Consider the following 57,671-nt stretch of genomic DNA (forward strand, 5'->3'; position numbering starts at 1 on the left):
CTCGACTTGCATGTATTAGGCACGCCGCCAGCGTTCGTCCTGAGCCAGGATCAAACTCTCCATAAAAGAAATTTGATTAGCTCAAATTGTTTTGCTGGCATCATGTTTGATGTCCAAAATTTTGTTTTGTTCACTAACTCAAGGTTAGTTACTAAAAACTTTATTGATTACGTTTTGCTTGTTCAGTTTTCAAGGTTCATTTTGTTGTTGTTTTGTTTCAACAACTTTTATAGTATAACATTTTTTGTTTTTCGTTGTCAACTCTTTTTTAGAAGTTTTTTACTTCGTTTCAAAAGCAACAACTCTTATATAATACTATTCTTAGTTTTCGATGTCAACATCTTTTTTTGATGTTTTTTTCGAACTCACTTTATTTCTTGCGTCACCTTAACGACAAGTAATAATTTATCATGATTCTACTACAACCGCAAGTGTTTTTTTACTATAAAATACTCTTTTTTTATAAATAGCGAATTAGTGAGTTATTTTGCGTTTTTTCGAGAACTAAATAACTCTTATAACCTTCTATCTATCACTTTATTTGTTTTACTATACATCTCTTTCTTAAAAATCTCAACAAACCAAATAAGAAGAGTCTTACTTCTATCAAAGAATAACCATTTGAAAAGGATACTTTCTCAAGCTTTTCTTAAAAAATCATCTAAGATCTACACAATAAAATGCGTCATCGCCTCTCTTACACATTACTCTAACAAATAAGCAATAGAAAAAAGGAGTCAAAGTGTTCTCCTACACTCCGACTCCTACTTATTCATATTTATTACTTTTTAACTTTATTGTTCCGCACATAATAACAAAAAAGAAAGAAGAATATATTATGTTCGCTTTTCAAATGCGGAATTCAAAATTGAAAGTGTGTTTTTAAAACTAAAATATAAAGAATCTACTAATTCAAATTAGTTATTTTGTTTCTCAACTACATCTAGGCACCAAGAGAAATTATCCCACGCCGAATACCAGCCACTGAAAACTTCAGAGGAATCATCCCAACGGACATCGAACTTCTTCTGACCGTTTATATCCACTAAATATAAAGCTAGAGTCGGTTCCAACTTAGAAACCGCTAATTTCATGCCATTTTCAAGCTCTTCCTCAGTAAACAGAACATCTGAAACTGAGCGTACTTGCGCCTGTTCAAATACTAGTTTGTTAAAAATTTTATAATTCATTATAAGCCTCCAATAATACTTCTATAATGTCTATTTCTATTTTATCTGCAAATTACAGAACTCTAAAAGTATACCTTATATTCATTCATCATTTAAATACTCTACTTAATTCTTTTTATCAATTATGTCTCGGCATAATTGCGTCTTGAGGCTATAGGCCAACAGATGTATTTTGCACGAAAGCGTAATGCTAACGTAGCGGCAGCAACGTGTTTTATATGTGCCGACAGCAACAGCACCGATGTTGTTCACTCAGTCGTTGCCACAGGACGTGGCGCCCTTAGACTGAGTTCCTCCATTTCAGCGGATGTTTGCACACCCTCTGCATTCATCTCAACACCTATAGAGGTGGGAGACTTCCGCTAAAAAAAGTTAAACTTTTCAAACATTAACTAAGTCGATTTCATCACAGAAAACACAAAACAGGAGTCTTAGTGCTTCTCCTACACCTCGACTCCTGCTTTTTTCACGATTACCTCATAACAAAGCTGTTCTTTTCTAGTTCGATTACCGCTTTTTTATGCTGAGTAGTAGTCGTGCTATATCCTCTATCAATTAAGTTAAAACAACTATTTAGTAGTATGACGCATTGTAGGGAATAATAATACGTCACGAATTGATGGTGAATTTGTAAGAAGCATGATTAAACGGTCGATACCAATGCCCAATCCACCTGTTGGAGGCATACCGTATTCTAATGCTTCAATGAAATCATTGTCCATTTCATGCGCTTCATCATTACCGGCTGCTTTTTCAACTAATTGAGCTTCAAAGCGCTCACGTTGGTCAATAGGGTCATTTAGTTCTGTAAAGGCATTTGCATGCTCACGACGAACGATGAATAGTTCGAAACGGTCTGTAAAACGCTCGTCCTCTGGATTTTTCTTAGCTAGAGGTGAGATTTCTACTGGATGACCATAAACAAATGTAGGTTGAACTAGAGTTTCCTCAATCTTTTGTTCGAAGAACTCGTTAATAATATGCCCTACCTCATGTGTTTCTTTAACTTCTACTCCATGTTCTTTAGCAAGTGCTTGAGCTTGTTCCTTAGTCATAGGCTGCCAGAAGTCTACACCTGTAGCTTCTTTTACTGCATCTACCATATGAACTCGTTTCCAACCTACAGCTAGATTAATTCCATCTTCACCGTATTGAACTGTAGTTGTCCCAAGAACTTCTTGCGCTACATGAGCAATAAGGTTTTCTGTTAGAGACATAATATCTTTGTAGTCCGCATAAGCTTCATACAGCTCTATCATTGTAAATTCAGGGTTGTGGCGTGTTGAGATTCCTTCATTTCGGAAAACACGACCAATTTCATACACTTTTTCTAGTCCACCAACAATTAGGCGTTTCAAATGCAGTTCGATTGCAATACGCATATATAATTCCATATCAAGTGCATTGTGGTGTGTAATAAATGGACGAGCTGCTGCACCACCAGCAATTGTATGAAGCATTGGTGTTTCTACTTCTAAATATCCTGCATTATCTAAATAATTGCGAATAGCACGGATAATTTTAGAACGCGTAATAAATGTTGTTTTACTTTCCTCATTCGTCATTAAATCTAAATAACGTTGACGGTAACGTTGTTCAACATCTTGTAAACCGTGGAATTTTTCCGGCATAGGGCGTAGTGCTTTTGATAAGAATGTAAACTCTTCAGCCTTTACAGAAAGCTCTCCCACTTGTGTTCGGAATACATTACCACGAATACCTACGATATCACCTAGGTCAGCTTGTTTAAATAATTCATATGCTTCTTCGCCAACATGATCTTGGCGAACGTAAATTTGAATTTGGCCACCTAAATCTTGAATATGTGCAAAGCCAGCTTTTCCTTTACCGCGTTTCGTCATAATACGACCCGCAATAATTACCTCTTGTAGGTTTTCCTCTAGCTGCTCTTTTGTTTGATCTGCAAATTGTTCATGTACTTCTGGTGATAAATGCGTACGTTCAAAACGACTACCAAATGGATCTTGACCATTTTCTCGAATAGCCGTCATTTTTTGGCGTCTCACCAAAAGCTGATCATTTAATTCTTCTATGTTTGACACTTGATTCACTCCTTATTAAATTGTCCGCGTTGCGTTTATATCCATAATATTTCTATTGTACACAATTTTATTGCTGTAATCATCTGTTTCGCTTTAATTTCCATAAGAGAAAAAATGATTAATAATTCTAAAAATTGATATTGGCAGAAAAACAGACGTCTCAAAAACAATGAGACGCCTTTTTAATGAAATCAATTATGCCTCAGCATAATTGCCCGCTTCGCTTTCGCTGAGTTCCTCTATTTCATCCAGGTGTTTGGACACCCGCTGAAAGAAGTTATAGAATTAATTCTTTTGCTTCTGGAACTATTAATGTAGATTCAAGCTCTTCATAGTCTTGTACAAGTCCATTTAATAATGCACGAAGCTCTACCGCAGTTTCTGTTTGGTTAATCGCTTTACGAGCTATACCATTACCGCGAATACCTTTTAAATACCATGAAGCATGTTTACGCATCTCACGTACTGCCACACTTTCTCCTTTTAATTGCATAAGGCGTTCAAAGTGTAGCAAACACACATCAATTTTTTCACGTACACTTGGCTCTTCCTTTAGCTCACCAGTTTCAAGGTATTGAACTGTACGATAAATCATCCACGGATTACCTAAAGCAGCGCGTCCAATCATTACTGCATCTACCCCAGTAGTGTCAAGCATACGTTTTGCATCTTGAGGAGTTTCTACATCACCATTACCAAGCACAGGAACTTTAACATTTTCCTTCACTTGTCGAATGATATCCCAGTTTGCTTTTCCTTCGTACATTTGTACACGTGTACGTCCGTGAACAGCTATTGCTGAAGCACCAGCACGTTCAGCAGCTTGTGCGTTCTCAACAGCAAAAATATGCTCGTCATCCCAACCAATACGCATTTTTACACTGACAGGTTTTTTTACTGCATCGACAACAGCCGCTACCATTTCATATAATTTATTCGGATCTAAAAGTAAACGAGCGCCCGCTTCACATTTAATAATTTTATTAACCGGGCAGCCCATATTAATATCGATAATATCGGCAGTTGTGTTTTCATCTACATACTTAGCTGCTTCCACTAGTGTTGCTTTATCACCACCGAAAATTTGCAATGAAAGTGGATTTTCACGCTCATCGATATAAAGCATGCCAAGTGTTTTTTCGTTCTTCTGGACAATCCCTTTATCACTAATCATTTCTGCATATACTAGCCCTGCCCCGAACTCCTTAACAGTTAAACGGAAAGCAGAGTTACAAATTCCAGCCATTGGTGCTAATACGACACGGTTGTCCATGACAATATTTCCAATTTGAAACGGCTTCTCAGTTGTCTGACTCAATGTTGTTTTCCCCCTTCTATAGGTTTTCACCTATTTCTATATAAAAGCAACCGCAGGAGGCTTTAATTTAAAGATTAGAAACCTAATTAACGGACTGCATCATTTTTAATTTCGCTGATGCTTGCCATAAAGTTACGCCTTCCTCTTCACTATCCATCTGTTGCATTATATCGTGTGCCCTTCTCAGCTGTTCTCCAACTGGCGCAGGTGTAATTTCTATGAGTGGTACTAGTACGAAAGCTCGCTCATACATTCTTGGATGTGGCACAATTAAGCTTTCAGTTTCAATATTTTCGTGATTGTAGAGCAAAATGTCAAGGTCAATGATTCGTGGGCCCCATCGAAATTCACGAACCCGCCCTAGTTCACCTTCAACCCATTGGCAAATTTTCAGCATTTCGGAAGATGAATGACTCGTTTTAATATGAACAGCAATATTTAAAAAGTCTGCTTGGTCAGTGTAGCCTACCGCTGCTGTTTCATAAACTGAAGAAGTTTGTACAACTTCAATTTCATCTTTACCCTCTAAAAGTTTAACAGCGTGTTGCAGGTTTTCATATCGCTCGCCCATATTTGTACCGATCGATAAATACACATCATTCATTAGTAATCACCTCTCGTTACCTCTACTGACACCTCTTTATAATAACCATGTATCGGTGGGTCCGGTTTAATAAGCTCCACGCGTACACCCTTAACCTTTTCTGAGTAAGTCTCTAAAATACTGTTTGCTATTTTTGAAACAAGTGCTTCAATAAGCTTGAAAGGCTCTCCTTCTACGATATCACGGCATAATGCATAAACCTCTGCATAGTTTACCGTATAGTCCAAGTCATCAGTCTCTCCAGCCTTTGTCATATCTACAGCAAGTGAAACATTGGCACGGAAGCGCTGGCCGAGTGTTGTTTCCGCCGCTAAAACACCGTGATAACCGTAAAACTGCATATCCTTTAAATGAATATAGTCCATTACGCTTCCTCCTTGTAGATACGCTTACCTACTAAAATATCAGCCATATGTGTCGCTCGTGCCATTTCCTTTACATCATGCACACGAATCATATGACAGCCCTTTTCAATCCCGTAAACAACCGTTGCACCTGTACCTTCTATACGCTCCTCAACAGGCAGCTTTAAGACATTACCAATCATTGATTTACGTGAAGTCGCTAGCAAAACAGGATAACCCATTGCTACCAATTCATCTAAATGCTGCATCATTTCAATATTCTGAGCAGTAGTTTTCGCAAAACCTATGCCTGGATCTAAAATAATATGATTATCTGGTACACCAGCATTTCGGGCAATAGCAATACTCTTTTCTAAGTCGCTCTTAGCCGTCATCCAGAAATCAGTACCGTAATCAGTATTTTCTCGATTATGCATTAAAATAATTGGTACATTTAAATCTGCAGCCACTTGAGCGATCTCAGGTTCAGCTTTCGCTCCCCAAATATCGTTAATAATATGCGCACCAGCTTCAATAGCTGCTCGAGCTACGTTCGCTTTATACGTATCCACCGAGATAATCGCCGGCACCTCAGCTACTAACGCTTGAATAACTGGCACAATGCGTGCAATTTCATCTTCATCGGAGATACGTTCATAACCTGGTCGTGTTGATTCTCCGCCAACATCAATAATTTTAGCACCATCAGCTACCATTTTTTTTGCTTGTCCAACAGCTGCTTCAACATTATTAAACTTTCCTCCATCTGAAAATGAATCCGGTGTGACATTTAAAATACCCATCACAAAAGTTTCTGCTGTATAGTCTAACGTGATACCGTTAATAGTTAATGTTGTTGTATAGTTTTCTAGCATGTAAACTCTCCTTCTATTCTTGTTCCACTTCATTGGCAAATGCTTCATGTAAACGCGAATAAACAGGCCCTTTATTGCCTAATAATAGCTTGCTCTCTAATTTAAGAATTGGAACAAGTTCTTGTATAGAGTTAGTAATAAAGCACTCCGAGCTTTTCTCTACATCCTCACTAGTAAAGAAACCTTCTTCCACCTTAATGCCCAAAGATTGTGCTCGCTCAATTACCCACGCTCGGATAATTCCAGGTAAAATACCAGTCTCTAAGGAAGGCGTATATAGTATATCATCTTTCACCCAAAAAATATTTGATGTTACACCTTCAGCAACAAAGCCTTCTTCCGTTAAAAAGAAGCCCTCTTGTTGCGCTAGAGATGGCATCTCAAAACGCCCAAGAACGTTATTACCATAATGGTGCGACTTCACTCGAAGCCCTTTTTCAGGAGTGTTACGAGGTGTTACAAGCCATTGTGCGTTTTTTTCCATGCCTCGAGGTGTAGCATGTAATTCTTTGCGAAAAACAATGACATTCGGTTGTCTATATTCAGTAGGCTGTAAACCGATACTATGCTCTCCAGCTGAGACGTTTATTCGGAAATAACCATCCTGTCCTTTGGCCTGCTCATTTAATTGCTGAACAACCTTAAGTAAATCCGCTTCTGTATAGGACATATGAATACGATATTGAGAAAGCGCCGTTTGCAACCTTTCCATATGTGCTTCCCAGCAAAACACCTTTCCTTTATACGTTCGAAACGTTTCAAAAAAGCCTAACCCGTATAAGAATCCATGATCAAATGGTGAAATGCGCAAATCCTGCGCCTCTACGTAGTCTCCATTCATCCAGCACAGCATTTACTTCGCTCCCTCAACATATAAATCTATAAACTGGCGTAGAAGCTTTTTACCTTGTTCTGTCATAATCGATTCAGGATGGTATTGCACTCCCTCAATTGGATAATCCTTATGACGAATGCCCATAATTTCGCCTTCTTCTGTCCATGCCGTTACTTCAAAACATTCAGGTAATGTTTCCTTCTCTACAATTAAAGAATGGTAACGAGTAGCTTCAAATGGATTTGGCATCCCCTTGTGCAAACCTATTTCAGCATGGTGCACAGGTGATGTTTTACCATGCATCAAACGCTCAGCCCGTATAACATTTCCTCCAAACACTTGAGCAATGGCTTGATGGCCAAGACAAACGCCTAAAAGGGGAATATTTCCCGCGAAATACTTAATAATGTTCAGGCTTTCACCCGCTTCATTCGGACTGCATGGCCCAGGAGAAATGACAATCATATCTGGCGCAAGCTGCTCAATATCTTTCACCGTCAATACATCGTTTCTTTTTACTACTAGTTCATGACCAAACTCCCCAAAATACTGTACAAGGTTATACGTAAAAGAATCGTAGTTATCAATCATTAAAATCATTTTGCTCGCTCCTCTGCCATTGCCTTAGCCTGCCACATCGCCTTCGCTTTATTTAAAGATTCTTGGTATTCTCTTTCCGGAACAGAATCAATAACAATGCCCGCCCCCGCTTGAATATGTGCTACCCCATCTTTAACAAACGCTGTACGAATGACAATATTAAATTCCATATCACCTGTGTAGCCTAACCAGCCAATCGAACCCGTGTATAATCCTCTTCTTACAGGTTCTAATTCCTCAATAATCTCCATCGTACGAATTTTCGGTGCGCCTGTTATCGTTCCTCCTGGGAACATGGCACGGATAACGTCTGCATTGGTTTTCCCTTCAGCTATTTCTCCTCGTACATTAGAAACAATGTGCATCACGTGTGAATAGCGTTCAATCACCATGAACTCATCCACTTCAACCGTCCCATACGTAGATACTCTTCCTAAATCATTGCGCTCTAAATCAACAAGCATTACATGTTCAGCACGTTCTTTGTCGTTATCAATTAATTCCTGCGCTAATGCTAAATCCTCCGCCTCGGATTTCCCTCTTGGTCGTGTACCAGCAATCGGTCGAGTAGACAATTCGTTACCGTGACGCTTCACCAAAAGCTCAGGTGAACCAGAAACGACAGCAAAATCCGGTGCTTCTATATACGCCATGTACGGCGAAGGATTAAATGCACGTAACGCTTCATATACATCCATTGCAGTTGCGTTTAACTTTTTAGATTGACGTACTGATAAATTCACTTGAAATACATCACCTTGCGCTATGTATGTTTGGATCTTACGCACCGCTTCCTCAAAATCCGTTCCAGCAAATGATACTAACAGTTCACTTTCATCATTTACGATTTCTACAGCACTTACTTTTTCAAATTTACGAGTAAGCAATCCTTCTTGCGCTGCCCCTTGCCACGCATTAGCCCATTCCTCCAAATTTACATTACAGTCTGCTAGCTTCATAAGCGTTACTTTATTTGTCTTCACATCGTGTACCGCCCAGCAATCAAACATATAAAAATAGATATCTGGTACATGTAAATCATCTATAGCAGTATTAGGCAACACTTCAATTTTACGAGCGTAATCGTATGCTACAAACCCAATAGCCCCACCTTGAAAAACAGGAAGCTCAGCATTATAAGAAACGTGATATTTCTCCACTAATTTCTCTAATAAATCAAGAGGCTCACCGTTTAAATTTTCCGTCTCACCATTTCTCCACTTTATGAGTAAACCATTCTCAACCGATTGTGCTGTAGCTAACGGATTCCAAGCAGCTATCGTAAAATTTCCTCCGCGTCCACTTTCTAAAAAAATATGTGCTTGTTGTGCTTCTGTTTGCTTCTTATAACTATAAAAAAACGAGTCTGCATCCATCGATATTGTTTTCGTAGGTATTGTCTTCAAGTTGCTATTCCCCTTTAAGTCATATGATGTGATTCCATCTTAACTTGAATATTGCTTTGAAGCGAATATTTTTCAAGTGTCACGTAAAAATTACCTTCTTTCACATGTCTTCTTGTAGCGAAAGCAACAATTGGCTTTTGAATATATATTTCTACTTTATAATTTGGTTAAACGAAGAGCATTTGCTACACTAATAGCAAACAGAAAATTTTACAAATTGTGTATATTTATCTTATAAAAAGGAGCTGTTTTATCATGAAAAAGATATTTTCAGGGGTTTTCCTCGCGATGATACTCATGCTGATTTCTCTACCTGCATATGCAGCACATAGTATTATTAAGATTGATGGTGTTGTCGTTACTACAGATGCGGCACCAGAGACTAAGAATAATCGAACAATGGTACCTTTGCGTGTTATCAGCGAAAATTTGGGAGCAACAGTAAATTGGAAAGACTCAAAAGTAACACTAACGAATAACAAAATGCAGATAACGTTACAGCCGAATAGCAATACTGTTATAAAAAACGGTAAAACAGAGTTACTTGATGTCAAACCATATTTAAAGAACAATAGACTATTTGTTCCTATTCGATTTATTGCAGAGACCTTTGGTTGCCAAGTCAATTATCAAAATTCCACAGTAACAGTGAATACCGAGCCATTGGTTATAAACAATGTAAAAGTAAAAGCTACTCAATATGAATACCATATGACAATGGGTGGGATCGTACAGCAGATCCAAGGGAACACCTATAATAAAGCCTTATATAAAGTTTTCAATGAAAATAAAGGAAAAGTTGTCGATGCCCCTGCTGACTATTCATGGCAAATTAATCTAGACGTTCCAGGTTCCTATTATAAGGATGGACAATATAATTTTATGAGTCATGAAAATAAAAGTGTTCAACAGTTTGACCTTTATTCTTTAAATGGACCCTTCCCGGAAGAAGAATTGAAAGGATACCCTAAAGTATTAATTCATGATGTCACTGCGGATAAATGGTATTTATTCACTGATAAAGCACGTGAATCTATTGATCAATTAATAAATACGGCCACTAACAATGGCTTCGTAAAAATCTTAAGTAATACAGTTGTTTAGTGAAGTCTATTCTAATCATATTTTTTGAACTGCTCCATAGATGTTAGTTATACTTCTAACATTTACGGGCAGTTTTTTTATTATCAATTACGCCGAGGCATTATTGATAATAAAAAAAGGCTCCTCGTTAAAGGAGCCCTTACGTACAAATTATTGGATTAGTCTTCAAATTGATATAAAGGTGTTGATAAATAACGTTCCCCATTTGAAGGTACGATCGCAAGAACATTTGAACCCTTACCTAAACGTTTCGCTGCTTCAATCGCAACATGAATAGCTGCTCCTGATGAAATACCACATAAAATGCCTTCTTCACGCGCTACTTTACGGGCTACATCAAAAGCAATCTCATTTTCAACTGGGAATACAGTAGAGTATACATCTGTATCTAATACTTCAGGTACGAAACCAGCTCCGATACCTTGAATTTTATGAGGCCCCGGTTGACCGCCAGAAAGTACCGGTGAATCTTTTGGTTCAACAGCAATAATTTCAATATTTGGGTATTTCTCTTTTAGCACAGCACCAGCACCAGTAATTGTACCTCCTGTACCAACACCAGCAACAAATGCATCTAATGTTAAACCTTCAAACGCTTCTACAATTTCTGGACCTGTTGTTAAACGGTGAACAACAGCATTAGCTGGATTCGTGAATTGTTGTGGTAAGAAGTAGCCATGCTCAGCAGACAACTCCTCTGCCTTAGAAATTGCACCTTTCATACCTGCTGGTCCAGGTGTTAATACTAGTTCTGCACCATAAGCACGCAATAAGTTACGACGCTCTAAGCTCATTGTTTCTGGCATTACTAAAATCGCTTTATAGCCTTTAGCTGCAGCAATCATTGCAAGACCAATACCTGTATTTCCAGAAGTAGGCTCAATAATTGTACCACCTGGCTTTAATGTACCATCTTTCTCAGCCGCCTCAATCATCGCTAAAGCTAAACGGTCTTTTACTGAGCTGCCCGGGTTAAAGTATTCTAATTTTACATAAACAGTACCTTCATTTTCACCTGTTGCATGATTTAATTTAACAATTGGCGTTTTACCAACTAATTCAGCTACCGAATTTGCTAATCTACTCATTTATCAATCCACTCCTAATCCCTACTAATTTTATAGGTTTTACTTATTTTTGATTTTATCAATTTTTCCATTCGATTGTCAATAAATATAACTTATATTTTCAGAATATTTATTACATCCGATCCAACCGACATTTGCGAATAAAGAGAAATAAAAATCTGCTCAATATCCTCGGGTGGCGTTACTCTGTGACGCTAAACGTCTGCAGGGGTCTCCCTGGCTCACTTTTCCCGCAGATATCTCGCAGATTCTTTAACTTCTTTCAGCAGATGTTTTTTGTACTGAAAGCGTAGCGTCAGGTACAGATGTTTTTTGTACTGAAAGCGTAGCGTCAGGTACAGATATTTTTGTACCGAAAGCGAGGTGACAGATACAGAAGTCTCCCACCTCTTTAGATGGTGAGCCGAAATAGAGGAACTCAGCCTAAGAACGCCACGTCCTGTGGCAACGACCGAGTGACCAACATCGGTACTGTTGTTGTTGCTGTCGCTTCGCTTTCGCACAGTTAAAACCTTGTTGCTGTCGCTTCGCTTTCGCACAGTTAAAACCTTGTTGCTGTCGCTTTCGCGCAAAAAGCATCTGCCTAAAGCCACCGACGTATGTCATGGAATTATGCCAAGAAATAATCACTACTCATTTTCAGAGCAATCTGTTATTTACCTTTTTTCGCTTCACCGTAATACCAAGTTGCATTAAATTCAGACCAAAATGCTTCTGGTGTAACAGATTGTGACAACTGTTCTAAGGCAAGCTCACGTTCTATATGTTCTTTCACATCATCATATGTAAAGGATTGACCTTCTAATATCTCTTGTACTCGTACAATTCCATAATGACCATTAGCAAGCTTAAACGCTTTACTAATCTCACCTGCTTTTAAAGCTTCCACTGCCTTTAAAATAGCCGGATCGATATTTTCTTGGTTTTCTGTAAGGAAACCGACATCTCCACCTAAGCTAGCCGATGCACTGTCTAGGGATATTTCACGTGCCAGTACCGAAAAATCAGAGGCATTTTTTATTTCACTTAATGCTTCCTCAGCCGCTTTTTTTGAATCCACCTCTATAAAATTCGTACGATAGTTTGTTTTTGTATTATATAGCGCCTGATTTTCCTCGTAATATTTCTCAATACTACCTTTTTTTATAACCACATCTTTCGTCAACACTTTATCCAAAATAAGCTGTGAACGAATTTTTTGTCGTAGTTGCTCTGATGAAAGGTTTTGCATGGCAGTGTCAAATTTATCTTGAGCAGATCGCATTAAAGCTAACTCTAAATCAATCTCCTTATCAGTCACTTGAATTTTAAATTTTTTAGCTGCCTTTTCCATCACAGATTCGTTTACTAAATTTTGGAGCGTCTCTTTACCATAGCGTTCTTCCATGGCAATCATCCACTCTTGACGTGTAATAACTTCCCCGTCAACGGCAGCGACTTGCTCGTCGCTACCAATTTCCTGGTCTTTATTAGGGATTAACCAAGTAATAAACCATATAATATTTCCTAATAGCAAGATTGAAATAACTGTTAAAGCCGGTTTTGTCTTAAGGCGGCGTTGCAGTAAGGGCGTTTGGTTAGGTGTTCCAGCGGATAAAGGTCTTCGATTACGCGTTGAGCTCATCAATAAATCCTTCTAACTCTTCTTTTGAGAAACGGTATGTTTCTAAACAGAAGTGACATTGTGCTTCAGCTGCGCCATCCTCTTCAATCATTTCTCGAATTTCCTGTGTCCCTAACCCTAAAATCGCTGCACCAAATCGCTCTTTTGAACATTGACATTTAAATTCTACAGGCATGGAGTCTAAAATTTGTAGATGGCCTTCTCCTAATACAGCCTCTAAAATTTGCTCAGGTGTAAAACCTTTTTCAATCATTTTTGAAACCGGCTCTATAGTAGCTAGATGCTGCTCAATTTCATTGATTGTCTCTTCTTCACAGCCCGGCATTAATTGAAGGATAAAACCACCAGCTGCAAGAATTGTGTTATCAGGATTTACTAAAACCCCTAAACCAACTGATGAAGGCACCTGCTCTGATGTAGCAAAATAATAAGTAAAGTCCTCAGCAATTTCACCTGATACAATTGGCGTTTGTCCAGAGAACATATCTCTCAAGCCCAGATCTTTTACGACCGTTAATGCACCCTCTGTTCCTACACCTGCTCGAACATCAAGCTTACCGTGCTCATTTAAATCAAAATGAACATGAGGATTTGTCACAAAGCCGCGTACTTCACCGTGCGCGTTACTGTCAATTACCATTGGACCGATTGGACCGTTCCCCTCAATTTTAACAGTGATTTTTTCCTCGCCTTTTAACATGGCACCCATCATCACCGCAGCAGTCATAGAACGACCAAGGGCTGCTGAAACAATAGGCCATGTATTATGACGTCGTTGCGCTTCTCCTACTGTTGCTGTTGTACAAGCCGCAAAAACACGAACCTGCCCGTTGAATCCTAAACCGCGTACTAAATAGTCTTTCATAAATGAAATGTCCCTCATTTCTTATTGATTGCGTTTATATAGCTTATATAAGCCTTTTAATGTTAAAAACGGGTCGACTACATCAATAGCTTGCGTCTCCCCAGCAATTAAATTTGCTAATCCTCCAGTAGCAATTACTAAAGGTTCTTCCTTACTTTGTGCTTTCATGCGATTAACAATTCCCTCAACTTGCCCAACAAAGCCGTAAAAAATTCCAGCCTGCATAGCAGATACAGTTGTCTTTCCAACAATATGTGCAGAGCGCAATATTTCAATACGTGGCAATCTAGCTGCCTGTGTATAAAGCGCCTCCGTTGAAATCGAAATACCTGGAGCGATAGCACCGCCCATATAATCGCCCTTTTCGTTTAAGTAACAATACGTCGTGGCAGTACCAAAATCAACAATAATCAATGGTGCTTTATAATCATCAAGAGCCGCAATAGCGTTCACTATACGGTCCGAGCCAACTTCACGAGGGTTTTCATATTTAATATTCAATCCTGTTTTCACACCTGGTCCTACGACGAGCGGTTTTTTTCGAAAATACTTTTGACACATCGCTTCTAACGAAAACATGATTGGTGGTACAACAGAGGATATAATAATGCCTTTAACTTGTTCAAATGAAATGCCTGCATGATTAAAGAAAGATAATACTTGCATTGCGTATTCATCTTCTGTTTTATGTAGGTCTGTCACCATACGCCAATGGAAGGCCAATTGATCGTTGTCACCATAGACACCTAATACGATATTCGAATTTCCTGCATCTAAAACTAAAATCATCGTTGATGCCTCCTATTTATTGCCCCTCATCGTAATTGTACCTGTCACTATGCAATTGATACAACTAAAACAATGCATATTCATGCACAAAAAAATCAAAATCAGTTATGCCTCGGTATAATTCCGTCCGGAATCGGAAAGAAGTTAAAACACTTTAGAAAATGATACCACACTTTTATTCCTACGAAATAGCATTCATTCTTACTCCCAAAAGGAGCTACCCTCATATTAGATAGCTCCTTTCAAATTATTTAAAATTAAATTTTTCTGGGTCTGGTCCGCAACGTAATCCATCATTTAGTGCATCTAACTGAGCCATTTCTTCCTCCGTTAATGCAAAGTCAAAGACCGTTAAATTTTCTGTCATTCGTGCAGGAGTCATTGTTTTTGGAATAGTGACTACACCATGCTGAACATCATAGCGTAACACAATTTGTGCAGGTGTTTTGCCATATTTAGAAGCTAGCTGCTGAATCAATGATTCTTCCAATAGAGAACCATTCATTAGTGGTGACCAAGCTTCTGCCTGTATTCCTTTCTCCTTACAAAATGCACGTACTTCCTCTTGAGTTAAGTGCGGGTGAAATTCAATTTGATTAATAACAGGAACAACTGATGTTTCCTTTAATAAATGTTCTAAATGATGAACATGGAAATTACTAACACCAATTGAGCGTACACGTCCATTCTGATAAACTTTTTCAAGCGCCTTATACACATCAACATAATTTGTATCTATTCCCGGCCAGTGAACTAAATATAAATCTAAATAATCTAATCCTAATTTTTCTAAACTACTATCATAAGCTGCAAGTGTTTCTTCATAGGAGAGTCCATCGTTCCAAACCTTCGATGTTACGAATAGTTCTTCACGTGTTACTAAACCCTCATCAATCGCTGCACGAATTCCTCGCCCTACACTTTCTTCATTGCGATATACTTGGGCTGTATCAATGCTGCGGTAACCTTTTGCAATAGCTGTTTTTACCGCTACAGCCAAGTCATCTCCTTCAGGTACTCGAAAAACACCATAGCCAATTAACGGCATTTTTAAACCATTATTCAATGTTACGTTTCCCATGTGTCAACACTCCTATCTATTTTGGCTCTAAAATATTAAAGAACCTATATAAAATTATCGTAATACCTATTACAGAAAAAAGGCAAAGAAAAAGACTGCTTACTAAAATCGTAAACAGTCTTTCCCATATTAATCACGCTTTTCATCGATACCTTTTGGTGTATCATTCGGCCCTATGTCCTCTTTAGGTAAATCAGCTGTTGTTGGATTTGGTTCATTGTTAAGCAATTCTTTCTTAACAACTGGTTCACCAACTACATCTAATACTGGTTGAGCTTCAGCTTTAGGAGCTTTTTCTACAACCGGTTCTACCTCTGGTTCCGGTAAGACACCGTGATCACGTAAATGCTCGATTTCTTGCGCGTTCAATGTTTCTTTTTCCATCAACGTGTTAGCAATTAAATCAAGTAAACCACGTTTTTCAGTTAAGATTCGTTTAGTACGCTCATATTGCGAATCGATAATTTTTTGCATTTCCTTATCAATTTCATAAGCGATTGAATCAGAATAGTTTTGATCTGAATTAAAGTCACGACCAAGGAATACATTCCCACCCTGACTTGAACCAAACTGCATTGCACCAAGATTTTCACTCATACCATATTCAGTGACCATGGCACGTGCAATACTTGTTACCTTTTGGAAGTCGTTATGTGCCCCAGTAGATACTTCGCCAAGGACGATTTCCTCTGCCACACGACCACCAAGAAGTCCAGCAATACGGTCTAATAGTTCTTGTTTTGTTGTGAAGAAACGTTCTTCCTTCGGTAACATAATCGCGTAACCTCCAGCTTGGCCACGAGGGACGATCGTTACTTTGTGTACTGTATCTGCTTCATCTAGCTCTAAACCAACAACTACGTGGCCGGCTTCATGGAACGCTACAAGTTTCTTCTCTTTCGCTGAGTATACACGGCTAGCTTTTGCTGGACCTGCGATTACTCGGTCAGATGCCTCATCGATATCTGCCATATTGATTGTACGTTTGCTTTTACGAGCCGCTACAAGTGCAGCTTCATTTAACAAGTTCTCTAAGTCGGCACCCGAGAAACCTGGTGTACGTTGTGCAACAGCTGCTAAGTCCACTGACTCTGATAAAGGTTTGTTGCGCGCATGTACTTTTAGGATTGCTTCACGACCTTTTACATCAGGGTGTCCTACTGTAATTTGACGGTCAAATCGACCAGGACGTAATAAGGCTTTATCTAAAATATCTGGGCGGTTTGTTGCAGCGATAATAATAATACCTTCGTTTGCCCCGAAACCATCCATTTCAACTAACAATTGGTTCAATGTTTGTTCACGCTCGTCATGGCCACCACCTAGACCTGCGCCACGTTGACGACCTACTGCATCAATCTCATCGATAAAGATGATACAAGGTGCATTTTTCTTTGCATTTTCAAACAAGTCACGCACACGTGATGCACCAACACCGACGAACATTTCTACGAAGTCAGAACCTGAAATCGAGAAGAATGGTACGCCTGCTTCACCTGCTACTGCTCGTGCAAGTAATGTTTTACCTGTACCAGGAGGACCTACAAGTAAGATACCCTTTGGAATACGAGCACCAATCTCAGTGAATTTACGGTGATCTTTTAAGAAATCAACAACTTCAACAAGCTCTGCTTTCTCTTCATCAGCACCCGCTACATCTGTAAAACGAACTTTTTTCTTCTGATCGTCATAAAGTTTGGCTTTACTTTTACCAAAGCTCATCACTTTATTTCCGCCACCTTGAGATTGACTCATTAGGAAGAAGAATAAGAAAATGATAATGATGAAAGGAATAATTCCTGTAAAGAATTGAATCCATCCACTTGTTTCTGGCGCTGTTAAAAATGTAATATTACTATTCTTATCCTTAGCAGCCACATCGATGCGGTCCATTAATGATTGGTTATTGGTAGGGAGGTTTGCAGTAAAGCTTTCTCCTTTTTCATATCCCTTCAATGTACCTTCAACGATGTATACTGATTTATCAGGTTGAATTGTAGCACTTGTTATTTCTTTCTTATCTAGAGCTTCTATAAACTCATGATAAGTTAACTCTTTCGTTGGTGAAGTTCCACCATTGAAAGTACCAAAAATACCGATAATCACTAAGAAAATCAGTAAATAGAATATGGTATATCGAAATATTCGATTCATCTCCAGCCTCCTCATTACAACAGAAAAATTATAAGTAAAATCTTAACATATCATGATTTCATCATACAACGAAAAGCCCTACATAAAAAAAGTTTCGTGCGATTTTTGTCGAAATCAAAACATATTTATGCATTTATTTACTATGTTCCAGCGTTTGTATCCGATACTTCATTCAGTACAATGTGCCTAGATTTTTAGATTTACGATCAATTATGCCTCGGCATAATTGCGTCCAGAATCAGCTTTAGGTCAACGTGGTATTGGTTACTCAGTCGCGTGCTGTCTACTGTTGTCGCACAGATAAAACCTTGTAGCTGACGTTTCACTTTCGCTACGTAAACACTGCTGAAGGAAGTAAAAAAAACTAAAAATCTATGACCTTCGCTGGAGGCTCTTACCTTTCATAGCTGGTGTTCTTTTGTTAACTTTTTAATTTTAGAAAGAATAAACTTCCGGCTTTAAAATGCCGATATACGGTAAATTACGGTATTTTTCTGCGTAGTCTAAACCATACCCTACAACAAAGCCGTCTGGCACTTCAAAACCAACATAATCAGCAGCTAAGTTTACTTTACGACCTGATGGTTTATCTAACAATGTAACGATTTTGATGGATTTTGCTTTGCGGTATTTAAATAAGTCGACTAAATAGCTCAACGTTAAGCCGCTATCAATGATATCCTCGATAATTACTACGTCACGTCCCTCGACGCTTGTATTTAAATCCTTTAGAATCTTTACTTCCCCAGATGAAACAGTTGCATTACCATAGCTAGAAACATCCATAAAATCTAGCTCAATGAAAGAATCGAAACGTTTCATTAAGTCTGTCATAAAAGGCATAGCCCCTTTTAAAACACCAACAGCTAACGGGAATGAATCTTTATATTCCTCTGTCAATTGTGCTCCTAATTCAGCGATTCTTTCTTGCAATTGTTCTTCTGTAATCATAACTTTTTCGATGTCATTTTGTAACATTTTGATTCCTCCTCGTGTGTATAAAAAATGTTCAACCATGTGCGGTGAAATTTTACAAAGACCTTAGTCTACGATGAGCACTGTATCATCGTTTGGTTGCGGAGAGGTTGAAAACAACATTCCCATTCGCACACCAATTACCGCTACGACCTCTTCAGATTGAGAAATCAGTAACGGCCAGCTATTCCGCTCATTCAAAGGAATCTTTTCATCTATAAAAAGGCGAGATAAGCGTTTTGGCCGATCCATTCCTTTTAACAGCATTCTATCCCCTTCCTTACGCGCTCTAACATAGAGTGGAAGTTTGAGTTTGCTAGCGTTAAAATAAAAAAGTTGTGCAGTATCCGTCAGCATTATAGACGATAAATCAGGCAACTCGACTACGCATAAACGTTCACCATTCGTCAGTGTTGTCCACCCATTAGCAGTCGAAATAATCTTTTTCTCAGGAGAGGCTTGACCTTCTATTGTCTCTTTCTTCTGAATCGTAAATTTTCCATAACGGCGAACTGCTATAAAATTTTCTGGCAAGTGAACTTCAGCATACCCCGCTGTCGTATCAAAAAGCTTTGTAATAGAAGTCAATAAAGCATAACTTTGTATCGTATTTGAATCTTTGTAAAGATAGTTTAATAGTATTAAAATGAGCCTCCTTTGTAAAGCAAGTGGTTCCAATTGATGAGCCTTAATTTCCATGCTATATGTATTTTCGTCAATTCTTTTTACTATTCTAGAAAATACATCCTCCGCTAAATTCATTAAATAGGCATCGTCTTCTTGCAATTGTTTTGTAAAATGGGTTACCTGCTCTGTTACTCGAGGATTTTCTGCCTCCAACAATGGCACCACATGATGTCTAAAACGATTTCGTACATAGGTGTCCTTATAATTGCTAGCGTCTTCACGATGATCTAACCCCTGCTTAAGTAAATATTCCCTTATTTCGGACTTTGTAACCGTTAAAAACGGACGAATTAATGTTTTTCCTTCAAAAATACGTTGTGAACGTATACCTTGCATACCATTGATCGTTGCATTTTTTGTCAGGGCCATTAATACTGACTCCAGTTGGTCGTCCGCATGATGTGCAGTTACAAGCTTGCTAGCATTCGTTTTTTCCATGATCTCTTTAAAATATTGATAACGTTCTCTACGGCAAATAAGCTGTGTATTGCCATTTTCTAAAGCCATAATCTCTGGTATTGGAATAGCCTTTGCATATAAGTATATACCATACTCATCACAATATTTTTGGACAAAAGCTCTGTCCTCAGCCGATGCTTCACCTCTTAGCATATGATCAACATGTACGGCTTCTACCGTAATCCCCCATTGATCTTTTGTTTTTACAAAATAATGGAGTAAAGCCATTGAATCCACTCCACCTGAAACGGCGATGAGAAGATGGTCGTCTTGCTGTAATAATTGCTCTTTTTCAATAGTTTTTTTGACCTTTAATTCGAGTGACAAACGCTTCTCCTCCCCTTTTCGTTCTCTATTATCATGAATTGCTCATAGAGTGCTGAACTGGTCTAAACACGGCCCACGTAGGGACAACATGTGTAACCTCTAGCATCAATACAGTGCAATCGTCTTCAATGTCATAGTAAGACTGGAAAGATTCCATAATCGTCGTTAATTTTTCCTGTATAGTTTTAGTAGTGCTTGCTACCTGCTGAGCATACGCTAAAAATGTCTCTTCCTGCTCGTCCCAATCATCAACACTTGAAAACAATCCATCAGAGTGCATCAAAATAACATCGCCCGCCTTAAGCTTTCTTTTTTCCGCCTCTACTGCTGAAATGGATAAAAACCCTACAGGAGCTGCATTGCTTTCAACCTTCAGCACCTCTTTCCCACGTAAAATATACGTAGACATTCCCCCAGCCTTCCATGACCATAAATCACCGTGTTGTAAATCGACAAGTGCAAAATCAAGCGTTGCATACATATCATTTTGCTGCTTTAAGGACATGACATAATGCAACGTGTGCATCGCAGTCTCTGGGTTCATGTTGTAATTTAAACATTCTCGCATTAAATGTATTAACTTTCTACTCTCATGCTGTGCTTCTTTACTCTGCCCCATACCATCTGACAATAAAATTGCAAATAGTCCTGGATGTAATTGAAATAATGCATGGGAATCACCGGAATATAACGTCGCATCTTTAGACATGCTATATATATCATACTCTACTTCAAAGCTAATAGCTGATCTAAAGCTTACTTGAATATGGCGAAATGGTATATCACTTGCTACTACCTTTTCAATTTCAAATGGTTCTTCAAAAATATCATATAAAATCGGCAATATCATCCGTTCAGCTAACGTTGTGTCTTCCTCCCAATCGACGCGTGCTGGTGCTAAAGCGCAGACAATTTTTCGTGCTCCCGGCTTATTACTTAACACATCTAGTTGAAAACATTCAATGTGCGCATCCTTTAACCGTTGAGTAATGTCCTTTTCCACACTAGCGAATGAAATAGTCTCTTCTTTCATCTCCGCTATTAACTGATTAAGATGATTGCTCATATCACGTAACTGAAGGGCAATCATTTTCTTACCATGAAAATACTGACCATTAATACGCTCTCTGTACAGCTCTGTTTCCAATTCTTCGAAAATTTTTGTTGATTTCACACATTTATAACGTATTTGTTCTTCGACACGATGCATACCAGAATCCTTTCCAACGCCTTTCATATGAAACCAGTCTGTCATTAGCTTGTCCATTCCGTTATTTTGCGCTCCCCAACAGTGATCATAGCGGAAACAGCTTAGGCATGTATTCATCGGCGACACTTCCTTCGCTTCTTCTATCGGGGCCGTCATAAAGCGTTCAAATACAAGCTCCTTCATAAATTGTACAAAGTGCTGAAAATGCTCTAATTTAAACGTAACATGCTCCGTTAACCAACTTTGACGGGCGAGTAAGACCTCCTCACGCTGCGGAAACAGCTTGTCCCGCACCTTATCAGAATATTTTTTCGGAATGGATAGAAAAGCAATACTCCCAATTGCAATCGATGTAAAATAAACGCTATCTAACGGCAATGTTGCATCGTAAAATAAAAAAAACACACTCGGCAAAATACTGCCAATTGCTACACCAAATCTTCCAACGCGGGCCCCCATCCCTGCACACAATCCAGTTAACGTGGCCACAGAAAGCATACCCGTAAACGAAAGCTTTGCAATCCCAATAAGCGTTCCGAGCACTGCTCCGATAACTGTCGCTAATGGTACACTTCCTACTAATGCACCGAAGCAAATTAATAGTTGTAATAAAAAAATGGGGAGTGAAAAATAGCTAATGACAACTGCTTGCATCCCTGTAAGCATAGCAGCAAATACAACTAATCCAGAACCCAACTTCTCATAAGTCCAATGGCTCGTAAACCATTCATAAGAATTGACAAACAACACTTGCATAAACAACGTCATAATAAGAGCCAAAGCCGCTTCACAACCTACATAAAATTGCACAAGCACCGGCGGTAAACCTTGATGCATAACTCCCTGCCATATTATTTGCACAAGCAGTACCGCCAAAGAGACCGCTATACTTTGTGGTAACTGCCAATAACGGAAGCGCATGATACATTCATACATAACGATTTGCAATGCTAAAATAAAGACTTGTCCAAATCCAAGAAAAAAACATCCTATCAGACCACCAAACAAAACACACTTGGCGTATTCCTTATACTTCGTTCGAATAATTGCCCAAAAAGGAACCGAGAAAGGCACGGCCGCTTCAAATACAACGGACTGAGCTAAAAAGAAGGATGTTAAAAAAAATAAAGAGCCTATTAACAATTGCCTTTTTTTCACTCCTAATTTTTGTTCGTCTACATTTGCCGTGTTATACCATTCGATACTCGTCATTTCACTATCCCCTTTCTGCACTTTTGGAGTTATTATAAAAAATTATGTATGGAAAGATTGTCTGACGGTGGCAGAAAAAAATATAAACATTTCGACGAATACATATGCATAAATACGAGAAATGGCAACAATTTCTACATAAAATAGAAGCTGTACAAGATTATAAACATCGCTTACTATGAGGTTGGTTTAAATAACAGAAAATTTAGGTAATTTTTTCTCGTTGTCGTTGTATACGATACTTTACAAAATCTATGCCTCAAGCGGGCTAATGCCCTCTCACCCTTTCTTTTTCACCGATTGACGTTCCATTATTCGTCATAATTACTATAGTCAGCAGTGTCGATGATACTTTTCTACTCAAGAACAAAAAGTTTGATAAATTTCCCATAAAAAGGGCCAACCACCAAAAGTTGTGGGCGGCATTCATTTTAAAGTTGATTGAAGTAGGGACTAGGTAACTCTTTGGGGATTAGCGTCACAGATGAGCCCTTGCAGTGCACAGGGGAACGGAAATCAACCACATTTCATGGTGATGAGCCATCGTACTCCCCCTTTTTATTAGCAAATCTTTAATTAATGAATAAAAACCATATATTTTTATTATTTTTTTCAAAAAAACTACTTGACGTTAGTAACAAAGGCTTGTATTATATAACTTGTTGCTAAAACAAATTGTTTAAAACGCGGAAGTAGTTCAGTGGTAGAACACCACCTTGCCAAGGTGGGGGTCGCGAGTTCGAACCTCGTCTTCCGCTCCATAATCTTATTGGCGGCCTAGCTCAGCTGGCTAGAGCGTACGGTTCATACCCGTAAGGTCGGGGGTTCGATCCCCTCGGCCGCCACCATAGTAGGCCCCTTGGTCAAGTGGTTAAGACACCGCCCTTTCACGGCGGTAACACGGGTTCGAATCCCGTAGGGGTCATCTCAAACAGGCGTCTCAGAATTATTTCTGAGACGCCTGTTTTTTTGTCGGTTAACAGTACAACAGCCTTTTAAACTATAAAGTAACATATTAGCAATATCACATTTCAGTTGCCGTTGCTGTCGCTTCGCTTTCGCACAGACAAAAACTTTGTTGTTGCTGTCACTCATAGGAAAGCGCCTAGTAGGAATAGAATCAGCCCCACGTTATGGTGATGCGCTCAAAAATATGGCATACTAATAATGAAAAGAGCGTGTTATCTAGGAGGTTTATTTCCTTTGAATTCATTAACGAAAGCTGCTTTAATTTGTGGAAGCGGCTCTATGATCATTCTCGTATCCATTCTTATTAATTTACCATTCGCTGTACAAATACTTTTACTTCTTACTGGGCTAGCCGTTAGTGTATACGGTGTGTTTTTACTTGTTAAAATGGTTGTTCGTCCAACCGAAAAGTCTTCAGAAACACCTACTGAACAAGCACCCGTACCCGCTCCTAAAAAGAAAAAGAGACCGACATCAACGTTGTAAGAATGGTTTACCCTTACATCCGCCGGAGGCTTTAGCCAACAAATCTCTTTCTTTCGCTACGAAAATACTTGCTGAAAGAATTTAAAAAGTAATCACGACTTATGGCTAGACGAAATGTATACAGAAAGTATTTAAAAAAGGGGATTAGCTTAATATAAGCTAATCCCAACTCTATTTATACACTTTTTCTACGATTAAAACAGTCAGCAAACTACCCTCTTCTAGCTCCGCGACCACCGCGTTTTGACTCTGTAGCACGTTTTAGTGTTGCTAGACGTTCATCACTATCTTTTAAGAAACGGGCCATTTTTTGTTCAAAATTCTCTTTTGGTTGATGGCGCTCGTTACGATCATTAGAACGATTATCGCGACGTGGACGTGCTGGACGCTCCGGACGCTCTGGTCTCTCTGGTCTCTCTGCTTGAGGCTTTGCTTTACGGATCGAAAGACCGATCTTTCCGTCCGCTTCAACATTCATCACTTTTACTTCAACTTCATCTCCAACTTTTAGATGCTCATTGATATCTTTTACATAATTGTCAGCAACTTCACTGATGTGTACTAAGCCTGTTTTGCCATCTGGCAGCTCAACGAATGCTCCAAAATTTGTGATTCCTGTTACTTTACCTTGTACCTTGCTGCCTACTTCAATTGACATAAAAAAAATGCTCCTCCTTAAAAATTAAGCGACTCTTTTGAGTCATGTAATCAATTTATCAAACTTTTTACTACAATAAGTTTCTCTCTTCATTATATATAACAAAAAAAGAGTGTCAACAATACATAGCTTTTCAGTCGTCTTTTTTACCTTTCTTTTCTGATACGGCGTCTTTTTTATCTGGTATATCAGCCTTTTTTTCTTTTTCATCTTTTTCATCCGGTAAAATGAAATTTATTTCACCTTCTTTGGATAGGAAATACTCTTTGCGTAGTAACTTTGCGATATACTCAGGATCCTCTAACTGTTTAATTTTAAGGTTTAGCGAATCTCGCTCTTCTTTCAAATCAGAAAGATGCTCCTTCGCTTCAACCTTTTCCTGCTCTTTTGCAGCTAGCGTTTCATTTTGATTCAAAAGTATATTTCCGAGAACGGCAATAATAACGACTGGTACAATCGCAAAAAAGGCAATGCGGCGCATTTTCCGTTTCCGCCCTTCAATTTTACGATTTATAGCTTTATCCGTGTTACGGACATAGTCATTATCAAGCTTAGTATAGTTTTGTTGGCGATCATTTGATGAACGACGCTTAGTCATGCCCGCACCTCCGAAAGTTATTGTTGTCTTTTATTATACTTGATAAATCGAAATTTTTTAAAAAAAGTGTTGGACAAATACGAATAAATTTTGACAAAAGGTCTTAAAACAAATGCTCCAATATTTATTAATATATTAAAAATTTGTCGAATGGTAGCAAATATTAATCGTATGATGAACCACAAAGGTCTCCATGTTATATTCACCAAAACCCTTGCGATGAAACGTAAAAAAGTCTGAAAAAATGTTTGATACAAAAAAATTCCGGCTATTTGCGCTAGCGGGTCATAAGCCCGCCAAGCGCCATCTTTTAGCCAAAATAATAAATAGTATGTCATGCCCCCAAGTAGAATCCAGGTAAGTAGTTCAAATACCATCATCCATCTTCGAAGGCTTGACCTTTTTGGAGTTGAAAAAACAATGAGCCTTACACTATCAATAATGAATCCAACTGCTATACCGCTCAAAACCATGACTAATAGTTGAACAAATTGTTCACTAACAATCATCCAAATAATTTATGAAGGAAACCTTTCGAGAAGCCACTTTCCTCCTCGTCATACTGTAAGGTTTTTACAGTTCCTTCAAGCGTCAATAACCCTTTGTCAACATCTAAATGAACGATATGCAGTTCTTCTCCACGGATTAACAAATGCCCTTGGGACGTCTTAATGAAAAACTCTTCCTGATCAAAGCGTTCAATTGATTTTACAGAAGTCATGTCCATTCTTTTACGATTACGAATCGTTAAAATATGTTCTCCAGATGGAATTGTGTAACGGTTACTTTCTTGATGTAGCGTCATTTTCTTCCTCCTTTAGTCGTCCTAGCTTCTGTTCACTTTATGCGGACAACCTTAAAAGCATGACAACTTTATTAAAGTTGCTACACTTTTATCAGAGGTATATTTGATTTAATCTTCGTCATCAATAAATTCAGGCTCAATTTTTTCAAGACGCTCTTCCTTCAAAATCGTAAACATTTTTGCGGCATCTTCTTTTTTCACAGTATCACGTAATTCTTCTACACGCGCTGTCACAATTTTTTGTCCAAAACGAATGGCTAGCTCGTCTCCAGCTTTAACAGCACTACTAGCCTTTGCGATCTTATCATTGATCGTAATACGGCCTTGATCTGCTACTTCTTTCGCTAATGTACGACGTTTAATTAAACGTGATACCTTTAAAAATTTATCTAATCGCATACTTTTACTCCTTTTCCAGTTGCTTCACTTCATTCCAAAAAGCATCTAATTGTTCTAATGTATAATCAGAAAATGGCTTTCCACTTTCCTTTACCTTTGCCTCCACATAACCAAAGCGTCTCGCAAACTTCTCATTGGCATGTAACATAGCCTCTTCTGGATTTAACTTGTAGAAACGTGCTAAATTCACAAGCGTGAACAAGACATCTCCAAATTCATCTAGACGTGACGCACTTGTACCTTTCGTCACCTCATTACGAAATTCCTGCCATTCCTCCGCAAACTTGTCCCATGCTCCATCTACATCAGGCCAATCAAATCCAACCTTTGCAGCTCTTTTTTGATAATTATAGGCAGTTTGTAGAGCAGAGGACGCCCGATATTCCTCTTCCAATAATGGCTTATCACTTATACCCTTTTCTTCTGCTTTTATAACTTCCCAATTCGCTACAACACCCTCTGCATCTTCTACCGATACATCTCCAAATACGTGTGGGTGTCGACGAATCATTTTTTCACTTATTGAAGCTAATACATCTTCCAATGTAAAGTAACCTTGATCTTCTCCGATTTGTGCATGAAGGAATACTTGTAACAGTACATCTCCGAGCTCCTCGATCATCGCAAAGTCATCCTCTGCATCTACCGCTGCCAAATATTCGTGCGCTTCTTCTAGTAAATATTTTTTCAGTGATTCATGCGTTTGCTTTTGATCCCACGGACAACCATTTGGTCCTCGTAAAACAGCAATAATTTGGCGGAAGGTTGCCCAATCTCGTAAAGCCTCCTCTTGCGATTTCACAGGTGGTACATATACCGTTGTTAAATTGTTCACCTCAACGCTTTGGTCGAGCTCATAAAGTGGTACCGTCACTAATTTTTCCTGTGCCGATCCTGCTGCAGTAACTACTGTAACAAGGTATTCGTCATCATATTTCTCCATTAACGTAAGCTTTACTTCTGACGCACTGAATGTATCATACACTTGGGCAATTAAAATATGCTGACGCATGTTAATGTCATGCATAGAAAAGCTAGTGCCATCCAGCAGCTGAAAGCCCTCAATCGGATCGATCTTTAACGCACCGAATATTGGGTCTAAGAAGCTTTGTCCACCTTCAATGACTAATTTTACTTTTCCCGCATCCGCAGCAGCAATCAGCAATTGCACAGTCTGCTCCGCAACAAGTGGATGTCCTGGTACAGCGTACATTACATCTTCAATCGCCGTAGCAGCCACAAGCGTTTCTGCAATTTCTTCATACACAGGCTGAAACGAGCCATGTTTTTCATAGACCGTGTCAAAGCTTTCAAATTGTAAGCCCTCAGCTGATAATTCTCCTAATACCGGATGATCCACTGTACGAACATATAATTTTCTAGCCGCTTTTAATTTTTTATAGACACCCATTTGCAGCTGATTAAAATCACCCGCACCTAGACCAATAACTGTTAAAGTATTCAACAAATCCACCTACTTCTTCCGATTTAACCATAATTGATAAACTGCCATCTTGCGCCCAAACGGTAGTAAGTACCACTCTTTTTCGCCAAGCACTCGTAACTTAGCAATTATTGTGACCATTACAAATGCCCCTAAACTAACAGCTGTAAAACCTGCTACCACCGCAACAAATCGAGGTGATAAAAATTGGCTTAACAACGATGGTATAAACTGTAACCAAACTAGCACTACAGCTGCCATGCTTAGTGATGCAATTCCAACTTTTTTATAAAAACTAGCTGGTGCTAATTGAATTGCAATTATTTTCTTTAAATAAAAAACAAGCATGAGGGCAGTAAATAATAGACCCACATTATTAGCAATAGCAGCACCTAATACACCAAATAAATTAATTGTCAGCACATTCAATATTATTTTAAATATAAAACCTACAATTAAAAATAAAGCTGGCTTTTTTAATTTACCATAACCTTGCAGAATAGCTGTAAATGTCAAAATAATCGACAAAGGCACGATTTGTAACACATACACCATAAGCACTTCCGACAGCGCATCTGTTTTAAAGAGCATTGCGTTAACATAAGGCATAACGAGTATTAAACCTAAAGATGCTGCCCACCCAAATAATACAGATGCTCTATACGTTAATTGTATAAACGGAATTGCACTACGGCCTTCCTGTTTTTTGGACATATGTGCGACAAGCGGTACAATAGCCAGCGAAAGAGAAGAAGCAATGACAACTCCGAGCTGCACTAGCGGCTGCCCACGATCATAAACTCCTTTTGTTACCTTAGCTACCTTCTGATCCATTCCACCCTCTACTAATAATGAATAAATTGTAAAGGAATCAACTAGCTGATAGCCAAGTAACAATAGGCCACTCATGCTTACACTTAAACTTAGCAATGTGACTTCTTTAATAATAGGAAAACTTTCGATACGTCGTCGCTGTTTCTTATCGTTCAATAAACCGAAACGTTTTTTAAAGATATACGCAAGTAATATAAAACCTACAATTTCACCAATAACTGTACCTATTATAGCCATTTGTCCAGCACTATATAGTGATTCTGTCGTCTTCATAATGATAAATGTGCCCGCTATAATGACGGATACCCTCACAGCTTGTTCAAGGACTTGTGCATAAGCAACCGGCTCCATAATACCTCTTGATTGGAAGCCGCCCTTTAAAATAGCAAGAGCCGGCATGACAAGTACTATAAATGAACCCGTCCGTATTAAAGGAGCAAGCTGCGTATCGCCCATGAGCCGTGCAATTATTTCAGCTCCACTAAATAAAACAACAAAAAACAACAACGATAGTACTGTTAAATAACGAAAAACAATACGCATAATACCGCTTCGTTTTTGATTTCGCTCTAGCGGGTCTAAAATACAATCATTATCTGCAAGCATCTTAGAAATAGCTACTGCAAATCCACTAGATGTCCATACGACAAAAATAGATATAACTGGATACACTTGCTGATAAATATAAAATCCTTCATCACCAACAAGGTTTTGAAAAGGCACACGATAAATTGCACTAAGAACCTTCACAATAAGGGCAGCAATTGTAAGTAAGGCCGCGCCCTTCATGTAGCTTTTCATGCCAAAACGTTCCGACATAAATTGCCCTCTTTCCTTCTTTAACAATGCCAATAGTATAGCATATCTCAAAAGTTTGACGCGCGGATACGATTACCATAAAACTATGTACGAAAAAAAGTTATTGTTCAGCCTAAAAAAAGGTCAGCGCAATAACTTTCAATTCTCATCAACTATTCATTTGTTTAGCTAAGAAGTTAGCAGCTGTTTCTGCAACTTTCACTTCAACTTCACCAACAAAATGTACCTTAGATAAAACGATAATACAACCGATTGGATCACCATTCACCATAATAGGTGTTGCACAATAAGACTTCACTTGCTCATATTGTCCAGGAACAATCTCGATAGTTGTTTCCATTTTTTCTATTTTTGTTGAACGCTCTTCCATAAAACTTTCCGCAAAAGATGTAATACGACGATTAATATACTCTTTCTTACCGATTCCCGCGACAGCAATTACTTCATCACGGTCGGTTACAAACGCTGGAGTACCTAATGTTTCATATAATGTTTCTACATATTCCCTTGCAAATTCCCCTAAATCGTTAATTGGAGAATATTTCTTTAAAATAACTTCGCCTTCACGGTCTGTATAAATTTCTAACGGGTCACCCTCGCGAATACGTAGCGTCCTACGAATTTCTTTTGGAATAACCACACGCCCTAAATCATCAATACGACGAACAATTCCTGTTGCCTTCATTCATAATCCTCGCTTTCGCTACAATAAAAATTTTTTTCAACTCTAGTATGGTTTTTTATGAAGCAATCTATGCAAAAACTGAAGAAAAAGGATTTCACACCCAACAATATTTTTCAAAAAGGCCTTAAAACCTAAATTATTGTACTTCAAATACATTTAGCATGTAGAATTTTTAACTTCAATCAACTTATCTTAGATTAACCACAAAAACAAATTTTTATAAATATTTTATAAAAAATTTTTAACAAGAAATAATAATAATCCAACCTATATTATTGCGTCAATGAGCCAAAAGGATTTTTATTATAAAGGCATTTTCATGCAATCTAATCCTTTTCACCTCCTCGCTCCTATCAGCTAGATCTACAGTTCTATTTGTAAAAACGATACTTAAGAAGTCGCTCCATCTACAGTCCAGTCAAAATTTCAATTTGCATGCACCTTTTGGCATATCACCCAAAGTTAATAATGGTAAAACGAAACTTCTGCAATGGATCTGTACGAAAGCGAGGGAGCAATATCAAATATTTTTTGCGCGTACGTGTAGTGCTAACGTTGCGTCTGCAACATATATTTTCTGTACACAAGTGTAGTGCTAACGTAGGTTTACAGAAATTTCTTATTGCGCGAAAGCGAAGCGACAGCATCGGATATTTTCAGTGCGTAAGTGTAGCGTTAACATCGCAACTAATAAGGGTTTCCCGCGTATGAGCCAGCGCTAACATTGCATCTGCAACAAAGGTTTTCTGTCTGTAAGCGTAGTGCCAACGTAGCGTCTACAACAACAGTTTTCTATACGTAAGCACAGCAACAGCGTCAACATTCATTAAGATCTCCTAGACCGTTTTGTTTTTCTATAATAAAAAGCTGACCATTATCCTAGTTAGATAAGGTCAGCTTTTTATTATTTTTGTTTTTTTGCGTTAGCAATAATATGCATCATATCTTCTAAAATATCAAAGGGTTGATATTTCCCACATTTTCGTTCATCAATCGTTAATTTTAGTTGCATACCATCCATACCAAAACCGACAGCTCGTTCAAATTTCATGGATTCTTCAACAACTTTACTGCCATCAACTTGTACTGTCCCCTCTTCTGATAACAATATTGTGATAATTTTTTGCTTTTCTTTTACCGACAATACGCCTGCATCTAAGCCCCATACCTTCATACGCGCAATTCGCAGTAAGCGCTCAGTTTCAATCGGAAGATCTCCGAAGCGATCCTCTAATTCCTCCGTGATTTCGCCATACTCCTCCACTTGATCCATCGCTTTAATACGTTTATACATTTGAATTTTTTGATAGCCATCAGGAATGTATACATCCGGAATATACGCATCAATACTCAATATAATTTCAATATCAGGCTTCTCTTCTTTTTTCACACCAGTTTGGCGCTCAGCAATCGCCTCTTGTAGCATTTGTGAATACAAGTCAAAACCGACAGAATCAATAAAGCCATGTTGCTGCGCTCCTAGCAGATTCCCAGCACCGCGAATAGATAAGTCACGCATAGCAATTTTAAATCCTGAACCTAACTCTGTAAATTCTTTAATCGCCTGCAATCGTTGCTCAGCTACATCTGTAAGAACTTTATCACGTTGATACATAAAGTACGCATATGCTACCCTATTAGAACGCCCAACACGCCCACGCAATTGATAAAGCTGCGCTAAGCCCATTCGATCAGCATCGTGAACAATCAATGTATTAACGTTCGGTATATCTACACCTGTCTCAATAATCGTTGTTGTTACAAGCACATCATAGGCACCTTCTAAAAAGGCTAATATGACAGATTCTAATTCTGACTCCGTCATTTTCCCATGTGCATGCCCGATACGTGCTTCGGGGACAAGCGTTTGAATTTCATCAACTTTACGAGCCATATCCTCTACACGATTGTATAAGTAGAATACTTGCCCACCACGCGCCATTTCTCTCTCAATAGCTTCCCGCACTAATGCACCGCTATGCTCCATTACATAGGTTTGTACAGGGAAACGGTTCGCTGGTGGCGTTTCAATTACCGATAAATCACGAACACCTACCATCGACATATGAAGTGTTCTTGGAATCGGAGTTGCCGTTAGTGTTAATACATCAACATTCGTCTTAAGTTGTTTAATTTTTTCCTTATGCGTTACACCAAAACGTTGCTCCTCATCAACAATAAGCAATCCGAGGTCTTGGAATATTAAGTCTTTAGATAAAATTCGATGCGTTCCAATAACAATATCAACTTGCCCTTCTTTTAAGCCCTTTAACGTCGCCGTTTGCTCTTTTTTTGTGCGGAAACGAGACAGGAGACCTACATTAATAGCAAAGTCTTGGAATCTCTCACGAATCGTTTCGTAATGTTGCTGCGCTAAAATCGTTGTCGGCACAAGGAACGCTACCTGCTTGCCGTCTTGAATTGCTTTAAATGCAGCACGAATTGCTACCTCAGTTTTACCGTATCCCACATCTCCACATACAAGGCGATCCATAGGACGTTCACGTTCCATATCACGTTTCACTTCGATAATTGAACGTAACTGATCCTCTGTTTCCTCATAAGCGAATGAAGCCTCAAAATTGCGCTGATCGTCATTGTCAATCGCAAATGCATGACCCTTTTCTGCTTCACGTTTCGCATACAGCTTAATTAAATCATCAGCAATATCTTGCACAGCAGAGGACACTTTAGCTTTAGCTTTTTTCCACTCTGCTCCACCTAATTTATGTAGCTTCGGTTCACGGTCTTCAGATGCTACATATTTTTGGATTAAATCTATTTGCTCTACTGGAACATACAACTTATCATCTGCGCGATATCGAATGTGTAGGTAATCTTTATGTGTGCCATTTACCTCCAGTGTTTCTAAGCCAATATATTTCCCAATACCGTGATGTACATGTACAACATAGTCGCCAGGTTTAATTTCTGTATAGCTTTTAATACGCTCTGCGTTCGTCATTTTTTGAGGACGTGCTTTTTTCTTCGCCTGCTGTTTAAACAGCTCATCCTCTGTAACTACCACTAAGCGCTGTAACGGTAATTCAAAGCCACTAGATAGCGAGCCATCCACAATATAAATACCCGCTTCTGTCGGATGACCAATTGTCGTATGAATATCATATTCTTCAAGCATTTGCTGTACACGTTTAACACGGTCTTTATCTCTCGCCACAATTAGTACAGTAAATTTACCGAGTAGCCAGCGTTCAACCTCGCTTTGTAATAATGACATTTGGCCATGAAATTGTTGCATTGGTTTGCAAGAAAAGTTCGTCGTCTTATTAAAGGATACACCTGCAAAAGTTCGCGAAAATAATGAGAAATATAGTTTTTGCTGAGATAACATTGCTAGAATCTCTTTTAAAGAGAATGCTGGCTTTACATCATGCACCATTTTTCCTTCTTCAATTAGAGATAAAAACCACTCATCTTCTTCACGCTCCCATGCATCCATAACCTCCTGAATGCGCCCGAGCTCATCAAACAGCACAATGCCGTCGTGTACAAAATAATCGCCTAAATAGGCTGTTATCTCATACAATAACGAACCATATTTATTTACATAGTCCGGTAAATTCCCTTGCTGTAACAATTCAATATCATATTGAATATGTTGATACAGTAACTCCTTCGTCTCCTGCTTCTTGACTTTCTTTAAGCTTGTCGCTAATGCAGCTTCTAAACGACCTGCCAATGCTTTTCTTTCTTCCTTTGTCAAAATAACTTCTGACGCAGGGAGGATACGAATCTTCTGTAATTTATCAATGGAACGTTGATCGTCCGCAGAAAATGTTCGAATCGAGTCCACTTCCGTATCAAATAATTCTATACGAATCGGTGACTCTAAATACGGAGGATAAATATCTAATATGCCACCACGTAACGCAAATTCTCCAGGTGTCGTCACCATCGAATTACGCACGTACCCCATCTCTACTAATGTTTGAAGCCATTCATCAATCTGAATATCCTCACCTACTGCTATTTGTAAAAAATACTGTAGCCAATGCTCTTTAGGCTGCATCATTTTACGTAAGCCCGCAACCGGTATTACATAAACAGCTTTTTCACCTCTAGCAAGACGATCAAGTGTTGCGATACGTTCAGCACGTAGCTCCGGGGAAGCAACAGATAAATCAGCAGCAATAAACTCATCGGCAGGATAATAATGAACATGCTCCTCACCTAAAAGTCCCGCCAGCTCGTCGGCCATTTTCTGAGCCTGCAATAGATTAGGAGATATAATATAAATTGGTTTTTTTACATATTCAAATAATGCATCGACCATTACCGGGCGTGCGCTTCCAGTTAATCCTGTAATAAGCTGTGTTGCAGAATGACCGCTCTGAATCTCTTGTAAAAATGATGTGATATGTTTGTCCTGCATCACAAGCTGTCGTAAAACTTCCAATGTCAAAAGCTCCTTTCAACGCATAATTCTCGTCACCATTACTAGTAATCTAGTACTATAATACGTATTTTTATTGTTTATTTTATCCATTATACCTTGACATAATTTCGTCCAGAATTGGCTTTAAGCCTAAGCCTGAGCGAAGTTAAACGGAAAAAGCTTTGGACGCACGTAATGTGCGCCAAAGCGTCCTTCCAATTATTGAATCCATTTATTGAGTGCGTGATAATCTGGATATTGTTTCAGCGAATCCTCACATTGCTCACAAATGCAGTGCACCGTCGTTAGTCCATGTTGATCTTTCTCAACATAATCATCCGCTTCACCCAATTCGAAAATATGTAGTTTTCGAATTGTATCATCTGCATCAAATGGTAGCGTACCTATTTCTACTTCACAATGCCGACATCGATATCGAACTGACATCTCCAAATCATCCTCCTTTAAGCAACTTACTACTTAAAGTATAGACATTTCGAAAAAAGATTATGCACTTCCAATTTTGTCTTAGAGGTCATTTTAGAAATAGAGAATAGTTTTGCACTGTAATTAATACTATATATTTAGTTAGCTGTTGTCGCAGAAAAAAAACAACAACAATTATACCTCGGCATAAATGCGTCGGGAGTCGGCTTTGTGCTTAGGCCTGTAGCTGACGCTTCGCTTTCGCTACCAAAAACATCTGCTGAAATAAATTAAATCGTCATCCTAAACAACTGTAATATTCATAATTGTTATCCGTTAAAGCGATTCATCACATCAAGAAATGGATTTGAAAGAGATGCTTCTACAGCATTTACACACTTTTCAATAGCTTCGCCAACGACAGCTTGATCTTCTTTTGAAAATTTTGATAACACGTAATCTGCTACCTTCATGCCTGCTGGTGGGCGATTAACCCCAACTCGTATGCGATTAAATTCTTGTGTACCTAAATGCTGAATTAATGATTTAATACCATTATGTCCACCTGCACTACCTTTTTGACGCAGGCGTAATTTACCTGTCTCTAAATCTAAATCGTCATAAATAACAATCAAATCTTCCACATCAATATCAAAATAGTTCATTAGGGGACCAACACATTCCCCTGATAAATTCATATATGTTAAAGGTTTAACAAGTAGAACCTTTCCTTCAGGACGATGTACTGTTGCATACATACCATTAAACTTTGAATTAGTTAAAGGTGCACCCCATTTTTCAGCTAATGCATCTATAACATCGAAGCCAATATTATGTCTTGTATGCTCATAAGGTTTACCTGGATTTCCTAAACCAACGATAATTTTCATAAGTACCCCTCTTCTTTCAAATCTAATAGTCATTATTTTACCATATCATGCACTCAGAAAGCAGTTTCGACAATTTTTGAAAGTAAAAGTTCAATAACGGCTTGATATTATTTAAAATCTTCAATTCAACCATACATATCGCGAAATGGTTATGACTTAATAAGGAAGCAAACGTCGAATAAGATGCCAACATTCTTGCTAAATAAAGTAAAAAAGCTACTGAAGAAGCTTAGCTTCCTCAGTAGCCTTTCCTTAACAAATATTTTTACTCTTGTACCTGTTCACTATCTACTGTCGATTCTTCAACGACTGCTGGAGCCATAATTGATACCAATGTATGACCATCTTCACTAAGAATATTAAAATCAATCATATCTCGAATATCTGCTACTGTAATTGTTTCACCAATTTTAAGTTCAGTAATATCCACTTCAATAGCTTCTGGTATATCTGCTGGTTTTACATTAATCTTCACATCTAAGTTAGGCTGCATTAATATACCACCCACACTAACACCAACTGACTCCCCTACAAGTTTAATAGGCACTTCAGCTTCTATCGCTTCGGACATATTAATTGCTAAAAAGTCAATATGATTTACTTCATCTTTCATAGAGCATTGTTGAATTTCTGATACAACAACATTCACTTTTTCTCCATCTAAATCCACCGAAAACACACCGTTTTGTCCATTCTTTTGAATGGATTTTCTGAATTCCTTCGCTGAAATAGAAATTGGGGTAGAATTTAATTTATAGCCGTAAATAACCGCAGGAATGGCTCCCCCTTTTCTAAGTTGGGTTAATGTCGAACGGTGCCCAGCTTCGCGCTTTTTAACACTTAATACTGTACTCATATCTATACTTCCCCTTCCAAGAAAAATTATTTACACCTTATTAAAATGTCACTACTTTCAATGACATTTATTAAGGCTATAATAATATTTACTATTTTTCATAAAGTAGTGTAAATATTATTAAGTCACAACTACCATATACCCTTTTACAAGAAAATTCAAACAAAGTAAACCTAGAAAAAAGGACAAATCTACTTGCAAACGTAGATTTGTCCTTAATAAGCCACATACGGCTCTTGTTTATTTATATATTAATCAAATAGAGTACTTACAGATTTGTTTTCATAGACACGAGAGATTGCATCTGCCATTAATTTAGCTACTGAAAGCTCTGTAATTTTTGGAGATTTTTTCTCGTCTGGAAGCTGGATTGTATTTGTTACAACTAATTCTTTAATCGAAGAGTTTTCAATACGCTCGATTGCTGGGCCTGATAGTACTGGGTGAGAGCAACAAGCATAAACTTCTTTCGCGCCAGCAGCACGTAATGCGTCTGCGCCGATTGTAATTGTACCAGCAGTGTCAATAATATCATCAATCAAGATTGCCACTTTACCATCAACATTACCAACAATGTTCATTACTTCTGCAACGTTTGGTTTTGGACGGCGTTTGTCAATAATTGCAATAGGTGCTTTTAAACGTTCTGCCATTTTACGAGCACGTGTTACACCACCATGGTCTGGTGAAACAACAACGATTTCATCTTCTGGAATACCTTTTGATTTGAAGTAATCAGATAGTAAAGGTACTGCCATCAAGTGGTCGATTAAAATATCGAAGAAACCTTGGATTTGCGGTGCGTGTAAATCTAAAACGATAACACGTGTTGCACCAGCTGTTTCAAGTAAGTTTGCTACTAATTTAGCTGTAATTGGCTCGCGTGCTTTTGCTTTACGGTCCTGACGAGCATATCCATAGTAAGGCATTACAACGTTTACTGTACGAGCAGATGCGCGTTTCACAGCATCTACCATAATTAAAAGCTCCATTAAATGTTCGTTTACAGGTGCAGAAGTAGACTGCACGATAAACACATCACAACCACGAATACTTTCTTCAATGCTAATTTGAACTTCTCCATCGCTGAAGTGTTTAACAGAAGATTTACCTAATTCAACACCCATTTCTTGCGCAATTTCTTGAGCAAGTGGATTGTTAGAGTTAAGTGAAAATATTTTTAATTGTGAGTTTGCATAATGATACGGCATGATGGCCTCCTGTTTAGTTGATAATTATTTTGAATTTAATTTGCTTACATAATTCGGTTTGTTTTCTTGTCTTGCACGAGCAATTGCAAGTGCATCCTCAGGAACTTCTTTTGTAATTGTAGATCCTGCTGCAATAAATGAACCTTTTCCAACTTTCACTGGCGCTACTAAGTTAGTATTACATCCTACAAATACATCATCTTCAATAATTGTTTGGAACTTGTTTTTTCCATCATAGTTTACTGTAATGGAACCACAGCCAACATTGACATTGCTTCCTATTTCAGCATCGCCAATATAGCTTAAGTGGGATACTTTCGTGTCATTACCTAGTTTACTTTTCTTCACTTCTACAAAGTTACCAATTTTCACATGGCTACCTATATCAGAAAGTGGTCGAATATTTGCAAACGGTCCTATAGCTGTGTCTTCTGCTACAGCGCTTTCACGTACAACAGAAGAATGTACAGTTGTTCGGTCACCGATACGGCTATCAATGATTTGTGTGTTTGGCCCGATTATACAATCTTCACCAATAACAGTTGTACCTTCAATCATAGAACCTGGTTGGATGACAGTATCACGACCAATCATTGCCTCAGCGCTGATGTATGTTGCTTCTGGATTAATAATTGTGACACCATTACGCATATGCTTTTCATTAATTCTTGTACGCATTAGCGCCTCTGCTTGAGACAGGGCAACACGATCATTAACACCAAGTGTTTCTTCGAAATCTCCCGTTACATATGCTTCAACGACTTCGCCTTGTTTTTGTAAAATTTCAATGACATCAGGTAAATAATATTCACCCTGTGCATTGTCGTTTTTCACAAGTTTTAATGTCTCAAATAAGGCCTTATTATCGAAGCAATATGTGCCCGTATTAATTTCTTTCACTAGTTGTTGCTCAGCCGAAGCGTCCTTTTGTTCAACAATTTGCTCCACTTGTCCATTGTCGCCACGTAAAATGCGACCGTAGCCTGTTGGATTTTCAGCAATAGCTGTTAAAATTGTTGCCTTGGCTTTCTTTGCTTGATGATGCTCGAACAAAGCTTGCATCGTTTCAGGGCGGATAAGTGGTGTATCACCACAAACAACTAATGTTGTCCCTTCTTCGCTACTTAAAATTGCCTCAGCCTGTTGTACAGCATGAGCTGTCCCTAACTGTTCAGCTTGTAAAACATACTCGCTTTTATCGCCAAGTTGTTGTTTCACCATTTCTGCACCGTGTCCTACAACCGTTACAATGCGCTTCACATCTAACGTTTGAATGTGATCCACCACATGTTGCACCATAGGTTTCCCACATACTGGATGTAGCACTTTATATAATTTGGACTTCATACGTGTACCTTGACCTGCAGCCAAAATGACAGCAAAAATGTTGCTCATCTGTAAGTCCTCCAATACGCTCATTTTCTCTTATGACTATATAGCAAAATCCATCTATTTTCAAGGCATGTTGACTTGACAAAAAGATGAATTTCCAAATCAAATGCACCTTATGCTCGAATGTTAATATGTATGTCTTAAAAACTGCTCGTTTTCTCTTATTCTCAAAATAAAAAGAACTCTCCAAATATGAAGAGTTCTTTTTATTCACTTTTATCATAAGTATAAATTGCCGTAGTTTAATTTACACTTATCCCCTTTTACTATACGCCAATTCCTTCTAATTCTTCTGCCTTTTCAGTCGCGTCTTCCTCGCTTGAATTATGGTACTCGTTTAAAATAATCTCTTGAATTTTATTACGAGTAGTAGAATTAATAGGATGCGCAATATCTCTAAATTCACCGTCTGGCGTCCGTTTACTTGGCATAGCAACGAATAATCCAGTATTGCCATCAATCACACGAATATCGTGCACTACGAACTCATTGTCGAGTGTAATGGAAGCAATCGCACGCATGCGACCATCCGTCTGTACACGACGTAACCTTACATCAGTAACTTCCATTTTCTCACCACCTCTCTTCTTAGATGCCTAAATATAAATATAATATTCTTTATTACCGAATATTTTCCTTTTTATAGTCTATCAAATTTTCAAAAAAATTTGAATACTTATTAGTATAATTTTCACTAATTTACGTAATTTTTGACAATTGTTTGTCAGTCTCCACGAAGTTCCACTTTCGCACAGAAAGCATTTGTTGCTATTTCTTTGCTTTCGTCTACAAAAATATTTTAGAACGGAGAATAAAAAAGCCCACTAAAAGAGTTATTCATTTCTCTTTCAGTGAGCTTAATCATTTCTTATTTAACGATAGCAATAACTTCAATTTCTACACTTACATCTTTTGGAAGACGCGCAACTTCCACTGCTGAACGTGCCGGTTTATGATCCCCAAAATGGCTAGCATATACTTCATTCATCGCAACAAAGTCGTTCATATCCTTCATAAAAACGGTCGTTTTAACAACGCTGTCTAAAGATGCTCCGGCAGCTTCTAAAACGGCTTTCAAATTAGCAAATACTTGATTTGTTTGAACAGTGATATCACCTTCCACTAATTCACCTGTTGCTGTTAGTGGAATCTGACCTGAGCTATAAAACATACCATTTACAATAATTCCTTGTGAATATGGTCCAATTGCTGCTGGTGCATTTGTTGTTGCTACTACTTTCATTTGTCATTTCCCCTTTTAGAAAAATAGTTACCTTCACTTAATGCAATTGTACGGTCTTTTTCATTGACCTCATGAAGCTTCACTAGTGAATAATAATCATCTACTAAAGTTTCGTCTGCATGCTCAGCCTCTACAAGCACTGCAATACCAGCTAGTTGACAGTCAAACTCCTCTAATAGATTTTTCATGCCATTCATTGTACCGCCGACCTTCATAAAATCGTCAGTAATAAGCACTCGTTGTCCACTCTTCATGCTTCTTTTTGATAATACCATTGTCTGAATTCTTCTGGAAGAACCAGATACATAGTTGATGCTAACTGTAGAGCCTTCAGTTACCTTACTATCTCTTCTGACAACAACAACCGGTACATTTAAATGTCTTGCTATCGCATGGGCAATAGAAATACCCTTTGTAGCGACAGTCATTATGACATCAATTTGTTGATCAGCAAATGCGGATGCAAATACCTTACCTACTCGATTAATTAAATCTGGATTGCCAAGTAAATCCGTCATAAATAAATAACCGCCTGGTAATAAACGATCTGAATGCTCAAGCTCCGCTTTTAAATCATGAATAACTAAACGGACCTCGGCTTCGGACATTTTAGGAATATACTTTACTCCTCCTGCAGCGCCCGGTACTGTCATCAATAACCCGATTCCTTTTTCTTCGAAAGTTTCTTTTACAATCGTCAAATCTTCACTAATGGAGGACTTTGCAGATTGATATAATTCAGAAAAATAAGTTAGCGGGATCAGCTGATGTGGATGTTCTAGTAAATAGTACGTCATATCAACTAGTCGTTCACTACGCTTCCATTTCATGCGACCCTCTCCTAAACACGAATATTTATAGGTAAAATTAACACAAATTTGCGGTTTTAAGCAAGCGTATTTCGCTCGCCTAAAATCCGAACTGCATATACTTCTTCGCAAAAACCACGTAAACCATTATAAATGCGACTTACTCGAGCTTCACTATCTACTAAACCGAACACCGTCGGACCGCTTCCACTCATTAATGTTGCATCTGCTCCAAAGCGCTTCATCTGTTCCTTTAACATTACTACCTCTGGATGCAGTTTAAATGTTACAGTTTCCAAAACATTTCCTAATGATGCACATAGTAGATCATAATCTTCCGTTTCAATAGAACGAATCATTTGCTTCGTATTTGGATGTTCTAACCCCTCAACCTTTAGCCCTCCATACACTTCTGCAGTAGAGACACCTATTTTAGGCTTAGCTAAAACTACCCAACAGTTTGGTGGTGCTGGCAATTCCTGAATTTTTTCTCCACGCCCCGTGGCTAATGCTGTGCCACCATAGACACAAAACGAAACATCTGAACCAATTTTCGCACCTAATTCAGCTAACTCATCTATAGATAACCCTAAATTCCACAGCTCATTTAAACCCTTCAGTGTAGCAGCCGCGTCGCTACTGCCACCCGCTAATCCCGCTGCGATTGGTATTTCTTTTTCTATAGTAATGGATACACCTTGTCCAATGCCGTATGTATCTTTAACTAGACGCGCTGCCTGATAAGCAAAATTTCGATGATCGTTCGGTACGAAATTATCAGTCGAAATTATTTCTATTACACCATCTTCTCGAGATTCTAAACAAATACGATCCGCTAAATCCACAGTCGTCATGACCATCTCTACTTCATGATAATTATCTGGTCTTTTATAAAGCACATCTAATGTTAAATTTATTTTTGCAGGCGCCTTTACATAAAGCATCTTTCTTCCTCCTTATAGCTACACTTATCAATTACCGCCAGGTCATTCAGTCGATACTTGAACCTCCCACTACCTTAAATGTAGGATTCTTCTGCAAAACATCAGCAGCTGGCGTTCACTTTCGCTATATTAAAGATTTTCTGAATGAAGATAAATCTGTTGTTCATCTTTTAATTCATTTTATTTTACCATAATGGGAAAGCGAAAATGGAAAAAAAGAACCGTATACCCCTAAATGGTGTAACGGTTCTCTCTCGTCAGTTGTGTTGTTGTGTCTACAGGAAGCTTTCGTCCCTGCTGAAGATCAATTAAGCCTCGGCATAATTGCGTCTGCCGGAGGCATTAGGCAAACACGGTGTTGTACCTCAAGCACTTTCAAATATGCCTGGTCACCCGCTGAAAAGCGACTCCTCTCATCACTATAGAGATGAGAGACTTCTAATAAGCAGTCTAGTTCAGGCTACTTATTATTTTCTTGCTCATTACTTGCCCTTTCAGCCATTTCGATGGCACGTTTGACCATATTACCGGCGTCTCGAGCTTTAATGCCGCCCCAGCCTTCTCGTTGCACAACATCATAAAATCCAAGCTCTTTAGCGATCTCTTCTTTTAAACGAGGTGACATGATACCCTTTCTAGGCATAATAAACTCCTCCTTTTACAACTGACGAATTTAGTATGTCCCAGTAAACGTAAAACACTCATGTAGTTTTTAACATACATGAGTGTTTCAAAATATAGAAATAAGTACTAGAAACTATTTTGCGATAGCAGTCTTTGCTTCGTCTAAAAATGTAATCTCTACTGCTTCAGTTAAAATATCTGTGTAACTATACGATACGCGCTTGCACGTATTGTCTTCTTGATCAAGCTCAACCACAAAGATAGCGCGATATGTCTCACGCAATACCCCTGCACACTCGACCGTTTTCTTGCGACCTCCGTTTGCTCTTAACTGCAAACGTTTACCCAAATGACAATCCAACGACTTTTTAATGTCCGCTAAAGTTTTTGGCATTTTCGCTTACACCTCACTATTTATTAGTATAAGCGATTCGCCCAAAAATGTCAACAAAATATAATATTTTATCAGCAGATTATAAATATTGTCAACTTATTTTTCATAAAAACATCATGTTTTTTTACATATACTCAAAAAAGTTAACAAAAATTTTTTACTTTGCAAACGTAGGATATAGTACATCGGCTAATTTTCCAAACTCTTGAATAGTTAACGTCTCTCCTCGACGTGTTGGTTCAATATTTACCGTTTGTAAAGCATCCATTATTTTTTCTTTGTGTGCCTTACCATTTGGTAAACCCGATTGTAAATTATTGAAGATTGTTTTTCGTCTTTGTACAAACGACGCACGAGTAACAACAAATAAAAAGTCCTCATCAATTACTTTTACTGGCGGTTCATCATGTTTAATAAGACGAATCACTGCAGAATCAACATTTGGCTGGGGCATAAAAACAGTTTTCGGCACTGTCATGGCAATATCAGCCTTCACATAATATTGAATCGCAATTGATAAAGAGCCGTACTCTTTCGTTCCAGGTTTAGCCGTAATACGGTCTGCTACCTCTTTTTGCATCATGACAACAAATCCGCGAATTGGCAAACGATCATTAAGTAATTTCATTAAAATCGGAGTCGTCACATAATAAGGTAAATTTGCTACAACCATAATATCCTCAATACCCGGCATCTCTTCCTGAATTACTTTAGCAACATCCGCCTTTAAAATGTCTGAATGTACAATTGCAACATTATTATATGGACTAAGTGTGTCTTCTAGTACAGGTAATAGCCGCTGATCAATTTCAAAAGATACAACCTTTTTTGCATTTCTTGCTAAATGCTCTGTTAATGCTCCAATACCAGGACCAACTTCGATTGCACCACTATTTTCAGTTAAATTTGCGTGACTAACAATATTTCGTAAAATGTTCGGATCTACTAAAAAATTTTGACCTAAGCTTTTTTTGAATGAAAACCCATATTTTTTTAAGATTTCTTGTGTTCTAATTGGTGTTGCAATATCCTTATGCATCATTTTCCTCCTGATCTACCTGTGCGATTGCCGCACCAAATTGCTTTTCTGTGATTTGAAACATTTTTAATCTTTTATGAAGTTGTTTACCGTTTGTTGTACCAATATTCAAAATTTCTCCAAGGCGATCACGACGAGCTTTCGCCTGTGGGTGGCCAATTAAACGTGCCGTCATTAAATCTTCGAGCGTAATGTCATCATTGGTTGGCTCAACATCATTAGGGGTATAGACATGCCGTAGTGCCTCGCGTATATCTTCATCTGCTGCATGCTCTATGCCTAATCCTTTACCGTTTTTCGCAATTGTTTTAGCTTTTGGTAAAAAAGCGTGTTTTACACCTTTTACACGCTCCTCGATAATGGCACGAATTCGACGTCCTGGATAGTCTGGGTCAGTAAAAACAATAACACCTCTTTTATCCTGTGCATGCTGAATTCTCTTTAGTGTTTCCTCTGAAATAGCCGACCCATTAGTTTCTATTGTATCTGCTTGCACAGCTCGCTTAATAGCCGTTGTATCATCTTTCCCTTCAACAACGATGATTTCTTTTATTTGCAAAAAGGCCCCTCTTTTCTACCTTATCTTCAGACCATTTTACAACTGCACTGTATGATTGTACAGAAATACACGGCTACTTACCTTATGCTATTGCTTGTACTTTGTCTTTCAAGTAAACCGGGCAGTTGATGTTACAGCTTAATTTCTGTAGATAGGACTATATTTATCCTCCAGTACAAATACTGAAAAAAGATAAAAAAAGCTCCCCCGCCAGTCAAAACGGGAAAGCCAGTAAGTGAAAAAACATTTTTGATTAATTTTACAATTTTTTTAATTTAATACTTTTATACGAACTTTCCTAACTCCCCAAGAACTTGCTTGAGATTCCGTTTGTACAAGTATGTCGATCTTATTACCCTTAATTGCACCACCAGTATCCCCTGCTATAGCTGTTCCATAGCCTTCGACCCAAACTTTTGAGCCAAGCTTAATAACAGAAGGGTCTACTGCAATTACTTTCAAACCAGAGTTTGATCGTAAATCAATGCCAGTGGCAGATGTCCCCGAGCAGCCATTACAATACGGTGTATAGGCAGTTGCCGTTACATAAAATTCTCTACCGCTAGCTGGCTCTGTTGACCCACGTGAAACTGTCGGTGCAGTCGATGCACTAGCAACAGTAGCTACTACAGTTTTAGTGCCTACTGCAACTACTTGCTTCTGCGGTTCTTTTACAATATTTTTAGATTGTAGATTTTTAGCTACAACTTGGCCGTTCTCTTTTACGATTTCATACGTTTTAGTCATTAAACCTTTTTGGCCTGCTGTTACAATTTTTTGTTTTCCCTTTTGCAATGATGCATCTTGCTTCTTTTCAATTGCGAAATCTAAAGAGTCTTCCACTACATCGATAACCTTTTCTACGCGAACTACTGTGATTTTACTCTGTGGAGTGATTACGTCCTTCAGGTTATTCTCGACACGATCGAATTCATTTAGCTGAATTCCTTGTTGTTTTAAAAAGTTAGCGACCGTAGTCGAAGTGGACCATACTTGTCTTTTGTTTACTCCATCGACAAGCGATACTTGAAACGCTTTTTGAATATCGATCTTGTTGTCTGCTCCTATTTCTGTATCTATGCCTTGTTTTAAAGAATCATGCTCTGATACTTCAATATTCGCTTCTTTCAAAATGTCTTTCACTTGTGTTTCAGTTGTCCAAACTTTTGACTGATTTCCATCAACTGAAATAGTTACTTCTTTTGCCTGTTCCCATGAAATTGCTAAACCATTAACAATTTTGGTGTTCAGAGAGGGTGATATTTTGTCATGCTCTGCTACGTCTATATTTTGACCTTGTAATAATTGTTCTACAGTTTTGGCATGTGTTGTTACTTCGATTGCTTCACCGTTCGCATCAAGCGTTACGGTTTTTTTAGTACCTTGATAAAGTACGAATGAAATTACAGATACAAACAGAATAAGTGAAATAACGCTTATTACTGTTTGCTTACTCCTCAATGATCCTAAGAACAAGTTTTTCATGGAATTATTTGACATGAAAAAACGCCTCCTTAATATACAAGGTTGGATTATACGTACTAGATTTGGCACTGTCAACCCGAATGTATTTCTAAGAAAATTGACATCGCCTTTTTAGCCAACCACAAACCTAGTATTGGAGGCGTCTCAGCTAGTTAATTGTCAATCTTAAAAAATTTTTTCGCATTGGTTGTCGTTACCTGTGCAATTTCCTCAATCGTTAAACCTTTTAAACGTGCAATTTCTTCTGCAACTAACGGTACGAAAGCTGGTTCATTACGTTTTCCTCGATATGGATGGGGCGCTAAATACGGTGCATCTGTTTCGATCATCAAATGCTCTATTGGTATTTCTGTTGCCACTTCTTTCGGCATTCGCGCGTTTTTAAATGTCACCGGTCCACCAAGACTAATCATAAAATTCATAGCAATACATTCATGTGCGGTTTCCACGCTGCCACTAAAGCAATGCATAACGCCTCCCACGGAAGCTGCATTTTCTTCTCGTAAAATTTGAACAACATCCCTAGTTGCATCTCTGTTATGAATAATGATTGGTAAATTCAACTTTTGTGCTAAATGAATCTGCTTGCGGAAAAGTGCTTGTTGAACATCTTTTGGTGATTTATCCCAATAGTAGTCCAACCCAGTTTCACCAATACCCACTATCTTTGGATGTGCTGCTAATTCCTCAATCCAATCTAAATCCTCTTGTCTACAATCGATGGCGTCAACCGGGTGCCAGCCTATAACACCATAAACAAAATCATATTGCTCAACTAGTTGCATTGTTTTTTCAATGGTTTTGCGATCGAAACCAACAACAACCATCGTTTCTACCTTGGCCTCAAGAGCTCTATCTATAACCTCTTGTAAGTCCTCTTCATACTGATCTGCGTTTAAGTGTACATGTGTATCAATAAACATCGTCATTCTCCTAACATAGATTTTATTAAAAATTATTATTTCGTATTTTACATAACTGTTACAAATTTATTACAAACAATTTTGTATTATAACAATACGCATAACCAAAGACCCTTCATTTGTTACTATTTACCTAAAAACATCTAATTTTTACCGCAAATAAATTATTTCAAGATAATAAATCACTCATTTTCAAATGGATTTTAAAAGCCTGCTGAACTTTTTTTATTCAGCAGGCTTTCCTAAAATTGTTTACTTTACTTTTGCGCCATTCTCTAGTTTTGAATCCACCGATGCTAATTTTAAAATTCCATCTTTTTCACCAGCTAGAATCATTCCTTGCGATAATTCACCTCGTAATTTAACTGGCTTTAAGTTAGCGACTACAATCACTTTTTGACCAATTAATTCATCTGGAGAATAGAACTTTGCAATACCTGAAACTACTTGTCGTTGCTCATATCCAAGATCCACTTGAAGCTTTAATAATTTGTCTGCTTTCGGAATCGTTTCACACGCTGTTACAGTGGCTACACGTAAATCCACTTTCATAAAATCATCAATTGTAATTTCAGGAATTTCTGGAATATCCGTAGCTTTTTGCTCACCTTTTGATTCTTCTTCTTGTGGAGTTTTCACTGAACCACGCATTTCCTCACGAATATACGTAATTTCAACTTCATTTTCTAGACGAGGGAAAATCGGAATCCCTTTTTCTACCACTTTAATGTTTGCTGGAATAGTATTGCCGAATGTTTCAATTGTTTCCCATGCTAAGAATTTGTCATCCAACCCTAATTGTTCAATAATTCGCTTAGGAGTAGATGTCATAAATGGTTGTAACATGACAGCAATTTGGTGTAAACTTTCCGCCAAATTTCGCATAACAGCTCCTAATTTTGGCTTATCAGTTTCCTCTTTAGCTAGCACCCAAGGTTGAGTTTCATCTATATATTTATTTGTTCTTGAAACTAGCGTCCATAAGTCGGCTAATACGACACTAAATTGCATTTTTTCCATACTTTCTTCATATTTAATACGAACTGATTCAGCCTGTTCTTTTAAAGCTGCGTCAAACTCTGTCGATTGAAGATTTTCAGTTGGAATAATGCCATCGAAATATTTATTAATCATTGAAATAGTACGATTCAATAAATTACCTAAATCGTTTGCTAAGTCGAAGTTTGTACGTTCAACAAAAGATTCTGGCGAAAATACACCATCAGAGCCGAATGGTAACTCACGTAATAGGAAATATCGTGTTGCATCTAAACCATAACGCTCTATTAACATTTCAGGATAAATAACATTGCCTTTTGATTTAGACATTTTACCGTCTTTCATCATGATAAATCCATGAGCAAACACTTTTTTAGGAAGTGGTAAATCTAGTGCCATTAAGAAAATTGGCCAATAAATAGTATGGAATCGAACGATATCTTTACCAACTACATGTACATCTGCCGGCCAATATTTATTGAATAATGTTTCATCCTCTGATAGATAGCCTAATGATGTTATATAGTTAGTTAAAGCATCTACCCATACATAAATTACATGTTTAGGATCTCCTGGAACTTTAATGCCCCAATCAAATGATGTTCTTGAAACCGATAAATCTTCTAGCCCTGGTTTAATAAAGTTATTAATCATTTCATTTTTTCGAGATTCAGGTTCAATGAAATCAAGGTTTTCTTCATAATAAGCTAAAAGACGATCAGCGTATTTCTTCATATTAAAGAAGTAAGATTCCTCTTTAACTTTGTGTACCGAACGACCACAGTCTGGACAGTTACCGTCTACTAATTGTGTCTCAGTAAAAAATGATTCACATGGTGTACAGTACCAACCTTCATACTCACCTTTATAAATATCACCATTATCTAAAAACTTTTGGAAAATCTTTTCGACAGTTTTCGTATGACGCTCTTGCGTTGTTTGAATAAAGTCATCATATGAAATGTCCATTAATGCCCAAAGCTTTTTCGCAGCATCTGCAATTTCATTTACGTATTCTTGAGGATGCTTGCCCGCTTCAGCAGCTTTTTCTTGAATTTTTTGCCCATGCTCATCCATTCCAGTTAAAAAACGTACATCATATCCGAGTAAACGTTTATAACGTGCAATTGTATCTGATGCTACAGTTGTATACGCTGTACCAATATGGAATTTCCCACTTGGGTAATAAATAGGGGTTGTTATATAGAATGTTTTATTTTGTTCGCTCACTAGAACTGCCTCCATTGTTTCACAGTATACTATCTATTCTAACTAAGTACTAAATTCGTTTCAACTTCTTTCAGCGAGTGTCACGTAATCAGAAAGGAGCAAAATATAGGATGTTAGCCGATTCCGGACGCAATTATGCCGAGGCAGAATTGGTTGAAAGTTACTTATGCGCGAAAAATGTCGAATAATATAATTAATCCATTTAATGTCTTAAATGAGAAGCTTTTTTACTATAAATAAAAATATATAATAAAAACCTTTTAAAAAAACCAAAATATCTGTTTTCTTCTCAAAAAATTTTTTCGAAACAATAATATTAGTGTATTAATTAATTGACGTTTATGGCATTACTTGGTATGATAACTATCAGACAAGGAATTATGTCGAAATTTGACGAAATACCAATATAACTTTTAACATTAGGAGGAAATATAATTATGAAATCAACAGGAATCGTTCGTAAAGTCGATGAATTAGGTCGTGTAGTAATTCCAATCGAATTACGCCGTACATTAGGTATTGCAGAAAAAGACGCTTTAGAAATCTATGTGGATGACGACAAAATCATCTTAAAAAAATATATGCCTAACATGACATGTGCAGTAACTGGTGAAGTTTCTGATGATAACTTCCGTCTAGTTGGCGGCAAATTAATTTTAAGCCCAGAAGGCGCAGAAATGTTAGTGAATGAAATCCAATCTAACTTAAAAAAATAATTTGATACACACCTAAATCAAGCACAGTGATTTGGGTGTTTTATTTTTTATCAATTTCTCCTTAGCGTAATTGCGTCCAGAGGCGTTATTATTCAAAGAAGATAACTATAATATAACCAACTTTTAAGTCCCTTATAATGTCCATGTCAGACCTTTCATAGTTAAGGGTACTATTTTTTACAATTATTATCAATTAAATAGTTTATATGCTAGTCTTCAAAACGTATGGTTGATTTCCGTTCCGGCTGGGCGCTTTCCTGGGGGCGTCCGATGAGCCCCAAGGAATCGCCCAGCCTCCACTCCAATCAGCTTAAATACATGGCATGGCCTTAACAAATGTCATCCCGAACTGTTGGTGATTAAGCACCTATTTGAATAGATATACAAAAAAGAGGTGCCTATATTAAGGCGACCTCTTTTTTTACATTAACTATGGTATTCATTATAGATTTCTCGCTTAGCTACTTGACGTAGTTTGGCTACTTCTTTTATAGCTTCTTTTGATGTAACACCAGATTGATCAATAATATAATCAACATGTTCAACAATAGACATTGTCATCCAATAGGCTTGTTCATCATTTTCTTCCTCAGTATTTTCGTTTCCTTCAAGGACAATACAAAATTCTCCTCGAATCTCCTCTGTTTGTGACCATTCCACTGCTTCAGCCAACGTACCACGTAAAAACTCTTCGAATTTCTTAGTTAGCTCGCGAGCTAATACAATTCGACGATTACCAAGAATAAATTCCATATCTTTTAAGGTTTCCTTTAAACGGTGAGGAGCCTCGTAAAACAAAATGGTTTCTTGACGTTTTTTTAGTTGCTCTAATTGCTGTCGACGTTCCTTTTTTCCTCGATTTAAAAATCCATAAAAGAAAAATGGCTGCGGTGTTAATCCAGAGGCGATTAATGCTGATATTGCAGCATTGGGACCTGGCACCGGCACAACTGGAAAGTCTTGCTCAATTGCTTTTTCGACTATATCTGCACCAGGATCGGAAATACACGGTAGACCAGCATCACTAACTAATGCAACTGTTTTTCCTTCACGTAAGAATGCTAATAGCTTCTCTCCCCCCACCTCTATATTATGTTCATGATAGCTGATCAGGGGTGTTGCTATATCAAAGTAGTTGCAAAGCTTTTTGGTATTACGTGTATCCTCAGCAGCAATAATATCTGCTTCCTTTAAAATACGTAGCGCACGCACACTCATATCCTCTAGATTACCAATAGGTGTTCCAACTAAATATAAACAACCTGTGTGATCGTGCATTGTACTTTTTTGAGATTTCATAACGCATCCCTCCCTATATATTTCATTTTTTGCACTCGTGTTAGCTGTTTAAAAGCATATTCTGCACGCATCGCCTCTTGTTTCGTACCGAATTCCTCTACATAAATACATTCCACTGGTCCTCGTGCTCTCGTATATTTTGCTCCCTTACCAGCATTATGTACAGCGACACGTCTATCTACATTATTCGTGTAACCAGCGTAAAAGGATTGGTCGGCACATTCTAACACATAAAAATAATGGTTACTGTTCTTTTCCATAAAGAATTTCTCTCACTTCTGCTGTATATTCATTATCCGCATTATACACATACAGGGGTGGTAATATTTTCAGATCCGGTTTACCGTCCTTAATTCCTTCTATTAATAGTGTGTTGGCCTCCTTACCCTCTTTCGGGTAAATAAGTTGCATACGTTTAGGCTCTATACGATTCGCTCGCATTGCCGTAACAATATCTAACAACCGACCAGGACGATGAACAAAAGCGGCCTTTCCGCCCTGTTTTAATAATTTACTTGCTGATTGTATTGATTCCTCTAACGTTAAATATAGTTCATGACGGGCAATAGCGTAATGCTCACTTAAATTTTTATCACTAGCTTCATGTGCTAAAAAATATGGTGGATTACATGTTACAACGTCATACTTTTCAATACCAAGCTCCTTAGGAATTTCCTTTACATCCCCAAGGACCATTTGAATTTGCTCTTCCAACTTATTATAACGGATACTTCGATCAGCCATATCAAATAAGCGTGGTTGAATTTCTACTCCTGTAATATGTCCCTTTGTTCTAGCACTTAGAAAAAGTGGGATTACACCATTACCTGAGCATAAATCAACAATTTTTCCTTTATGGTGTGGGACATTGACAAATTTCGAAAGTAGCACTGCGTCCAATGAAAACGAAAATACAGAGGGGCTTTGAATAATACGTAAATCCTCAGCTAATAAATAATCTAACCGTTCATCATCTTTCAACCATTCTTCCATGTTTCTTCCTCCTACTATACAAAACAAAAGACTGACACCACCATAGTGGGAATCAGCCTTCTACTACACATTTTGTTTATTTAAAAATGATAGACAAAACAGACAGTCTTCACCTTTACGTGAACTTCCGAAATGAACATGACAAACATGGAAGCCTTCATGGTACAAACGTGCTAGGTTATCATAACCCTCGCCTATATCTAACGGATTCTCTTTCTTCTCATCAATAGTCTGTTCAGAGTTTTCATTAGAAAGTAATTCTTCTAGACGTGTACGAAGGTGATGATTTTCTGTTTCGAGTGTCTTATGCTCCTCCATCATTAACGCTACAAATTGTTTCAATGCACCAAATTGCTCCTGCATTGCTTCGAGCTGTTGTTCGAACTCCATAACGGTATCTAAGAAATTACGGTCCTTCACCCAAGCCACCTCGTTCAGTTCTCTATCTTATATAAGATTTTTTTCGCATGCTAGCAGTTCTTCTAATGTATACTCGACTGTACGCTCCTGCTCATGTAAATATACTTGAATGAGTCTTTCCAGTACATTTAAACCTACAACTTTACCTCGTCCATCTGGTGTCATCGTCAATTCACCGATGTCTGGCATGCCCTCTTTCGCTTCCTCATATTCATCATTTTCATATTTCAAGCAGCACATTAAACGACCGCAAAGACCTGAAATTTTAGATGGATTTAAAGATAGGTTTTGATCTTTAGCCATTTTAATAGAAACCGGCTCAAAATCTCCTAAAAATGTTGAGCAGCAAAGCATCCGGCCACATGGACCAATACCACCTAACAACTTCGCCTCATCACGTACACCAATTTGACGAAGTTCGATACGTGTTCTAAAAACGGAAGCTAGATCTTTTACAAGATCTCGAAAATCAACGCGTCCTTCAGCCGTAAAATAAAAGATGATCTTATTACGATCAAATGTATATTCAACATCAACGAGCTTCATTTCTAAATTATGCTCAATGATTTTTGTACTTGCTAGTTCAAATGCGCGCTTTGATTCGGCAGCATTTTCCTCTACTTGAATACGATCACGTTCATCCGCTGGTCGTAGAACTTGTTTAAGTGGTAAAACAACATCATTATCCTCAACAACCTTTTGAGGGACAACTACTTTACCATATTCTACACCGCGAGCTGTCTCTACAATAACATATTGACTTTCCTCTAGTAGATATGATGCTGGATCAAAATAATATATTTTACCCGCTTTTTTAAAGCGGACTCCAACTACATTATACAAATGTATACCCCTCCTGCAGATTTAGCATTAACTGCTCCATCATTAACGTCCTATTCATGTTACGCTGTAAAGATGAACGTGCCTGTAAAATAGACTCCATTTGACTAGATAGACGTTCATAAGTCGAATGTAACGCCACTTCTTTAAATGTCTGTAACATGTCTGGGTAAGTACAAGCTGATTCGGGATTAGCTTTTATTGACACTATATCACGGTAAGCAAATAGTAGTAAATCTAATGCCTGCTCCATCTCGCCTTTTTCTTTAAATAGTGGCAACCATTCTTCATGTACAACAAGCATTGCTTCATGTACGTTCTGGCGAATTGCCTCTACTAATTTTAACACTGTTTTTCGAGCATGTGCAAACTGCTCATCATTTGCTAAAATCATAGCTGTTTCGAGCTCGTTCGTCATCACGCTCACTGTAGAAGCCATCGAGTAAGAAATATTATTATCTTGTAAATGCTTTAACAATAAATGTCGAGGCATTTTTTGAAATTTAATATGCTGACAGCGAGAGCGAATCGTTGGTAAAATTGACTGCATTTGCTCCGTTAATAAAATTGCGGTTACCTCACCATCAGGTTCCTCTAAAAATTTAAGAATCATGTTTGCAGATGCAATATTGAGACGGTCTGCATGATGAAGTACATAAATCTTCCGTCCCTCTTCAACACCCATCATCTTCATTTCTGCAATTAATTCACGTATTTGATCAATTTTTATAAATTGACCCTCTGGATAAATTTGATGAATATTCGGATGATTACCCGAATCAACACGTCTGCAATTTCGACATGTTTCACATGGAACATTTTGCATTGGTTGCTCACAAAGCATTAATTTGACAAAAAACTGCATAATATCTACTTTGCCTGTCCCTTTTTCACCGTCAAAAATGTATGCATGTGCTAATCTATGTTTGTCAAAAATCGTTTGAAGCTGCTTCATTACGACTGGTTGCAGTGCGAATAGCTCTTCAACATTCTTGGCCATATATTTAAATTCCTTCCTATATCAATTACACTCATAGCATAATTGTTTCCTATTGCCTTTTTCAGTACAGAAATATCTACAGTTTTAGAGCAGATAGATTAGTTTCATCGTGAATTGAGTTCATACCATTCAGTTCGAAAAAAGCCCGCGCCTACAAGAGAACGAGACACGGGTTTTACATATACAAATTAATTAATAAGCCTTTTATCTCACCGATTTTATCGAGAAGATCAATTGCTTCCTTTTCTTCATCTAAAATATCTTGAGCAAGCTCCACAAGACGCGTATCGATAGTTTCAATAATTTTCAAGCGTCTTCCTTCACCAAAACGATTCCATGAATGCGATTGTTTTAAATCCATACCATGTTCTACTGTTTCTTGTAGGAATCGTTTAACAAGCATTTTAAAACGAGCAAGCTCTCGTAAATTACGCGATCTTGCAACACGATCACCTGCTGTAGAAATATCCCCTAGCAATCGCGTAAGCTGTTCAGTTTGCAATTTGGTGCCTTGCTTGACGACCATATCTCCAAATCGGTTATTTTGATTATTGTTATGCAGTGGTTCTTTACGATTAGTATTTAACCCGACACGTATATCTTGATTGATCTTCAAGCTGTTTCGCCCCCACTTGCTTTCTTTACCAAATACACAAAAGCTAAATTATAATGTGTTTTTTTCTCATTTAACGTTGGCAATGATTTAAAAATGATGGAACTGTTCAATTGGTAATACAAAAACTGTCGCTCCACCTACCTCTACCTCCACAGGATAAGGTATATAGGAATCTGTATTCCCGCCTAATGGCGAAACAGGTGCAACCATTTGTTCTCGTGCACGACAATTATCACGAATAATATCTAAAACTTTGGGTATGAGAGAGTCTTCCGTTCCAATAAGAAACGTCGTATTTCCAGAGCGTAAAAATCCTCCAGTGCTCGCTAATTTAGTTGCGCGAAACTGATTTTTCGTTAAAGCATTCGATAAGCGGCTGCTATCCTGATCTTGCACTACAGCTACGACTAACTTCATTCGCACTCACCCCTTCGATAAAATTCATCTGAATAGATTTTAGTTACCTTTTCCGTGACTTACGTTAGAGTTCCTCTGTTTCAGTAGGTGTTCGGAACAACTACTAAAACAAAACTACTTCTTCATTCATCTCAAAACATTCGCTACTGTCGCGCAGAAAACATTTTCTGAATGAAAATAAGATTATAGTTGTTACCATTATATCACATTGTGGTAGACAACTTCATGCATTTACTGTATTGCTTCATATATTAATGACCATACATCTTCAACAACACGATCAATATTTTGGTCCGCATTGACGACATATATACGCTCTGGATAACGCTCCACTAGCTGTAAATATCCTTCCCGAACCTTGTTATGAAAAGCTAAGCTTTCAACATCTAAACGATTGACCTCTCGCTCTCCATGAGCATGAATCCGTGCTAAGCCAACCTCAGGTGCAAGGTCAAATAAGATTGTCATATCAGGTAACTTCTTACCGATTGCAAACTCATTAATAGATAATACTTCATCCACGCCGATACCACGTGCATATCCTTGGTATGCTAATGAGGAATCGATAAAGCGATCGCAAATAACCATTTTTCCAGCATTCAACGCAGGTCGAACTTTTTCAAAATAATGCTGACTTCTCGCCGCCGCGTATAATAACGCTTCTGTACGCTCATCCATGGCTGTATGTTCGGGGTCTAAAATTACGCTCCTAATTTTCTCAGCAATCTCAATACCACCAGGTTCTCTCGTTGCTAATACATCAATCTTTTCCTCTGCAAGTCGCTCGGCTATTTTTTGAATGACTGTTGTTTTTCCAGCACCTTCTGGACCTTCAAATGTAATAAATAAATTGCAATTCATGCTGTTATAGCCTCCAACTATTTAATGATCTCAATCATCTTTTCTTCTAAACGGTGATTTCCTTGGAACGTTGCACCAGTAGCTAGTAACTCCTCTAACTGACTCAACTTTGCCACGGTTATTTTTTCTCCTGGAACAAGCAGTGGAATACCGGGTGGATACGGAATAATCATACTTGCAGAAATCCGTCCCATCGTTCGCATATACGGTAACCATTCTGTTTCCGCCTTATTCATTTCATCAAATGTATAGGCCGGTTCCGTAATGGCCACAAAATTATAGGCCGTTTGTGAAGCAATTACGATTTCCGCCTTTGGTGTACTTAATAACAATGTTATAGCCTCTTTAATACGGACACGTATTTCTGCAAATGGATAGTTATGCCCCTGTTTCAACAAAGGCAGCACAAGCAATACTTGATTTGCATCTGCCAGTTCTGCATATACATGCTTTGCTTCTAATGCTTCCTGTAATTGAAAACCCGTATAGCCCTTAACACGTAACAATAATTTGATAGGGTCGTCTACCTCAATAACTTCCAAAGAACCAATAGCCCGTAATGCCTCTATCCATTGATTCCTT

57 protein-coding genes, 3 tRNA genes and 1 rRNA gene (1 of these 61 running past the window's edge) are annotated in these 57,671 nt (G+C 38.0%); 6 read left to right on the plus strand and 55 right to left on the minus strand.

Translation table 11 applies throughout. The features are described 5' to 3' along the window. The 10 genes from ACVYAD_RS23215 to pabB form a co-directional block, all read right to left on the minus strand. Positions 1–66 (minus strand): 16S ribosomal RNA (locus ACVYAD_RS23215); the annotation flags it as partial. Between the two features lie 851 nt (positions 67–917). Continuing rightward, positions 918–1,190, minus strand: coding sequence for a hypothetical protein (locus ACVYAD_RS23220; RefSeq protein WP_349661792.1), 273 nt, complete (start codon positions 1,188–1,190; stop codon positions 918–920). Between the two features lie 569 nt (positions 1,191–1,759). Next, complete coding sequence (gene lysS / locus ACVYAD_RS23225) at positions 1,760–3,262, minus strand: lysine--tRNA ligase (protein WP_476428118.1); 1,503 nt, start codon at positions 3,260–3,262, stop codon at positions 1,760–1,762. 268 nt (positions 3,263–3,530) lie between these two features. Further along, positions 3,531–4,571: a tRNA dihydrouridine synthase DusB gene (gene dusB, locus ACVYAD_RS23230; protein ID WP_349661790.1), complete on the minus strand. Its 1,041-nt coding sequence runs from the start codon at positions 4,569–4,571 to the stop codon at positions 3,531–3,533. An 82-nt stretch (positions 4,572–4,653) separates the two neighbouring features. Next, positions 4,654–5,175, minus strand: coding sequence for a 2-amino-4-hydroxy-6-hydroxymethyldihydropteridine diphosphokinase (gene folK, locus ACVYAD_RS23235; protein ID WP_349661789.1), 522 nt, complete (start codon positions 5,173–5,175; stop codon positions 4,654–4,656). After that, positions 5,175–5,540: a dihydroneopterin aldolase gene (gene folB / locus ACVYAD_RS23240; RefSeq protein WP_079563711.1), complete on the minus strand. Its 366-nt coding sequence runs from the start codon at positions 5,538–5,540 to the stop codon at positions 5,175–5,177. The genes folK and folB overlap by 1 nt, the downstream gene beginning before the upstream one ends. After that, the gene (folP, locus tag ACVYAD_RS23245; protein WP_349661788.1) at positions 5,540–6,394 is read right to left on the minus strand and encodes a dihydropteroate synthase; all 855 of its coding nucleotides are present in this window, start codon (positions 6,392–6,394) and stop codon (positions 5,540–5,542) included. The genes folB and folP overlap by 1 nt, the downstream gene beginning before the upstream one ends. A gap of 13 nt (positions 6,395–6,407) precedes the next feature. Beyond that, positions 6,408–7,247, minus strand: a complete 840-nt coding sequence (gene pabC / locus ACVYAD_RS23250; RefSeq protein ID WP_349661787.1) for an aminodeoxychorismate lyase — start codon at positions 7,245–7,247, stop codon at positions 6,408–6,410. After that, positions 7,248–7,829 (minus strand): aminodeoxychorismate/anthranilate synthase component II, encoded by a 582-nt coding sequence (pabA, locus tag ACVYAD_RS23255; protein ID WP_349661786.1) that lies wholly within the window; start codon positions 7,827–7,829, stop codon positions 7,248–7,250. Then, positions 7,826–9,235, minus strand: a complete 1,410-nt coding sequence (pabB, locus tag ACVYAD_RS23260; RefSeq protein ID WP_476428119.1) for an aminodeoxychorismate synthase, component I — start codon at positions 9,233–9,235, stop codon at positions 7,826–7,828. Before pabB ends, pabA begins: the two co-directional genes overlap by 4 nt. A gap of 255 nt (positions 9,236–9,490) precedes the next feature. Here pabB and ACVYAD_RS23265 point away from each other — a divergent pair, with 255 nt between their 5' ends. Then, the gene (locus tag ACVYAD_RS23265) at positions 9,491–10,339 is read left to right on the plus strand and encodes a copper amine oxidase N-terminal domain-containing protein (protein ID WP_476428120.1); all 849 of its coding nucleotides are present in this window, start codon (positions 9,491–9,493) and stop codon (positions 10,337–10,339) included. Positions 10,340–10,497: 158 nt separating this feature from the next. Here ACVYAD_RS23265 and cysK read toward each other — a convergent pair whose 3' ends face one another. From cysK to ACVYAD_RS23315, 10 genes are all read right to left on the minus strand, one after another. Continuing rightward, the gene (gene cysK, locus ACVYAD_RS23270) at positions 10,498–11,427 is read right to left on the minus strand and encodes a cysteine synthase A (protein ID WP_079563706.1); all 930 of its coding nucleotides are present in this window, start codon (positions 11,425–11,427) and stop codon (positions 10,498–10,500) included. 423 nt (positions 11,428–11,850) lie between these two features. After that, a complete protein-coding gene (locus ACVYAD_RS23275; RefSeq protein WP_476428121.1) occupies positions 11,851–12,006 on the minus strand; it encodes a hypothetical protein in 156 nt (51 codons plus the stop codon). A gap of 73 nt (positions 12,007–12,079) precedes the next feature. Beyond that, positions 12,080–13,051 carry a peptidyl-prolyl cis-trans isomerase gene (locus ACVYAD_RS23280; protein WP_349661783.1) on the minus strand — a complete coding sequence of 324 codons (972 nt, stop codon included), beginning with the start codon at positions 13,049–13,051 and terminating at the stop codon, positions 12,080–12,082. Further along, positions 13,035–13,916, minus strand: coding sequence for an Hsp33 family molecular chaperone HslO (hslO, locus tag ACVYAD_RS23285; RefSeq protein WP_349661782.1), 882 nt, complete (start codon positions 13,914–13,916; stop codon positions 13,035–13,037). Before hslO ends, ACVYAD_RS23280 begins: the two co-directional genes overlap by 17 nt. A gap of 21 nt (positions 13,917–13,937) precedes the next feature. Then, positions 13,938–14,705, minus strand: a complete 768-nt coding sequence (locus ACVYAD_RS23290; protein WP_476428122.1) for a type III pantothenate kinase — start codon at positions 14,703–14,705, stop codon at positions 13,938–13,940. Between the two features lie 247 nt (positions 14,706–14,952). Next, entirely contained in the window at positions 14,953–15,786 is an 834-nt protein-coding gene (locus ACVYAD_RS23295; RefSeq protein WP_476428123.1) for an aldo/keto reductase, read from the minus strand. Positions 15,787–15,915: 129 nt separating this feature from the next. Next, a complete protein-coding gene (gene ftsH, locus ACVYAD_RS23300) occupies positions 15,916–17,940 on the minus strand; it encodes an ATP-dependent zinc metalloprotease FtsH (protein WP_349661779.1) in 2,025 nt (674 codons plus the stop codon). A gap of 435 nt (positions 17,941–18,375) precedes the next feature. Then, on the minus strand, positions 18,376–18,918 hold the full coding sequence (gene hpt / locus ACVYAD_RS23305) for a hypoxanthine phosphoribosyltransferase (RefSeq protein ID WP_079563700.1): 543 nt from the start codon (positions 18,916–18,918) through the stop codon (positions 18,376–18,378). 63 nt (positions 18,919–18,981) lie between these two features. Next, positions 18,982–20,388, minus strand: a complete 1,407-nt coding sequence (tilS, locus tag ACVYAD_RS23310) for a tRNA lysidine(34) synthetase TilS (RefSeq protein WP_349661778.1) — start codon at positions 20,386–20,388, stop codon at positions 18,982–18,984. Between the two features lie 31 nt (positions 20,389–20,419). Continuing rightward, positions 20,420–22,810, minus strand: coding sequence for a SpoIIE family protein phosphatase (locus ACVYAD_RS23315; protein WP_476428124.1), 2,391 nt, complete (start codon positions 22,808–22,810; stop codon positions 20,420–20,422). Positions 22,811–23,496: 686 nt separating this feature from the next. On the opposite strand from ACVYAD_RS23315, the gene ACVYAD_RS23320 reads away from it, so the two are divergent. The 4 genes from ACVYAD_RS23320 (at position 23,497) to ACVYAD_RS23335 (ending at position 24,265) form a co-directional block, all read left to right on the plus strand. Beyond that, positions 23,497–23,571 (plus strand) — tRNA-Gly (locus ACVYAD_RS23320). A gap of 10 nt (positions 23,572–23,581) precedes the next feature. Then, a tRNA-Met gene (locus tag ACVYAD_RS23325) sits at positions 23,582–23,658 on the plus strand. A 5-nt stretch (positions 23,659–23,663) separates the two neighbouring features. After that, positions 23,664–23,735, plus strand: a tRNA-Glu gene (locus ACVYAD_RS23330). Between the two features lie 278 nt (positions 23,736–24,013). After that, on the plus strand, positions 24,014–24,265 hold the full coding sequence (locus tag ACVYAD_RS23335) for a hypothetical protein (RefSeq protein WP_386830826.1): 252 nt from the start codon (positions 24,014–24,016) through the stop codon (positions 24,263–24,265). 211 nt (positions 24,266–24,476) lie between these two features. Here the strand turns inward: ACVYAD_RS23335 and ACVYAD_RS23340 are convergent, their stop codons facing one another. From ACVYAD_RS23340 to metG, 25 genes are all read right to left on the minus strand, one after another. Beyond that, complete coding sequence (locus tag ACVYAD_RS23340) at positions 24,477–24,923, minus strand: S1 domain-containing RNA-binding protein (RefSeq protein WP_079563696.1); 447 nt, start codon at positions 24,921–24,923, stop codon at positions 24,477–24,479. Between the two features lie 133 nt (positions 24,924–25,056). Beyond that, a complete protein-coding gene (locus ACVYAD_RS23345) occupies positions 25,057–25,521 on the minus strand; it encodes an FtsB family cell division protein (protein ID WP_476428125.1) in 465 nt (154 codons plus the stop codon). 17 nt (positions 25,522–25,538) lie between these two features. Beyond that, positions 25,539–26,030: a spore cortex biosynthesis protein YabQ gene (gene yabQ, locus ACVYAD_RS23350; RefSeq protein WP_349661774.1), complete on the minus strand. Its 492-nt coding sequence runs from the start codon at positions 26,028–26,030 to the stop codon at positions 25,539–25,541. Further along, entirely contained in the window at positions 26,027–26,326 is a 300-nt protein-coding gene (gene yabP, locus ACVYAD_RS23355) for a sporulation protein YabP (RefSeq protein ID WP_004229167.1), read from the minus strand. The genes yabQ and yabP overlap by 4 nt, the downstream gene beginning before the upstream one ends. A gap of 108 nt (positions 26,327–26,434) precedes the next feature. Next, positions 26,435–26,725 (minus strand): RNA-binding S4 domain-containing protein, encoded by a 291-nt coding sequence (locus tag ACVYAD_RS23360; RefSeq protein WP_197142729.1) that lies wholly within the window; start codon positions 26,723–26,725, stop codon positions 26,435–26,437. Positions 26,726–26,729: 4 nt separating this feature from the next. Continuing rightward, positions 26,730–28,190 (minus strand): bifunctional methyltransferase/pyrophosphohydrolase YabN, encoded by a 1,461-nt coding sequence (gene yabN, locus ACVYAD_RS23365; RefSeq protein WP_476428126.1) that lies wholly within the window; start codon positions 28,188–28,190, stop codon positions 26,730–26,732. A gap of 9 nt (positions 28,191–28,199) precedes the next feature. Then, a complete protein-coding gene (locus tag ACVYAD_RS23370; RefSeq protein WP_476428127.1) occupies positions 28,200–29,822 on the minus strand; it encodes a putative polysaccharide biosynthesis protein in 1,623 nt (540 codons plus the stop codon). A 148-nt stretch (positions 29,823–29,970) separates the two neighbouring features. Beyond that, complete coding sequence (gene spoVT / locus ACVYAD_RS23375; protein WP_197142735.1) at positions 29,971–30,507, minus strand: stage V sporulation protein T; 537 nt, start codon at positions 30,505–30,507, stop codon at positions 29,971–29,973. 904 nt (positions 30,508–31,411) lie between these two features. Continuing rightward, a complete protein-coding gene (mfd, locus tag ACVYAD_RS23380) occupies positions 31,412–34,924 on the minus strand; it encodes a transcription-repair coupling factor (RefSeq protein ID WP_349661771.1) in 3,513 nt (1,170 codons plus the stop codon). A 198-nt stretch (positions 34,925–35,122) separates the two neighbouring features. Then, a complete protein-coding gene (locus tag ACVYAD_RS23385) occupies positions 35,123–35,350 on the minus strand; it encodes an anti-sigma-F factor Fin (RefSeq protein WP_349661770.1) in 228 nt (75 codons plus the stop codon). Between the two features lie 308 nt (positions 35,351–35,658). Then, positions 35,659–36,219: an aminoacyl-tRNA hydrolase gene (gene pth, locus ACVYAD_RS23390; RefSeq protein WP_349661794.1), complete on the minus strand. Its 561-nt coding sequence runs from the start codon at positions 36,217–36,219 to the stop codon at positions 35,659–35,661. 265 nt (positions 36,220–36,484) lie between these two features. Further along, on the minus strand, positions 36,485–37,075 hold the full coding sequence (locus ACVYAD_RS23395) for a 50S ribosomal protein L25/general stress protein Ctc (RefSeq protein ID WP_349661768.1): 591 nt from the start codon (positions 37,073–37,075) through the stop codon (positions 36,485–36,487). Positions 37,076–37,326: 251 nt separating this feature from the next. Further along, a complete protein-coding gene (locus tag ACVYAD_RS23400) occupies positions 37,327–38,286 on the minus strand; it encodes a ribose-phosphate diphosphokinase (protein WP_349661767.1) in 960 nt (319 codons plus the stop codon). A gap of 24 nt (positions 38,287–38,310) precedes the next feature. After that, complete coding sequence (glmU, locus tag ACVYAD_RS23405; RefSeq protein ID WP_079563684.1) at positions 38,311–39,681, minus strand: bifunctional UDP-N-acetylglucosamine diphosphorylase/glucosamine-1-phosphate N-acetyltransferase GlmU; 1,371 nt, start codon at positions 39,679–39,681, stop codon at positions 38,311–38,313. A 263-nt stretch (positions 39,682–39,944) separates the two neighbouring features. Then, positions 39,945–40,247: a septation regulator SpoVG gene (gene spoVG / locus ACVYAD_RS23410; protein ID WP_349661765.1), complete on the minus strand. Its 303-nt coding sequence runs from the start codon at positions 40,245–40,247 to the stop codon at positions 39,945–39,947. Positions 40,248–40,546: 299 nt separating this feature from the next. After that, positions 40,547–40,921, minus strand: a complete 375-nt coding sequence (locus tag ACVYAD_RS23415; RefSeq protein WP_079563682.1) for a RidA family protein — start codon at positions 40,919–40,921, stop codon at positions 40,547–40,549. After that, a complete protein-coding gene (gene purR, locus ACVYAD_RS23420; RefSeq protein ID WP_079563681.1) occupies positions 40,918–41,751 on the minus strand; it encodes a pur operon repressor in 834 nt (277 codons plus the stop codon). The genes ACVYAD_RS23415 and purR overlap by 4 nt, the downstream gene beginning before the upstream one ends. A gap of 56 nt (positions 41,752–41,807) precedes the next feature. Further along, on the minus strand, positions 41,808–42,674 hold the full coding sequence (gene ispE, locus ACVYAD_RS23425) for a 4-(cytidine 5'-diphospho)-2-C-methyl-D-erythritol kinase (RefSeq protein WP_349661764.1): 867 nt from the start codon (positions 42,672–42,674) through the stop codon (positions 41,808–41,810). Between the two features lie 460 nt (positions 42,675–43,134). Beyond that, positions 43,135–43,317 (minus strand): small, acid-soluble spore protein, alpha/beta type, encoded by a 183-nt coding sequence (locus ACVYAD_RS23430; RefSeq protein ID WP_206700644.1) that lies wholly within the window; start codon positions 43,315–43,317, stop codon positions 43,135–43,137. A gap of 114 nt (positions 43,318–43,431) precedes the next feature. Next, positions 43,432–43,692, minus strand: coding sequence for a biofilm formation stimulator Veg (gene veg, locus ACVYAD_RS23435; protein ID WP_427109135.1), 261 nt, complete (start codon positions 43,690–43,692; stop codon positions 43,432–43,434). Positions 43,693–43,849: 157 nt separating this feature from the next. Then, the gene (gene rsmA / locus ACVYAD_RS23440) at positions 43,850–44,731 is read right to left on the minus strand and encodes a 16S rRNA (adenine(1518)-N(6)/adenine(1519)-N(6))-dimethyltransferase RsmA (protein WP_349661793.1); all 882 of its coding nucleotides are present in this window, start codon (positions 44,729–44,731) and stop codon (positions 43,850–43,852) included. Next, positions 44,724–45,290, minus strand: a complete 567-nt coding sequence (gene rnmV, locus ACVYAD_RS23445; protein WP_386830855.1) for a ribonuclease M5 — start codon at positions 45,288–45,290, stop codon at positions 44,724–44,726. Before rnmV ends, rsmA begins: the two co-directional genes overlap by 8 nt. A gap of 270 nt (positions 45,291–45,560) precedes the next feature. Then, positions 45,561–46,790: a ubiquitin-like domain-containing protein gene (locus tag ACVYAD_RS23450; RefSeq protein ID WP_476428128.1), complete on the minus strand. Its 1,230-nt coding sequence runs from the start codon at positions 46,788–46,790 to the stop codon at positions 45,561–45,563. Between the two features lie 137 nt (positions 46,791–46,927). Next, positions 46,928–47,698 (minus strand): TatD family hydrolase, encoded by a 771-nt coding sequence (locus tag ACVYAD_RS23455; protein WP_476428129.1) that lies wholly within the window; start codon positions 47,696–47,698, stop codon positions 46,928–46,930. A 252-nt stretch (positions 47,699–47,950) separates the two neighbouring features. Next, on the minus strand, positions 47,951–49,927 hold the full coding sequence (metG, locus tag ACVYAD_RS23460; RefSeq protein ID WP_349661760.1) for a methionine--tRNA ligase: 1,977 nt from the start codon (positions 49,925–49,927) through the stop codon (positions 47,951–47,953). A 437-nt stretch (positions 49,928–50,364) separates the two neighbouring features. Between metG and ACVYAD_RS23465 the strand changes: the two genes are divergently transcribed. Beyond that, a complete protein-coding gene (locus ACVYAD_RS23465; protein WP_079563673.1) occupies positions 50,365–50,643 on the plus strand; it encodes an AbrB/MazE/SpoVT family DNA-binding domain-containing protein in 279 nt (92 codons plus the stop codon). Between the two features lie 426 nt (positions 50,644–51,069). Here ACVYAD_RS23465 and rsmI read toward each other — a convergent pair whose 3' ends face one another. From rsmI to ACVYAD_RS23515, 10 genes are all read right to left on the minus strand, one after another. Then, positions 51,070–51,942 carry a 16S rRNA (cytidine(1402)-2'-O)-methyltransferase gene (rsmI, locus tag ACVYAD_RS23470; protein WP_349661759.1) on the minus strand — a complete coding sequence of 291 codons (873 nt, stop codon included), beginning with the start codon at positions 51,940–51,942 and terminating at the stop codon, positions 51,070–51,072. Continuing rightward, positions 51,939–52,202, minus strand: coding sequence for a GIY-YIG nuclease family protein (locus ACVYAD_RS23475; RefSeq protein WP_349661758.1), 264 nt, complete (start codon positions 52,200–52,202; stop codon positions 51,939–51,941). Before ACVYAD_RS23475 ends, rsmI begins: the two co-directional genes overlap by 4 nt. Beyond that, positions 52,186–52,935, minus strand: coding sequence for a tRNA1(Val) (adenine(37)-N6)-methyltransferase (locus ACVYAD_RS23480; RefSeq protein WP_349661757.1), 750 nt, complete (start codon positions 52,933–52,935; stop codon positions 52,186–52,188). The genes ACVYAD_RS23475 and ACVYAD_RS23480 overlap by 17 nt, the downstream gene beginning before the upstream one ends. 63 nt (positions 52,936–52,998) lie before the next feature. Further along, on the minus strand, positions 52,999–53,355 hold the full coding sequence (gene yabA / locus ACVYAD_RS23485) for a DNA replication initiation control protein YabA (RefSeq protein ID WP_349661756.1): 357 nt from the start codon (positions 53,353–53,355) through the stop codon (positions 52,999–53,001). A gap of 27 nt (positions 53,356–53,382) precedes the next feature. Beyond that, entirely contained in the window at positions 53,383–54,198 is an 816-nt protein-coding gene (locus ACVYAD_RS23490) for a PSP1 domain-containing protein (protein WP_386830868.1), read from the minus strand. Then, a complete protein-coding gene (holB, locus tag ACVYAD_RS23495) occupies positions 54,191–55,195 on the minus strand; it encodes a DNA polymerase III subunit delta' (RefSeq protein WP_476428130.1) in 1,005 nt (334 codons plus the stop codon). The genes ACVYAD_RS23490 and holB overlap by 8 nt, the downstream gene beginning before the upstream one ends. A 175-nt stretch (positions 55,196–55,370) precedes the next feature. Continuing rightward, on the minus strand, positions 55,371–55,811 hold the full coding sequence (locus ACVYAD_RS23500; protein ID WP_079563665.1) for a YaaR family protein: 441 nt from the start codon (positions 55,809–55,811) through the stop codon (positions 55,371–55,373). An 87-nt stretch (positions 55,812–55,898) separates the two neighbouring features. Continuing rightward, entirely contained in the window at positions 55,899–56,228 is a 330-nt protein-coding gene (locus tag ACVYAD_RS23505) for a cyclic-di-AMP receptor (protein ID WP_049667342.1), read from the minus strand. A 231-nt stretch (positions 56,229–56,459) separates the two neighbouring features. Continuing rightward, entirely contained in the window at positions 56,460–57,089 is a 630-nt protein-coding gene (gene tmk / locus ACVYAD_RS23510; protein WP_476428131.1) for a dTMP kinase, read from the minus strand. A 17-nt stretch (positions 57,090–57,106) separates the two neighbouring features. Then, positions 57,107–57,671 carry the final stretch of an aminotransferase class I/II-fold pyridoxal phosphate-dependent enzyme gene (locus ACVYAD_RS23515; protein WP_476428132.1) on the minus strand. The gene runs 860 nt beyond the window's last position, so only the last 565 of its 1,425 coding nucleotides appear in the window; its start codon lies off the right edge, out of view; its stop codon occupies positions 57,107–57,109.

The organism is Lysinibacillus sp. G1-3 (assembly GCF_056322905.1).

Excerpts from the sequence above, each read along its gene's own strand:
- ACVYAD_RS23370 (WP_476428127.1), bottom strand. The coding sequence starts at position 29,822 with ATGTCGGAACGTTTTGGCATGAAAAGCTACATGAAGGGCGCGGCCTTA.
- ACVYAD_RS23220 (WP_349661792.1), bottom strand. The coding sequence starts at position 1,190 with ATGAATTATAAAATTTTTAACAAACTAGTATTTGAACAGGCGCAAGTA.
- folB (WP_079563711.1), bottom strand. The coding sequence starts at position 5,540 with ATGGACTATATTCATTTAAAGGATATGCAGTTTTACGGTTATCACGGT.
- ACVYAD_RS23465 (WP_079563673.1), top strand. The coding sequence starts at position 50,365 with ATGAAATCAACAGGAATCGTTCGTAAAGTCGATGAATTAGGTCGTGTA.
- folK (WP_349661789.1), bottom strand. The coding sequence starts at position 5,175 with ATGAATGATGTGTATTTATCGATCGGTACAAATATGGGCGAGCGATAT.
- folP (WP_349661788.1), bottom strand. The coding sequence starts at position 6,394 with ATGCTAGAAAACTATACAACAACATTAACTATTAACGGTATCACGTTA.
- purR (WP_079563681.1), bottom strand. The coding sequence starts at position 41,751 with ATGAAATGGAAGCGTAGTGAACGACTAGTTGATATGACGTACTATTTA.
- yabP (WP_004229167.1), bottom strand. The coding sequence starts at position 26,326 with ATGACGCTACATCAAGAAAGTAACCGTTACACAATTCCATCTGGAGAA.
- pabA (WP_349661786.1), bottom strand. The coding sequence starts at position 7,829 with ATGATTTTAATGATTGATAACTACGATTCTTTTACGTATAACCTTGTA.
- ACVYAD_RS23415 (WP_079563682.1), bottom strand. The coding sequence starts at position 40,921 with ATGAAAGTAGTAGCAACAACAAATGCACCAGCAGCAATTGGACCATAT.
- ACVYAD_RS23275 (WP_476428121.1), bottom strand. The coding sequence starts at position 12,006 with ATGCTTTTTGCGCGAAAGCGACAGCAACAAGGTTTTAACTGTGCGAAA.
- ACVYAD_RS23450 (WP_476428128.1), bottom strand. The coding sequence starts at position 46,790 with ATGTCAAATAATTCCATGAAAAACTTGTTCTTAGGATCATTGAGGAGT.
- tmk (WP_476428131.1), bottom strand. The coding sequence starts at position 57,089 with ATGAATTGCAATTTATTTATTACATTTGAAGGTCCAGAAGGTGCTGGA.
- hslO (WP_349661782.1), bottom strand. The coding sequence starts at position 13,916 with ATGAAAGACTATTTAGTACGCGGTTTAGGATTCAACGGGCAGGTTCGT.
- ACVYAD_RS23395 (WP_349661768.1), bottom strand. The coding sequence starts at position 37,075 with ATGAGTACAGTATTAAGTGTTAAAAAGCGCGAAGCTGGGCACCGTTCG.
- ACVYAD_RS23475 (WP_349661758.1), bottom strand. The coding sequence starts at position 52,202 with ATGGAAAAGAACAGTAACCATTATTTTTATGTGTTAGAATGTGCCGAC.
- yabQ (WP_349661774.1), bottom strand. The coding sequence starts at position 26,030 with ATGATTGTTAGTGAACAATTTGTTCAACTATTAGTCATGGTTTTGAGC.
- ACVYAD_RS23385 (WP_349661770.1), bottom strand. The coding sequence starts at position 35,350 with ATGTCAGTTCGATATCGATGTCGGCATTGTGAAGTAGAAATAGGTACG.
- ispE (WP_349661764.1), bottom strand. The coding sequence starts at position 42,674 with ATGCTTTATGTAAAGGCGCCTGCAAAAATAAATTTAACATTAGATGTG.
- pth (WP_349661794.1), bottom strand. The coding sequence starts at position 36,219 with ATGAAAATTATCGTTGGTTTAGGAAATCCAGGTAAACCTTATGAGCAT.
- ACVYAD_RS23295 (WP_476428123.1), bottom strand. The coding sequence starts at position 15,786 with ATGGGAAACGTAACATTGAATAATGGTTTAAAAATGCCGTTAATTGGC.
- ACVYAD_RS23360 (WP_197142729.1), bottom strand. The coding sequence starts at position 26,725 with ATGCGATTAGATAAATTTTTAAAGGTATCACGTTTAATTAAACGTCGT.
- ftsH (WP_349661779.1), bottom strand. The coding sequence starts at position 17,940 with ATGAATCGAATATTTCGATATACCATATTCTATTTACTGATTTTCTTA.
- ACVYAD_RS23505 (WP_049667342.1), bottom strand. The coding sequence starts at position 56,228 with ATGAAGTTAGTCGTAGCTGTAGTGCAAGATCAGGATAGCAGCCGCTTA.
- cysK (WP_079563706.1), bottom strand. The coding sequence starts at position 11,427 with ATGAGTAGATTAGCAAATTCGGTAGCTGAATTAGTTGGTAAAACGCCA.
- ACVYAD_RS23430 (WP_206700644.1), bottom strand. The coding sequence starts at position 43,317 with ATGCCTAGAAAGGGTATCATGTCACCTCGTTTAAAAGAAGAGATCGCT.
- ACVYAD_RS23345 (WP_476428125.1), bottom strand. The coding sequence starts at position 25,521 with ATGACTAAGCGTCGTTCATCAAATGATCGCCAACAAAACTATACTAAG.
- holB (WP_476428130.1), bottom strand. The coding sequence starts at position 55,195 with ATGGCCAAGAATGTTGAAGAGCTATTCGCACTGCAACCAGTCGTAATG.
- ACVYAD_RS23290 (WP_476428122.1), bottom strand. The coding sequence starts at position 14,705 with ATGATTTTAGTTTTAGATGCAGGAAATTCGAATATCGTATTAGGTGTC.
- rsmI (WP_349661759.1), bottom strand. The coding sequence starts at position 51,942 with ATGAAATCTCAAAAAAGTACAATGCACGATCACACAGGTTGTTTATAT.
- ACVYAD_RS23480 (WP_349661757.1), bottom strand. The coding sequence starts at position 52,935 with ATGGAAGAATGGTTGAAAGATGATGAACGGTTAGATTATTTATTAGCT.
- ACVYAD_RS23340 (WP_079563696.1), bottom strand. The coding sequence starts at position 24,923 with ATGTCAATTGAAGTAGGCAGCAAGGTACAAGGTAAAGTAACAGGAATC.
- spoVT (WP_197142735.1), bottom strand. The coding sequence starts at position 30,507 with ATGAAGGCAACAGGAATTGTTCGTCGTATTGATGATTTAGGGCGTGTG.
- ACVYAD_RS23400 (WP_349661767.1), bottom strand. The coding sequence starts at position 38,286 with ATGCCGTATCATTATGCAAACTCACAATTAAAAATATTTTCACTTAAC.
- ACVYAD_RS23265 (WP_476428120.1), top strand. The coding sequence starts at position 9,491 with ATGAAAAAGATATTTTCAGGGGTTTTCCTCGCGATGATACTCATGCTG.
- pabC (WP_349661787.1), bottom strand. The coding sequence starts at position 7,247 with ATGCTGTGCTGGATGAATGGAGACTACGTAGAGGCGCAGGATTTGCGC.
- hpt (WP_079563700.1), bottom strand. The coding sequence starts at position 18,918 with ATGTTACAAAATGACATCGAAAAAGTTATGATTACAGAAGAACAATTG.
- ACVYAD_RS23455 (WP_476428129.1), bottom strand. The coding sequence starts at position 47,698 with ATGTTTATTGATACACATGTACACTTAAACGCAGATCAGTATGAAGAG.
- ACVYAD_RS23315 (WP_476428124.1), bottom strand. The coding sequence starts at position 22,810 with ATGACGAGTATCGAATGGTATAACACGGCAAATGTAGACGAACAAAAA.
- spoVG (WP_349661765.1), bottom strand. The coding sequence starts at position 40,247 with ATGGAAGTTACTGATGTAAGGTTACGTCGTGTACAGACGGATGGTCGC.
- rsmA (WP_349661793.1), bottom strand. The coding sequence starts at position 44,731 with ATGCATAAGGATATTGCAACACCAATTAGAACACAAGAAATCTTAAAA.
- veg (WP_427109135.1), bottom strand. The coding sequence starts at position 43,692 with ATGCCAAAAACTTTAGCGGACATTAAAAAGTCGTTGGATTGTCATTTG.
- ACVYAD_RS23280 (WP_349661783.1), bottom strand. The coding sequence starts at position 13,051 with ATGAGCTCAACGCGTAATCGAAGACCTTTATCCGCTGGAACACCTAAC.
- glmU (WP_079563684.1), bottom strand. The coding sequence starts at position 39,681 with ATGAGCAACATTTTTGCTGTCATTTTGGCTGCAGGTCAAGGTACACGT.